This window comes from Hyphobacterium sp. (genome assembly GCF_965229905.1).
Lineage (GTDB): Bacteria > Pseudomonadota > Alphaproteobacteria > Caulobacterales > Maricaulaceae > Hyphobacterium.
On sequence record NZ_OZ245930.1, the window covers coordinates 2744228 to 2801692 of the forward strand.

The 57465-nt window shown below is 60.8% G+C and carries 50 protein-coding genes, 1 tRNA gene and 1 pseudogene (2 of these 52 only partly in view); 33 read left to right on the forward strand and 19 right to left on the reverse strand.

Annotation, left to right across the window (positions count from 1 at the left end; translation table 11 throughout):
- The 3 genes from gatB to ACO08C_RS13835 form a co-directional block, all read left to right on the forward strand.
- A protein-coding gene (gatB, locus tag ACO08C_RS13825; protein ID WP_421786380.1) for an Asp-tRNA(Asn)/Glu-tRNA(Gln) amidotransferase subunit GatB crosses the window boundary here: on the forward strand, positions 1-715 show its 3' end. It extends 782 nt beyond the left edge of the window; the window shows 715 of its 1497 coding nt (coding positions 783-1497); its start codon lies beyond the left edge, outside the window; the stop codon is at positions 713-715.
- A 105-nt stretch (positions 716-820) separates the two neighbouring features.
- Positions 821-1189, forward strand: a complete 369-nt coding sequence (locus tag ACO08C_RS13830) for a GFA family protein (protein ID WP_421786381.1) — start codon at positions 821-823, stop codon at positions 1187-1189.
- 65 nt (positions 1190-1254) lie between these two features.
- Positions 1255-1392 carry a hypothetical protein gene (locus tag ACO08C_RS13835; protein ID WP_421786382.1) on the forward strand — a complete coding sequence of 46 codons (138 nt, stop codon included), beginning with the start codon at positions 1255-1257 and terminating at the stop codon, positions 1390-1392.
- A 378-nt stretch (positions 1393-1770) separates the two neighbouring features.
- Here ACO08C_RS13835 and ACO08C_RS13840 read toward each other — a convergent pair whose 3' ends face one another.
- Positions 1771-2715, reverse strand: a complete 945-nt coding sequence (locus ACO08C_RS13840) for an isopenicillin N synthase family dioxygenase (protein WP_421786383.1) — start codon at positions 2713-2715, stop codon at positions 1771-1773.
- A gap of 360 nt (positions 2716-3075) precedes the next feature.
- On the opposite strand from ACO08C_RS13840, the gene ACO08C_RS13845 reads away from it, so the two are divergent.
- Positions 3076-3348 (forward strand): SEL1-like repeat protein, encoded by a 273-nt coding sequence (locus ACO08C_RS13845; protein ID WP_421786384.1) that lies wholly within the window; start codon positions 3076-3078, stop codon positions 3346-3348.
- A gap of 9 nt (positions 3349-3357) precedes the next feature.
- Here ACO08C_RS13845 and ACO08C_RS13850 read toward each other — a convergent pair whose 3' ends face one another.
- Positions 3358-4143 (reverse strand): polysaccharide biosynthesis/export family protein, encoded by a 786-nt coding sequence (locus ACO08C_RS13850; protein WP_421786385.1) that lies wholly within the window; start codon positions 4141-4143, stop codon positions 3358-3360.
- A gap of 163 nt (positions 4144-4306) precedes the next feature.
- Here ACO08C_RS13850 and ACO08C_RS13855 point away from each other — a divergent pair, with 163 nt between their 5' ends.
- From ACO08C_RS13855 to ACO08C_RS13865, 3 genes are read left to right on the forward strand one after another with little or no spacing between them, the layout of a single operon-like run.
- Positions 4307-5761, forward strand: coding sequence for a GumC family protein (locus ACO08C_RS13855; RefSeq protein ID WP_421786386.1), 1455 nt, complete (start codon positions 4307-4309; stop codon positions 5759-5761).
- Between the two features lie 47 nt (positions 5762-5808).
- Positions 5809-6441: a hypothetical protein gene (locus ACO08C_RS13860; RefSeq protein ID WP_421786387.1), complete on the forward strand. Its 633-nt coding sequence runs from the start codon at positions 5809-5811 to the stop codon at positions 6439-6441.
- On the forward strand, positions 6438-7706 hold the full coding sequence (locus ACO08C_RS13865; RefSeq protein WP_421786388.1) for an O-antigen ligase family protein: 1269 nt from the start codon (positions 6438-6440) through the stop codon (positions 7704-7706). The genes ACO08C_RS13860 and ACO08C_RS13865 overlap by 4 nt, the downstream gene beginning before the upstream one ends.
- Here ACO08C_RS13865 and ACO08C_RS13870 read toward each other — a convergent pair.
- From ACO08C_RS13870 to ACO08C_RS13880, 3 genes are read right to left on the reverse strand one after another with little or no spacing between them, the layout of a single operon-like run.
- A complete protein-coding gene (locus ACO08C_RS13870; protein ID WP_421786389.1) occupies positions 7682-8449 on the reverse strand; it encodes a polysaccharide deacetylase family protein in 768 nt (255 codons plus the stop codon). The genes ACO08C_RS13865 and ACO08C_RS13870 overlap by 25 nt on opposite strands.
- A complete protein-coding gene (locus ACO08C_RS13875; protein ID WP_421786390.1) occupies positions 8446-9381 on the reverse strand; it encodes a glycosyltransferase family 2 protein in 936 nt (311 codons plus the stop codon). The genes ACO08C_RS13870 and ACO08C_RS13875 overlap by 4 nt, the downstream gene beginning before the upstream one ends.
- Positions 9378-10835, reverse strand: coding sequence for a lipopolysaccharide biosynthesis protein (locus tag ACO08C_RS13880; RefSeq protein ID WP_421786391.1), 1458 nt, complete (start codon positions 10833-10835; stop codon positions 9378-9380). Before ACO08C_RS13880 ends, ACO08C_RS13875 begins: the two co-directional genes overlap by 4 nt.
- A 137-nt stretch (positions 10836-10972) precedes the next feature.
- Between ACO08C_RS13880 and ACO08C_RS13885 the strand changes: the two genes are divergently transcribed.
- The gene (locus ACO08C_RS13885) at positions 10973-12061 is read left to right on the forward strand and encodes a GNAT family N-acetyltransferase (protein WP_421786392.1); all 1089 of its coding nucleotides are present in this window, start codon (positions 10973-10975) and stop codon (positions 12059-12061) included.
- Positions 12055-13173: a glycoside hydrolase family 5 protein gene (locus ACO08C_RS13890; protein ID WP_421786393.1), complete on the forward strand. Its 1119-nt coding sequence runs from the start codon at positions 12055-12057 to the stop codon at positions 13171-13173. The genes ACO08C_RS13885 and ACO08C_RS13890 overlap by 7 nt, the downstream gene beginning before the upstream one ends.
- On the opposite strand, the gene ACO08C_RS13895 is transcribed toward ACO08C_RS13890, so the two are convergent.
- The gene (locus tag ACO08C_RS13895; RefSeq protein ID WP_421786394.1) at positions 13170-14675 is read right to left on the reverse strand and encodes an exopolysaccharide biosynthesis polyprenyl glycosylphosphotransferase; all 1506 of its coding nucleotides are present in this window, start codon (positions 14673-14675) and stop codon (positions 13170-13172) included. The two genes, ACO08C_RS13890 and ACO08C_RS13895, sit on opposite strands and share 4 nt — an antisense overlap.
- A gap of 157 nt (positions 14676-14832) precedes the next feature.
- On the opposite strand from ACO08C_RS13895, the gene ACO08C_RS13900 reads away from it, so the two are divergent.
- A complete protein-coding gene (locus ACO08C_RS13900) occupies positions 14833-15891 on the forward strand; it encodes a hypothetical protein (protein ID WP_421786395.1) in 1059 nt (352 codons plus the stop codon).
- Here ACO08C_RS13900 and ACO08C_RS13905 read toward each other — a convergent pair.
- From ACO08C_RS13905 to ACO08C_RS13920, 4 genes are all read right to left on the reverse strand, one after another.
- Entirely contained in the window at positions 15888-17360 is a 1473-nt protein-coding gene (locus tag ACO08C_RS13905) for a tetratricopeptide repeat-containing sulfotransferase family protein (protein WP_421786396.1), read from the reverse strand. The genes ACO08C_RS13900 and ACO08C_RS13905 overlap by 4 nt on opposite strands.
- A gap of 153 nt (positions 17361-17513) precedes the next feature.
- Entirely contained in the window at positions 17514-17969 is a 456-nt protein-coding gene (gene msrB, locus ACO08C_RS13910; RefSeq protein WP_421786397.1) for a peptide-methionine (R)-S-oxide reductase MsrB, read from the reverse strand.
- 34 nt (positions 17970-18003) lie between these two features.
- The gene (locus ACO08C_RS13915; protein ID WP_421786398.1) at positions 18004-21126 is read right to left on the reverse strand and encodes an efflux RND transporter permease subunit; all 3123 of its coding nucleotides are present in this window, start codon (positions 21124-21126) and stop codon (positions 18004-18006) included.
- Positions 21123-22253 carry an efflux RND transporter periplasmic adaptor subunit gene (locus tag ACO08C_RS13920; protein ID WP_421786399.1) on the reverse strand — a complete coding sequence of 377 codons (1131 nt, stop codon included), beginning with the start codon at positions 22251-22253 and terminating at the stop codon, positions 21123-21125. Before ACO08C_RS13920 ends, ACO08C_RS13915 begins: the two co-directional genes overlap by 4 nt.
- A 365-nt stretch (positions 22254-22618) precedes the next feature.
- Here ACO08C_RS13920 and ACO08C_RS13925 point away from each other — a divergent pair, with 365 nt between their 5' ends.
- Positions 22619-24643 (forward strand): M3 family metallopeptidase, encoded by a 2025-nt coding sequence (locus ACO08C_RS13925; protein ID WP_421786400.1) that lies wholly within the window; start codon positions 22619-22621, stop codon positions 24641-24643.
- 123 nt (positions 24644-24766) lie between these two features.
- Here the strand turns inward: ACO08C_RS13925 and ACO08C_RS13930 are convergent.
- Positions 24767-24856: transfer RNA gene (locus ACO08C_RS13930), tRNA-Ser, on the reverse strand.
- 130 nt (positions 24857-24986) lie between these two features.
- Here ACO08C_RS13930 and ACO08C_RS13935 point away from each other — a divergent pair.
- The 3 genes from ACO08C_RS13935 to ACO08C_RS13945 all read left to right on the forward strand — a co-directional run bounded on the left by ACO08C_RS13935 (position 24987) and on the right by ACO08C_RS13945 (position 29508).
- Positions 24987-26186, forward strand: coding sequence for a hypothetical protein (locus tag ACO08C_RS13935; RefSeq protein WP_421786401.1), 1200 nt, complete (start codon positions 24987-24989; stop codon positions 26184-26186).
- Between the two features lie 77 nt (positions 26187-26263).
- Positions 26264-28093: a translational GTPase TypA gene (gene typA, locus ACO08C_RS13940; RefSeq protein ID WP_421786402.1), complete on the forward strand. Its 1830-nt coding sequence runs from the start codon at positions 26264-26266 to the stop codon at positions 28091-28093.
- A 227-nt stretch (positions 28094-28320) separates the two neighbouring features.
- A complete protein-coding gene (locus ACO08C_RS13945) occupies positions 28321-29508 on the forward strand; it encodes a hypothetical protein (protein WP_421786403.1) in 1188 nt (395 codons plus the stop codon).
- On the opposite strand, the gene ACO08C_RS13950 is transcribed toward ACO08C_RS13945, so the two are convergent.
- From ACO08C_RS13950 to ACO08C_RS13960, 3 genes are all read right to left on the reverse strand, one after another.
- The gene (locus tag ACO08C_RS13950; protein ID WP_421786404.1) at positions 29509-31251 is read right to left on the reverse strand and encodes a M28 family metallopeptidase; all 1743 of its coding nucleotides are present in this window, start codon (positions 31249-31251) and stop codon (positions 29509-29511) included.
- 71 nt (positions 31252-31322) lie between these two features.
- Entirely contained in the window at positions 31323-31874 is a 552-nt protein-coding gene (locus ACO08C_RS13955; protein ID WP_421786405.1) for a hypothetical protein, read from the reverse strand.
- Positions 31875-31952: 78 nt separating this feature from the next.
- Positions 31953-32813: an MBL fold metallo-hydrolase gene (locus ACO08C_RS13960; RefSeq protein ID WP_421786406.1), complete on the reverse strand. Its 861-nt coding sequence runs from the start codon at positions 32811-32813 to the stop codon at positions 31953-31955.
- 84 nt (positions 32814-32897) lie between these two features.
- Here ACO08C_RS13960 and ACO08C_RS13965 point away from each other — a divergent pair, with 84 nt between their 5' ends.
- The 10 genes from ACO08C_RS13965 to hisIE all read left to right on the forward strand — a co-directional run bounded on the left by ACO08C_RS13965 (position 32898) and on the right by hisIE (position 39808).
- A complete protein-coding gene (locus ACO08C_RS13965; protein WP_421786407.1) occupies positions 32898-33248 on the forward strand; it encodes a rhodanese-like domain-containing protein in 351 nt (116 codons plus the stop codon).
- 257 nt (positions 33249-33505) lie between these two features.
- Positions 33506-33820, forward strand: a complete 315-nt coding sequence (locus ACO08C_RS13970) for a YerC/YecD family TrpR-related protein (protein WP_421786408.1) — start codon at positions 33506-33508, stop codon at positions 33818-33820.
- Positions 33813-34700: an ATP phosphoribosyltransferase gene (gene hisG, locus ACO08C_RS13975; RefSeq protein WP_421786409.1), complete on the forward strand. Its 888-nt coding sequence runs from the start codon at positions 33813-33815 to the stop codon at positions 34698-34700. Before ACO08C_RS13970 ends, hisG begins: the two co-directional genes overlap by 8 nt.
- The gene (hisD, locus tag ACO08C_RS13980; RefSeq protein ID WP_421786410.1) at positions 34700-35998 is read left to right on the forward strand and encodes a histidinol dehydrogenase; all 1299 of its coding nucleotides are present in this window, start codon (positions 34700-34702) and stop codon (positions 35996-35998) included. Before hisG ends, hisD begins: the two co-directional genes overlap by 1 nt.
- Positions 35988-36323 (forward strand): hypothetical protein, encoded by a 336-nt coding sequence (locus ACO08C_RS13985; protein ID WP_421786411.1) that lies wholly within the window; start codon positions 35988-35990, stop codon positions 36321-36323. Before hisD ends, ACO08C_RS13985 begins: the two co-directional genes overlap by 11 nt.
- Positions 36324-36386: 63 nt before the next feature.
- Positions 36387-37121, forward strand: a complete 735-nt coding sequence (hisB, locus tag ACO08C_RS13990) for an imidazoleglycerol-phosphate dehydratase HisB (protein ID WP_421786412.1) — start codon at positions 36387-36389, stop codon at positions 37119-37121.
- Complete coding sequence (gene hisH / locus ACO08C_RS13995; RefSeq protein WP_421786413.1) at positions 37118-37714, forward strand: imidazole glycerol phosphate synthase subunit HisH; 597 nt, start codon at positions 37118-37120, stop codon at positions 37712-37714. Before hisB ends, hisH begins: the two co-directional genes overlap by 4 nt.
- Positions 37711-38445 (forward strand): 1-(5-phosphoribosyl)-5-[(5-phosphoribosylamino)methylideneamino]imidazole-4-carboxamide isomerase, encoded by a 735-nt coding sequence (hisA, locus tag ACO08C_RS14000; protein ID WP_421786414.1) that lies wholly within the window; start codon positions 37711-37713, stop codon positions 38443-38445. The genes hisH and hisA overlap by 4 nt, the downstream gene beginning before the upstream one ends.
- Positions 38427-39194 carry an imidazole glycerol phosphate synthase subunit HisF gene (hisF, locus tag ACO08C_RS14005; RefSeq protein ID WP_421786415.1) on the forward strand — a complete coding sequence of 256 codons (768 nt, stop codon included), beginning with the start codon at positions 38427-38429 and terminating at the stop codon, positions 39192-39194. Before hisA ends, hisF begins: the two co-directional genes overlap by 19 nt.
- Positions 39191-39808 (forward strand): bifunctional phosphoribosyl-AMP cyclohydrolase/phosphoribosyl-ATP diphosphatase HisIE, encoded by a 618-nt coding sequence (gene hisIE / locus ACO08C_RS14010; RefSeq protein WP_421786416.1) that lies wholly within the window; start codon positions 39191-39193, stop codon positions 39806-39808. Before hisF ends, hisIE begins: the two co-directional genes overlap by 4 nt.
- On the opposite strand, the gene ACO08C_RS14015 is transcribed toward hisIE, so the two are convergent.
- Positions 39793-41148, reverse strand: a complete 1356-nt coding sequence (locus ACO08C_RS14015; RefSeq protein ID WP_421786417.1) for a formimidoylglutamate deiminase — start codon at positions 41146-41148, stop codon at positions 39793-39795. The two genes, hisIE and ACO08C_RS14015, sit on opposite strands and share 16 nt — an antisense overlap.
- A 66-nt stretch (positions 41149-41214) precedes the next feature.
- On the opposite strand from ACO08C_RS14015, the gene hutI reads away from it, so the two are divergent.
- From hutI to hutU (ACO08C_RS14055), 8 genes and pseudogenes are all read left to right on the forward strand, one after another.
- A complete protein-coding gene (hutI, locus tag ACO08C_RS14020; RefSeq protein WP_421786418.1) occupies positions 41215-42417 on the forward strand; it encodes an imidazolonepropionase in 1203 nt (400 codons plus the stop codon).
- Positions 42414-43934, forward strand: a complete 1521-nt coding sequence (hutH, locus tag ACO08C_RS14025) for a histidine ammonia-lyase (protein ID WP_421786419.1) — start codon at positions 42414-42416, stop codon at positions 43932-43934. Before hutI ends, hutH begins: the two co-directional genes overlap by 4 nt.
- Positions 43931-44737, forward strand: a complete 807-nt coding sequence (hutG, locus tag ACO08C_RS14030) for an N-formylglutamate deformylase (RefSeq protein WP_421786420.1) — start codon at positions 43931-43933, stop codon at positions 44735-44737. Before hutH ends, hutG begins: the two co-directional genes overlap by 4 nt.
- Positions 44737-46404, forward strand: coding sequence for a urocanate hydratase (hutU, locus tag ACO08C_RS14035; protein WP_421786421.1), 1668 nt, complete (start codon positions 44737-44739; stop codon positions 46402-46404). The genes hutG and hutU (ACO08C_RS14035) overlap by 1 nt, the downstream gene beginning before the upstream one ends.
- Before the next feature lie 524 nt (positions 46405-46928).
- Positions 46929-47342, forward strand: a complete 414-nt coding sequence (locus ACO08C_RS14040; protein ID WP_421786422.1) for a hypothetical protein — start codon at positions 46929-46931, stop codon at positions 47340-47342.
- Complete coding sequence (locus ACO08C_RS14045) at positions 47339-47902, forward strand: hypothetical protein (RefSeq protein ID WP_421786423.1); 564 nt, start codon at positions 47339-47341, stop codon at positions 47900-47902. The genes ACO08C_RS14040 and ACO08C_RS14045 overlap by 4 nt, the downstream gene beginning before the upstream one ends.
- Positions 47903-48044: 142 nt before the next feature.
- A complete protein-coding gene (locus ACO08C_RS14050) occupies positions 48045-48671 on the forward strand; it encodes a hypothetical protein (RefSeq protein ID WP_421786424.1) in 627 nt (208 codons plus the stop codon).
- Positions 48672-49808: 1137 nt separating this feature from the next.
- A pseudogene (hutU, locus tag ACO08C_RS14055) lies at positions 49809-50558 on the forward strand (urocanate hydratase); the annotation flags it as partial.
- A 746-nt stretch (positions 50559-51304) separates the two neighbouring features.
- Here hutU (ACO08C_RS14055) and ACO08C_RS14060 read toward each other — a convergent pair.
- Genes ACO08C_RS14060 through ACO08C_RS14075 form a run of 4 tightly spaced genes read right to left on the reverse strand, consistent with a single transcriptional unit; the run spans position 51305 to position 56272 of the window.
- On the reverse strand, positions 51305-51586 hold the full coding sequence (locus ACO08C_RS14060; RefSeq protein WP_421786425.1) for a hypothetical protein: 282 nt from the start codon (positions 51584-51586) through the stop codon (positions 51305-51307).
- Complete coding sequence (locus tag ACO08C_RS14065) at positions 51586-52635, reverse strand: 2-oxoacid:ferredoxin oxidoreductase subunit beta (RefSeq protein ID WP_421786426.1); 1050 nt, start codon at positions 52633-52635, stop codon at positions 51586-51588. Before ACO08C_RS14065 ends, ACO08C_RS14060 begins: the two co-directional genes overlap by 1 nt.
- Positions 52632-54470, reverse strand: coding sequence for a 2-oxoacid:acceptor oxidoreductase subunit alpha (locus tag ACO08C_RS14070; RefSeq protein WP_421786427.1), 1839 nt, complete (start codon positions 54468-54470; stop codon positions 52632-52634). Before ACO08C_RS14070 ends, ACO08C_RS14065 begins: the two co-directional genes overlap by 4 nt.
- Entirely contained in the window at positions 54467-56272 is a 1806-nt protein-coding gene (locus tag ACO08C_RS14075) for an FAD-dependent oxidoreductase (protein WP_421788733.1), read from the reverse strand. Before ACO08C_RS14075 ends, ACO08C_RS14070 begins: the two co-directional genes overlap by 4 nt.
- Before the next feature lie 198 nt (positions 56273-56470).
- On the opposite strand from ACO08C_RS14075, the gene ACO08C_RS14080 reads away from it, so the two are divergent.
- A protein-coding gene (locus ACO08C_RS14080) for a glycine C-acetyltransferase (protein WP_421786428.1) crosses the window boundary here: on the forward strand, positions 56471-57465 show its 5' portion. It continues 208 nt past the right edge of the window; only the first 995 of its 1203 coding nucleotides appear in the window; it begins with the start codon at positions 56471-56473; the stop codon falls past the right edge of the window.

Sequence of the window (57465 nt, forward strand, 5' to 3'; positions counted from 1 at the left end):
GGAGGGCGGCAAGGTCGACCAGGAAACCCGCCTGTTCGACGCGAACAAGGGCGTGACGCGGTCGATGCGCTCCAAGGAAGAAGCGCACGATTACCGCTATTTCCCGTGTCCCGATCTGTTGCCGCTGGAGATCCCGGCGACACGCATTGCCGAGATCAAGGCCGAGCTGCCGGAATTGCCGGCGGACAAGCGCAAGCGCTTCGTCGCTTCGCTGGGCTTGAACGAATACGACGCATCGGTGCTGGCCGCCGACAAGGACCGCGCCGATTATTTCGAGACCGTGGCCGAGGGACGTGATGCCAAGCTCGCCGCCAACTGGGTCAACAATGAGCTGTTCGGCCGCCTCAACAAGGAAGGGCTCGACATCACCGACAGCCCGGTCTCGGCGCAACAGCTGGGCGAACTGATCGATCTCATCTCCAGCGATGTGATCTCCGGCAAGATCGGCAAGGACGTGTTCGAAATTGTCTGGAGCGAGGGCGGCAGCCCGAAACAGATCGTCGAGGATCGCGGCCTGAAACAGGTCACCGATACCGGTGCGATCGAGACGGTGATCGACCAGCTGATCGCCGACAATCCCAACCAGGCCGCGCAGGTGAAGGACAAGCCGAAGGCAATGGGCTGGTTCGTCGGCCAGGTGATGAAGGCGATGCAGGGCAAGGCCAATCCGAAGGCGGTCAACGAGATCCTGCGCAAGAAGCTGGGGATCGGCTGATTGGATAAGCTTGATACGATTGCGCGGAGCGGCGGCTGCCAATGCGGCGCCATCCGCTTTCGTGCAAACGGGCTCCGCGACAACCCACATATTTGTCATTGCCGGATGTGCCAAAAAGCTTACGGCAATTTCTTCGCCCCGCTGGTCGGCGTCTACTGGGATGATTTCGAATGGACGCGCGGCGAGCCTGCGGTCTTCGTAAGTTCGCAAGGCATCAAGCGGGGCTTTTGCCGCGAATGCGGGACACCGCTTTTCTTCCTGCGCGAAGGTGGTGAGCACATTTCAATGTCGATCGGCGCCTTCGACGATCCGGCCGGTATTCCGCTGGCTTTCGAACTCAGCATGGAAAGCAAGCTGCCGCAGCTCGCGCAAATGGCGGACCTGCCGAATTTCGGAACCACCGAAGAAGACGATCCAGAAGGCGCGGCTCTCGCGAAGGCGACGAGCCAGCAACATCCAGATCACGACGCATGACGGCCGGCCGCCATTGAAACAAAAAAGGCCGGCGCTAGTTCTTCTTATCGAGAGGAGCTATAAGAATGACCGAAGATATCAAAAAAACCGAAGCCCGACAGGGTGTCCGCAAGCGCTGGCAGGAACACACGCTTTTCCTTTCGCTAATCGCGGCCATCGTTCTGGTCGGCGGCGGATATCTCATTTTCGCGGCGCTCACCTGATCCGGACGAGGCGCCGGCGGGGAGGGCGGGATTGCCGTCATGCCAATCCCCTGTCGGGAAAGTGCAAATACGGGCGTGAGGCCCTTGCAGACGGCGAGATTCTTCATATCTCCAGAGCTGAGCAAAGAGGAGCACTGACATGATCGGCAGCACCAAGTAATCCGTCCGCCGTCTGCGAAAAGGACAAAGCTGGAAAGATAACGGCTTCGCCCTGTCCCTGGTCGGTGCGGGCTCGGCCGCCGGACTCGGCTTCCTTGTCATCTCGGCGATCGTCTGATCCGTCGATCGGAACCAGAATTGCCAACGCCCGGCACGCATCGTGCCGGGCGTTTTTGATTGGAGTCGGCCACAACCAGCTGGCGGTGCCCGGCAGTATACCTACAAGAGGCGAATTTCGCGCAGGCGCTGAAGCAGGTAATCTTGCGCGCTGATCGGGTCCGGATACTGGTCCGGATTTTCCTCTGACACGCAATTTTCCAGCGTGCAGATCTCGTAATCGGGCCGGAAGTGCAAGAAGAAGGGCACGGAATAGCGTGCAAATTTCTGGCGTTCGGGCGCCGGATTGACGACGCGGTGCGTCGTTGACGGAAAAACATTATTGGTCAGCCGCTGCAGCATGTCGCCGACATTGATCACCAAGCATCCAGGCGGCGGATTGACATCAATCCAATCGCCGGTGCGGCGGTCGATGACCTGCAATCCGGCCTCTTCGGCGCCGAGCAGCAATGTAATCGTGTTGATATCCTCGTGGGCGGCAGCGCGGATCGAACCCTCCGGCACGGTGGCTTCCTGAGCGGGATAGTGCAGCAGGCGCAGGATCGAGTTGCCGTCCTTCACCGTGTCGTCGAAGAAATGCTGGTCAAGGCCGAGATCCCGGGCGACAGCGCGCAAGAGGCGAAGTCCAAGCTCGTCGAGCGCGTCAAATAGCCGGGTAACGGCCTGCCAATCCTCGATTTCCTCGGGTGTGAGGTTTTGCGGCATGACGGTGGCATTGGGGTGGCCGGCGGGCAGGTCCCGGCCGACATGCCAGAATTCCTTGAGGTCGATCTGTGCGGCATCCTTGGCAGCCTCGCGTCCGAACGGCGTATAGCCACGTTGCCCGGCGCCGCCTTCCACATGGTATTTCTGCTTTATTTCCACGGGGAGGGCGAAGAAAGCTTTCGCACGATCCAGGGCGTCGTCGATGATTTGCTGTTCGATCCCGTGATCGGAAATGACTGCGAAGCCAAAGCGGCGGAATTCCTCGCCGAGTTCGGCGGCGAAAACATCGGGGTTGGTGTCGTCCAGTGTCATCGACACCGGGGGGATAATCTGATCGGTCATCGGCCTGCCTGCTTATCTCCCCTGTCTTTATAAGCCCTGTGGCCCATCGCAAGCCCTCGCAAGCGGGCAAATGGTCGAAAATGTAAGATTTCGATGACCAATCCTAACGGCGAAGCCGGATTTCGTAACGACTGAAATCGCTTCTTCAGAGCTGATTCAGCTCGCTTAACCGATCTCAAGACTCCCTAACGAAAATAAACCAAAAAAAAAGATTAACCCTGAGTTTTCTTAACCTTATGGGAACTCACTGCGGCGAATCTCACATCTGTCCGAGGCCAAAAGGCCGGGGCATTGGGTGGAACGCTTTCTGACGCCACAACGGCAAAGCCGGGGCGCGAGGGCAAAAGGATGGGGGCCAAAATGGCTTTCACTGATGTAGAAACTGCGCAGGCGCACGATGCGGTCAATGCCGACCCAACGGGAGACGATCTCTGCAAGCTCGGCATTCTGTATTCGACTGGCCAAGGCGGTACGGTCGACTATGTCGAGGCGCACAAATGGTTCAACCTTGCGACTCTGATGGGTTGCGACGCTGCGAAATATTATCGTCAGGAGATTTCCGACGAGATGGATCGTTCGCAGATTGCCGCAGCACAACGCGCCGCCCGCGACTGGTTGGCTACGCGTCACTAACTATAACGGCTAGTCGTTGATCGCGTCCGCGATGGCGAATGAGAAGGCCTGGTCGAGCGGCAGGATGCCGTAGACATATTGTTCGATGAACAGGGTGATCTCCGCGATTGTCGAGCGCGGCACGAAGACGATGTCGTGCCGCTGGAGGACGAAAGCGTCGGCATTGCCATCGCCGCGCAGCGCGTCGTGAAGATCGACCGTGCGCATCATCAGGCCGTCGCCGCTGGGCGCCCGGCGCAGAACGACCACGTCTCCGCGGGCGGCAGTGTCGCGGAACCCGCCAGCCAGGATAACCGCTTCGAGCGCGCCGATGCGCGACGGCATGGCGTACATGCCCGGCGTATTGACCTGACCTCCTACGATAATGTTCTGCGGCCCGAAATCGGTAGCCGTCACTTCGACAATCGGGTCCCTCAACATTTGCGTATAGGCATCTGCGATCACGCTGGCCGCCTCTGCGTCGGTGCGGCCCGCCACCATGACGCGCCCGGCGAGCGGCAGGTTGACACGGCCGTCGGGGCCCACGGTCGCGGTCCGGTTCAGTTCCGAAGCGGTGTGAACCGTGACGTCGACGGTGTCGCCCGGAAACAGCCGGAAAGTGGGATCGGCGTTACGCCATTCCACGAAGGCGATATCCCCCCAGCCGGCGGGTGCGGTTGAACCTGATGCGCGGGTGGTTTCCCAAGCGTAATAATCGGGCTGATGCGGGCCGCGATCGAAGGGAGAACCCAGATTGCGAGCCGTGCCACATCCAGCGAGTGCGATGGCGGCAATGAGTAGCAAAATACGCGTCATGTGCGACTCGTCCGATAAAGCTTACCTGTTTCACAACCTTTCGCGGTTCGGATAATGAAAAATTAAACCGACCACCGCTTCTCTCCCTCACATGAGTCGTGCGTATTCCGGACCGGGCCAGTCGCCGCCTGTTCCGCCAGGTTCCGATGAACCACGGCGGTCATTGGACCTGTTCGACCTGATCGAAATGATCTGGTCCCAGCGCGTCATTATCGTGGTGGTTTTTCTTCTGCTCTTTGCTGCCGGCGCGGTCGCGTCGATTCTGATGCTCGACCGGTCGTATGAAGCCAAAGCACGGCTGCTGGTTCTGCTCGACGATGAGGATCTGACGCCGGGCGCAGCGGGATCGGGCGACGGATTTATCCTTGAGCAGGTGATGCAATCGGAAGCCGAAATTCTCAATTCGGAGGCGGTTCGCCGCCGTGCGCTGGAGACCATCGGTCCCGCCGCCATTCTTCCGGCTGGCGGAACCGAAGCGCGGGCGCTGCGGGCGCTGCGTCAGGGCTTCGCGGTTCAACGTGCGCCGAACGCATCGGTGCTGATTCCGGTTTTCGAAGGCGATGATCCCGGTCGATCGGAAATGATCCTTAATGCGATTGTCGATGCCTATATCGCCTATCGCCAGGTCGTCCTGACCGGCGACGGTGCTTCGGGAATTTCCGAACGGCGGATCCAGGCGGACACGGCGCATGCCATTGCTCTGGCGTCGCTCGACACCTTTCTGCAAGAGCACGACATCACGGACTATGAGGCGGATAGATCAGCAGCGATCACGCGTGTTTCGACGCTGCAAAACCAGCTGCTGACGGCCCAATCGGAGGCGCAGGCCGCATCGTCTGCGGCTTCGGCGATGGCTGCACGCGTCTCGGGTATGCCGGAAACCATCGAATTGTATGTTGAAAGCAGCGCCGAGAATCAGCTCGCCGAGTTGCGGCTGGAACGCGAGCGGTTGCTTGCGCGCTATCTCGAGACCGCCCCGGCTGTGATTGCCATTAATCGCGAGATTAGCGAGCTTGAGGAATTTATCGCGGGCGGCGGTGTCGCCGGCCTTGGCAATACGCGCACCGGCGTCAATGAAGTCCGCAGCGCGCTGGTCGAAGAACAGATGCGACAGGAGGTCCGCGCCAGCAGCCAGACGTCGCTGGCCGCCGCTCTTCGCCGTCAGTTGCGTGCCGCGCAGCAGGAGATTCAGCGATTGCGCGATCTTGCGCCGGAATTCCGGCGCCTGGCGCAGGATGTCGCCGCGACCGAGACGGCCGCGACGGGGCTCGCGACGCAGCAGGCCGAAGCGGAAGCCCGTCAGTCGCTGGTGCCGGGAAGCGCGGACGCTGTCCGGATCGTGGAGCGCGCTTATGCGCCACCGGAAGGGTCCTCACTCAAGAAGCTCGGCATCGCTGCGTCTTTTGTATTCGCCGCGGGGACAGCGATTCTGCTGGGATTGCTGCGAGGATACTGGATCAACCATGTCAGCCCGAACGCGCCGGCCCGGCCGCTGCCACGCGGTCAATCGGCCGGCCGTGCGGCCCATAACGGTCCGCAGCCGATGCCGTCTCATGTTGCCGGGGTTCCGGTACTGATCCGGACGCCGCAGCAACGGGAAGCGTTGGCGCGGCGTTAACCGGTCGCGGGGAATCCTGCCCATCAGTAACGATTCGCGGCGATTCGATGATTGATTTGTCCTTGGAAATGCGAGCGCTGGTCGACCAGCTCGAACCCATTGCCCGTCCCGGTGGCAAAGGGCGCGTCTTGATGTTTCTTGGTGCCAGCAAGGCTGCCGGCACGTCGACGATTGCGCGGGAATTTTCACGCGCCGCCGCAGCGCGTTCGCGGCGCGGTGTCTGGCTTTTCGACATGGATTTTGCCCGCAACGGTCAGTCGAAAGCCCTGTGCCCGGCCGGAGGCAGGGTCTTCGATGCCTCTTTCGGGCGGCCGCCCTTCTGGCGGGCGGCACCCGATGCGTCGCGTGCGCGCCTAGTTGCGCGGCCCGCCGGCCATCACCTCTATGTCACCGAGTTTCAACGGGCGCGCGGGGCGATCGAGCGTCTCGAGTTCGGCCGGTCGCCAGACTATTGGAAAGCCGTGCGGGGCGGTATCGATCTTGCCATCATAGATGCGCCTGGCGCCAGCCGGGCCATTCTGCCACTGGTCAGCGATACCGATGGCGTCATTCTTGTGGCGGACGATCAACAGTGGAGCGAACGTGCCATAGCTGCGCGTCGCGAAGCGATCGAACAGCGCGGCGGCGTGGTCGCGGGAATTGTCTGCAACCGGGCGCGGCCTGCGCGTCAGGCGGCTTGACCAGCCTCGCCAGCCATATTGCTGCGGTCCGTTCGGGGCCGGCGCTCAACCTTGCCCGGCCCCTGGAATGTCTGTTCGCGGGCGTGCTGCTTTTTCTGTTATCGCAAGGCTTGCTCGGTCCGCTCTTGGCGGCTGACGGAGATCCGGACAGTTCCGCGCTGTTGCGCGCCATGTGGTTGCCGATCTACGCGCTGACGCTGCTATGGCTGATCATCTCACCGGCGCGCACGCTGGATCTGATTTGGCGCGTGCCGGTGATCCTGGCGCTGTCGGTGCTGTGCCTGGCGTCCTTTTTATGGTCGGTCGACGCTGGACTGACGCAACGCCGCGGTTTTGCGCTGGTGATGACGACGTTGATCGGCATCGCATTGGCCGCGCGTTTCAATTGGGATGAGCTGATACCACTGTTCGCGGCCGTCTTCGCGGTTATTGGCGTTCTGAGCGCTGCGATCGCCATGGCCTATCCGGCCATGGGGGTGCACCATGATGTGCATGCCGGGGCATGGCGCGGCATTTTCTGGGAAAAGAACACGCTGGGCGCGATGATGGCGTTCGGCACGACCGCGGCGATCGCCGCATCGGTCTGTCAGCCCCGGCAGCGGTGGATCTGGTGGAGTCTTGCCGGCTTCATGGCTGCGATGGTCCTGATGTCGACGTCCAGAACGGCCTTGCTGGCCTTGCTCCTGGCGATGGCCGGATGCGGTGCCATACATCTCGTGCGGCGCGGCTTTGGATTTGCGGCGCTGATCCTGTGTGGCGGCGGCCTGGTCGTATTCGTCGGAGCGCTGATTTTGGCAGTCGCGCCCGTGACGGTCATCGAGGCGTTAGGGCGCGATGCGACGCTCACAGGCCGCACGGACATCTGGATCATTTTGGCCGAGCAGATCGAGGACCGGCCGTGGACAGGATTCGGCTATGGCGCGTTCTGGAGCGGTGACTATGGGCCGGCATTCTGGGTCCGGCAGCGGACGCAATGGGATGTACCGACCGCGCACAATGGCTGGCTGGAATTATTGCTGGGGGTCGGTGTTCCCGGTGTGGTGCTGATGGCGATTTCGCTCGGGGCGAGCCTTTTTCGCGCCTTCAGTCGCTTGTTTGGCGGACCAGAGGCCTACTGGGCGATCGTCTTCTTGGTGCTGACGGCTCTGATCAGTATTTCCGAAAGCAATCTGGTTCAGCGCAATGCAATCAGCTGGGTGCTCTTTGTTGCGACCGCGGCCCGGCTGGCGATGCCCCGGCGCTATTCGCGCACGAGCGAACGATAAGCCTCTGTCACCGGTATGACGTCGGCGCCACTATCGGCGACCGCGTCACAAATTTCGCGGAATTGCTCCGGTGTACAACCCCAGTCTGTCGGGTTTTCGCGAATATCGTGAGCATAGAATATCAGCCAGCCGGGCTTGCGCATGCCGTCGTCGATAAATGCGAGCGCGCGGTCGATGCCGGCGTCGCCGCCATCGATTCCGACCGCTTTCAGCAGGTGCCGGTCGTCGCCCGTCCGGTTGATGCCGGGTTGCACGCCGCGAAGCGTTTCATAGCGGGCCGAAAGGGCTCGCTTCATGCGCGGCGTCGATTCCCCGAATGGATAGGCAAAAGCCGGCAGGTTGTGGCGGTGACCCATGTCCGCGAGCGCGGCGTGATTGGCCTTGATATCGGCCATCACGGTGCCTGGTTCGGCGGCCGCCATGTCGATATGGCTATGCGTATGGCAAGCGATTTCATGCCCTGCTGCGGCAAGTCGCTGGATATCTGCGGCGTCAAACAGCCGGCCATGATGATTTTCGCTGCCGGCCATTCCGGTTGCGGCATACCATGTGCCGCGCCAATTCCGGCTTTCAAGCTCTGCGGCGCCGTGTTCCACCGCCGACTTCGGAAAGTCGTCGAACGTGAAGGAGACAGTGAGGCGGCTTGCATTAATCCGCAGTGGATCCCGCTCGAACAGCCGCGCCGACAGACGACGCCATTTTCCAGCTAGCCCGCTGGAGGGAATGTAGGCCGTGCCGTTCATCGGCGGATCGCTTCGGCGGCCCAGCTGGCGCGCCAGAGTTTGAGCGCGGTGGTCCGCGCTTTCATGGGGGCGACGGGCGTGCGCGCCATGGCCGCCCAGAGGCCGCGAAGCAGTGCCTGTCCGGGTATGGCGCGCAGGAACCGTGCCGCTTTGGCGCTGGGTAAGTGCATCAGCTCTGGATGCTTTTCCAGAAGTCGCGCGTAATTGCGGGCGGCGTCCTTGAATTTTCGCAGCAACACGTCCGCCGATTGCCAGCCTGAATGGCCGGCCGGGTGGTCGACATGGGCCAGCACGCCAATCCGATCGGCACGCACCGCCCAGTCGACATCCTCCCAGCCCCAACCGGAGAAATGCTCGTCAAACGGAACCCGGCGCATCACATCGGCAAGGACCAGGAGATTGCTGGTGCAGACTGCGGTGGCACCGATGGTTCGCCGAATGGCTGCGGAATTTTCGTCGCTCGACTGCGCCAGGGCCGCATGAAGCCGGTGCGCGCGGGAGGTGACAGGGTTGGCCAAATAACCGCCGAAGGCGGCGTCGAATTCCGCTGCATCAATGCGGTCGAGCCACCCGGCCAGAAACGCTGGCGGCACCGTCATGTCGGCATCCAGGAACAACAGCCATTCGCCAATTGCAGCGCCCGCCAAGCGGTTACGCCCGCCGGCCCGGCCAAGATTGCGGCGTGATGTGAGCAGCCGCACCGGCGGCGTCAGCTCGGTCATCATCTCAGTTACAGCAGTATTGAGTTCGGCATCCGGCTCGCCATCGTCAAACAGAAGGATCTCGACCGGCAGATCACCGGCAGATATCTCGTCGGACAAGGCTTGCAGGAGCGATCTCGGATCGTCCCTGAAGAACGGGATCAGCACCGATACGCGGCATGACGAGAGCGTGCAGGCGGCTTCGTTGGAAAACTCGGCATACTGGCTCATGTGGCGGCCTCCGGCGATCGCAGCCAGCCTTGCGCGATGCGGATCCAGCTCCGGCAATCGGCGATGTTCAGCGCCAGCGCCAAGCTGGCATAGGCGAGCGCTCCGGCGCCCGATTTCGCCACAAGCACGAGAAATGGCGGTCCGCTGACCGGCAGGGCGATCACAACCACGGCCATGCCGGCAGTAGCGGCGAGCGCCTTGCCCCAATCCAGCCAGGGCAGGGGAAGCGGAAAGAGCTGATGACCCACTAGCGCGCAGGCCAACAAACCGGCGGTGTAGGCGAACAAAGTCGCGGCCGCGGCACCGGCGATTCCGAATAGCGGGATCAGGACGATGTTGAGCGCCAGATTGAAGAGGGCGGCGGCCGCCATGATCCCCGCCATCCAGCGCGTCTTGCGGCGCAAAATAAAGGCTTCGTGGAAGTAATAGGTCATCAGCCCGTTCATCAGCGCGGCGATAGCGATCCATGGAAGGATTTGCGCGGCGCCTTCCCGGAAGTCGGCGCCGACCATCACGGTGGCCAGCGGCGTGGCGACCAGGGCGAGACCGGTGGCGGCCGGAAAGCCGAGCAATCCCATGATGCGGGCCGATTGACCCGCCACATCGCGTGCTGCGGCCTCGCCGTCGCGCTCCAGCGCCCGGATCATCAGCGGCGTCGCAGCGGCGCCGAGCCAGATAAACAGGATGTCGATGGTCCGGTCCGCCAGCCCGTAGCCGGCGGCGTAGAGCCCGACCGCAGCTTCATCGAGAAAGCCTGCGATCAGAAACCGGTCGCCGGCCGAGAGCAGGTGTTCGAACACCAGGGAAACCGAAACCGGCAATCCGTAAGCGAAATAGACCGACGCACGCCTTCTGTGCGGCCGTCCTCCAGCTGCTTTCCGGGCCTGTGCGGGGAATTCGAAGGCGAGCGTGATCAGGCTGGCGAGGGCCATACCGGCGATCGGACCGGCGGCGCCCAGCGGCGTCGTCATCAGAATGCCGATCCCGAGCGCGAAGCCGGTGAGCGTATTGAAGGTCTCAAAAACGGAATAGCTGGCGACCTGGCCTGCCGCCCGGCGCGTTTCGAGCCCGATCGCCAGGGCCGAGCGCAGCGTGAGGGCTGCGAGACCGAAGCCGAGTGCGGTTTTCATTTCGCCCGACAGTGGCGCCAGCAAGAGGGCGACCGTGCCGACGATAATGATGCCCACCGACACCAGGGCGTAGGTCGAATAGACGGTCGCCAGATGGGCGGCGAGGCTGCCGCGTTCGGCGGCCCGTGCATGAAAGCGCGCAACTGATGCATCCAGCCAGGTGTGAACCGCCATCGCTGTGATGTGCATGGCCGCGAGCGCTAGGGCGTATTGGCCATACATCTCGGTCGGCATCAGCCGTGTGAGAATGGCAACGCCGCCGAACCCCACGAGACCGCGCGCGATCTGAACAGGAAGGTATCCCAAGATGTGTTTGCCGAGCATGCGGGCGTTAACTCCGACCGATTGCGGACAATCTGCCGGAAAGCTTCTAAAATGGGGTGAACAGGCTGTGGCGGATCGAAACGAAAACTCAACCCTGTTCTGCTAGTCCAACGGGCAAGGTATTAGGGAATTCCGCCATGCACCGCCTGACCGCCGAACTGAAGCGGCCCAGCGAGCTGACGCCGGCCGAGCGTGAGGCTTGGATCGCGTTCACCGACGATAATGCTGCGCTGGCCAGTCCCTATTTCCGGATCGAGTTCGCGGAATGCTGTGAAGAGGTTCGCAGCGATACGCGCATTATCGTCGGGCGTGTTGGTGGACAAGTTCGCGGTTTTCTTCCCCTGCAGCTGGGGCGGATCGGCTATGCCAGGCCGATTGGCGGGCCGCTGGGCGATGTCCACGGACTGATCGTGCCGCCGGACGCTGAAAGCGACCCGCGTGATTTTCTAAGAGCGGCCGGGGTTCCGCTATTCGAGTTTCACAGCGCGATCGGCGTGACGCAGGGCTGGCGCGAATACGGACGCTGCCAGGACGGGGCGTGGATTTGCGATGTTTCGGATGGGTTTGACGCCTATCTGGAGACCCGCAAGATGTTCAGTCCGGGGGCCATGCGCAATTACCGGAAACGTCTGCGGCGCTTGGAGGCCGAGGAAGGCGGGTTCGCTTTCCAGTTGGACGATGCGTCGCCCAAAAATCTCGATTCGATGATCCGGATGAAGCGTTCGCAGTACAAGCAAACCGGCATTTTCGACGTGTTTTCTGTCGGGTGGACGCAGGCGCTTCTCGCGGCTTTGCTTCGCCGCCGGAGTGACCGTTTCCAGGGCCAATGCGCAACCTTGTCGATCAATAATGAGGTGGTGGCCATTCATGTCGGCATGGCGAGCGAGCGCCAACTGCATTACTGGTTCCCGGCCTACAATCCCGCGTTCAGCCATGTCAGCCCGGGCATCCTCTTGCTGATGGAACTGATCCGGTGGAGTGCGGCGGAAGGCTTGGCCGGCGTGGATCTCGGCCCGGGCGACTACCGCTACAAGGCGGAGCTGGGATGCTATCAAATGCCGCTTTGGTCCGGCTGCGTTATGACCCAGTCCGCACCGACCATGCTGCGCGGAGCGGCGCAGGCATTGGCGGGACGTGCGGAAAAGCTGCCGATCGGCCGCCTGGGCAGCCTGCCACGCAGGGCGCTGCGCAAGGCCGACAAGCTGGCATCGTTCTACGCATGGTGAAGGGACCGCATCGCCGGCAGGTGCTCGCCGGTGCGGCTTCGGCCTTCTTGCTCGGCAGCCAAAGCGCCGCGTTGCGACATCCGATCGACCTCTGGGACAACGCCACCGGGCCACATTTGCGTGGCGCCGTGATCCCGCAGCGCCGCGTCTATCCCGACATTGACGGCGAGAGCTTTCTGGGGCCGGGGCCCGTCGGCGCACCGATCAGCGATACATCGCTTCGCAACCTGGCCGCGGCGGGTGCCAATCTCGTGGTGTTGTCCTGCCCTGGCTTGTTTCGGGAGTCCGCGCCTTTCCGTTCAGACCCGGAGATTGTGGACTGGCTGGTTCGCCTCGTGGACCGGTGCACCGCTCACGGGCTCTACACCGTGATCGGTTTCCGGACCGGCCCCGGCCGATCGGAGTTCACATTTCACCGTGACAATCCTGGGGAGTGGTTTCCGGCGCGGATGATTGACGAGCGGGTGTGGACCTCGACGGAAATGCAGACTGCCTGGGCCGAGATGTGGCGGTATACGGCGCGCCTCTTTGCCAGGCATCGCGGTGTCGTCGGCTATGTGCCGATGGTCGAGCCAAATGTGAGCCATATCGTGCCGGAATTCGACTGGCCGCGCCTGGCCTTACAGCTGGCGCAGGCGATCCGCGATGTCGATGCGACGACACCTATTCTGATAAGTCCGAATGGATATGCCAACCGCTCGAACGCTGGCGAGTTGGACATGATGTCCGTTTCGAACGCCGTTCTGTTTTTGCACGATTACGCACCTTATGACTTCACCCATGCGGGACGCGGTCAGGCGGTCTCATTTGAACCGCATGAGGCGAGGATCACGCCGCCAGGCGCGGATCGCTGGGCAGTCGGCGAATTCGGCGTGCAACGCTGGGTGCCACATGCAGACCGCTTTCTCGATTTTCGGCTGCAATCGCTCGAGGTTGCGGGTGCGAACTCGGCCTTTTTTCACTGGCCGACCGGATGGCGCGAATATGAGCGGTCGGAGAATGCGTGGAATCCGTTGCTCGGCGTCAATCCCCGAAATTCGCGGCGGGTGGCCGACGCGCCGATGCTCAATGTGTTGCGGTCATACTGGTCGCGCAATGTTGTCCGGCCCTAGCGGATATTGATTTTGTCACCCAAGAGGGCCGGGCCCGTCCGCAACATGATCCAGACATCGAACAGCAGGCTGGCACGGGCGATATATTCCACATCATAGCGAATCCGCTCGCGGGCGGCTTCCGGCGTATGAAGCGGTCCGCGCGATCTATTGACCTGCGCCCAGCCGGTCAGGCCGGGCTTGACGCGGTGACGATGCGCGTACTCGGCGACGAGGCTGGAGGTGAGCGCGCCGCCTGTGCGCATACCGGGCGCGTGCGGCCGCGGGCCGACCAGCGACATTTCGCCTTTCAGCACATTCCAGAGCTGCGGCAGTTCGTCGAGTGATGTGCGGCGGATGAAGCGGCCGATGCGCGTGACGCGCGGATCGTCGCGCTCCACTTGCCGGACCGCCCCGTTGCCCGGGGCCGGATCGTTGCGCATCGAACGGAATTTATAGACCTCGATCGGTTTGCCATTGAAGCCTTCGCGGGCCTGGCGGAACAGGACCGGCCCGGGTGAATCGAGTTTGATGAGCAGCGCCAAAACCGCCATCACCGGCAAAGCCGCGACGAACATGACACTCCCGATCAGGAGATCCTGCAGGCGCTTTGTGATGATCCATCCTGGCGAGGCCGACGTGCCGGACAGCCGCGCCGCCGGCGAATTCGCGATCTCTTCCAGCGTTTCGTTCTTGGCGTTGAAATGCTCGAAGTCGAGCAAGAGGCAGACCGGCTGCGGCAGCGCTGACAGACGCGACAGCAAGGATTGCACCCGCTGCACGGCATGGGGTGTCACGGTGATGATGATGCGGTCGACCTCGTGCAGGTATGGCCAGCCGACGAGCTCGTCGACCGAACCGAGATAAGGCGTGCCGGCCAGAGCCGACGGGCTGCGGGAGCGACGGTCGTCAAAGACACCCAGAATGTTAAGCGTCCGGCTGCGGCCATTGGCTTCGATCAGGCGGCGCGCATTGGCCGTGGCACCGACCACGACCGCATTGGCCGCCAATCGGCCCTGGCTGGCCCAAAACTCGATAAAGAAGGCATAGACGGCATGGATTACAAACAGGCCGGCCGCGCCGACACCGGCCTGCAAGGCCGCGTCGCGCGATAGCTGCGTGTCGGAAACCTGAACCAGGAGAATGGAGATCATGCCCGCAATGCCGAGCGATATCACGCTGATCGCCAGATGGCGCCAAGCCGGCCGCCGAGCGCGGACGCGATAGACGCCGGTGATCTGGAACATGGCGAATGTGCTCGCCAGGAATACCAGGAAGGGCCAGAAATGCGCGCCAAAATTCACGAATGCTGGCACGGCGAGCGCTGTCATGACGGCCAGATCGACCAGTTGCAGCGCGCGGCTGAGCGTCGCCCGATCAATCCGGTTGGCGGGCGGATTCAGCTGACGAAAATCATCGGCGTCGAGCGGGCGCTGGCCGCGTCCGGTTTCCAACCCGGCAAAGCCCGGTGAAACGTCATTGGCAGGAGAGAATGACGGATTGAGATGCGGCCGCTCTGACATGGTGAATGCCCCGAACAAATTCGAATGACACCGATCATGCCGCAATAAGGAAAAGATTCGGTTGTCAGGCGTGGTTAGCGAAGATTAAACGCGCCTGCTTCGCGCGACACCAAAAACCCTGTATATTCCGAAACAAGCAGGTTTGAGGGGGTGGAGTATGCTGCGTTATCTGGCGATGCTTTCGATTGGTTGCTTTGTGCTCGCAGGCTGCGCATCGACACCATCGAGCCTGTCCAGCGATGACATGGTTTCGACCATGGCACCGGCCAGTCCGCCACCTCCAGAATCGACAGAAGGCGGCGAAACCTATGTCGGCGGCGGCACCGGACGTGGCAGTGTTCAGCCTGAAACGCGACAGATCACGATCGAGCTTGAAGATCCGGCGGGTGCTCCGATGCCAAGCGATGGGGCTACGGGAAGTGCTGCAGGCGGCGGAGCGGCGGTGGGGTTTGTATATCCCGCGATCGGTTCGGCCTTTGCCGGAACCCGTCCGGAAGTGCCATATCAGATGCAGGCTGCTGGCGAACAGCCCTACTGGCGCTCGAACGCGGAATTTTATGAAATCGAGGGCACGGTTTTTGCGCAATTCTCGATCATCGCGGTGGATGAGACGCCGTTGCAGGCCACGTTGCGCGAAGCACCCGATCATCTCGCCAACGGATTCCGGCGCTATGTCTCTCGCGACCCCGATGGTCCACGCATATCGGCCGCTTACCAGGCGGGTCCGTGTCTGGACGGTATGGGTGTTGAACGCGGGTTCTTCACGTCCATCCGAGTTGACGACACGACGTATGAAGGCTGTGCGCGGGAAACCGGCGGGCAATGGGATTGGAGCCGGGATTTGCTAACACGCTATGACGCCATTCTCATCTGTCTGGATGAGGTGCCTGCGGCGGTCGCCGCCGTTGATGCCTATTCGCCCACGCCTGAAAATACCGCGGTGCGCGTGATGTCCGCCGATCAACAGCGTCATGAATGCGTCATCGTCAACGAAGATCAGAGGCTTGCATCGGTTCGGGCGCTGGACATCACCGAAGTTCACCTCAATGAGGGCCGGACCGTGTTTTCCAGAGCGCCGCTTGTGGACGCCGATGGCTGCCTGAGCCAGGAAGTCATCCTTAATACCGAGGGCGAAACGCTCGGATATCTGGCACACGATCTGTGTCAGAATCCAAGACGGCATGTCGAGGGCCCGCTGGATCCCGGCGAGAGCTAGAGCAAGCCTTCCGCTGCCAGCCGGTTTGCGACCTGCGCAAGCTCGTCTTCGAAATGGCGCCAATGGCCAATGGACCGGTCGTGGATGGGTTGACGCACCTGGTCGGCGCTGGCGGTTGAAACCGGGGCGGTGTTGTCGGAAAAATCAAGACAGGCGGAGTCCCAATCGAGATCCAGAAATTCTACAATATTTCGAGCATTTGCTTCGGTTTCCTGAATTAATTTTTCATAAGAGGTCCGGAAGATGTGTGCGGGCCAGCCGACTTCCCAGTGATCCATCAAGTGACGTTTCGCGGTCAGATAGGCGGCGATATCGTCCAGATCGTAGGACCAGAGATATCGGTCGCGGAACAGCGTCTTGAAGGTGGCGAGCGCGGCGTCCATCGGGGCGCGGTCGAGATGAATGATCCGTGCTTCCGGCAGCGCTTCGGCGATGAGGCCCGCATAGAGAAAATTCGTCGGTGTCTTGTCGATCACATGGCCGGACTTGTAACCGCGCATTGCCAGCGCCTCGCGATATCTTTGCCCGACAACCGCGAGGTCGGCGCCCGAGGATCGCCGGGCGAGTTCGACAGGGTCCGCGGTTCCGGCCAGGGCGGTGTCTTCGAGCAGGCTGACGATAAAGTCTTCTGTTTCACCCGCAGACACGATCGCCGGATGGGATGACAGGATGCGGTCCAGCAATGTCGAGCCGGCGCGCGGAAGACTGACGATGAAGACCGGTGTAAGGTCGGCCTTTCGTGGTTTGTGCCGGGCCCGCGGCCAAGAGGTTACGGTTTCAGTGATCGCGTCGAGTGCCGGTTGCAGCCGATAGGGGCGGGATTGTCTCATGACGGCCGCCCCGCGGGACCAAGCGTTGAAGGCCTGCGGCCATTGACCGAGATCCTCCAGCTCCTTGCCGAGCGCGTAACACACGGCAGCGGCGTTATCCGGTGACAGGCGCGGATCTTCGAGGATGTACTGCAATTGGCTGATACGATTATCGTCCGGCGTCGCCCTCTGGACGAGCGCTCTGGCATACCAGGCCTCCCCGTTGAGTGGCATCTGCTTCAGAACGTGATCGAAATTCCCAGCCGCGGCGTGTCGCTCACCATTGAATCGTTGAGCGGCGGCCAGGTTGAAGCGGCAGCGCGGGTCTTGGGGAACCAGCTGCGTCAATCGCGCATAGGCGCGCTCGGCCTTTTCATGAGAACCGCAAGCCGTAAACGCACTACCGAGCTGGTCGGCGACGACCGGGTCGCGAACATCGTCGAGCGAAATCCGGTTTGCGGCGCTAAGCGCCTCGTCGAACAGCCGGAACCGGGCCAGCAGATTGGCCGCCTGGGCAACGGGGCGCGGTGCATCAATGGCGGCCGTGGCGGCGGTCCGGGCGTGATGTATGGCGGCGATCCGTTCGCCAAGCCGGTCGAGTATGAAAGCCGCGAAGGCGTTGAGGGCCGGATGTTCCGGCGCCGATTCCAGTGCAGACATCGCTTGCATGCGCGCAGATTGGAAATCGCCGGCTGCCAAAAGGCGCGGCAGCGCGTTTAGAACGCTTTGAATGTCAGGCGTATCCGCTTGCATTGGCGGCATAAAGCCGCGCGACTGGCAGACTGGCAAGTTCAGATTGGCAGACGGACAAGACTATCCTGCCGGCTTGTCGAAAAGCTCGAGGTATTCGCCATAGCCCTCGGATTCGAGTTCCGCGACAGGAATGAAGCGGAGCGAGGCGGAATTGATGCAATAGCGCAATCCGCCCTTATCGGCGGGCCCGTCCGGAAAGACATGACCGAGGTGGCTGTCACCGTGCGAGGAGCGGACTTCGGTGCGGATCATTCCATGCGAGGTGTCGTGCAATTCGCGCACATGTTCGCCGTCCACCGGCTTGGTGAAGCTCGGCCAGCCGCACCCGGAATCAAATTTGTCAAACGAGGTGAAAAGCGGTTCGCCGGAGACGATATCGACATACAGCCCGACCTCCTTGTGATCATTGAATGCTCCGGTGAAGGGGCGTTCGGTGCCGTTCTCCTGGGTCACCCGGTATTGCTCCGGTGTCAGCTTCGCGATTGCGTCGGCATCTTTTTTGTAGCGCTTTGTCATGGATCACCCGTCTTCGTGGTGTATTTTTGCTAATCTAGTTTTGGGCACCGGTAACCGGCTCGCTGCCAGCGCTCTTGGCTTGTTTCTCAAGCAGGCGCGACATCCAATTCGGCGTTTTCGTGTAACGCCCCAGCACGCTGTAAGCGACCGGGATGACGAACAAGGTGAACAATGTCGCGACGGTCACGCCGGTCAGAATGACGACGCCAATCGTAATGCGGCTTTCCGCGCCCGGGCCGTCTGCGAGCACCAGCGGTGCGGAGCCGATCGCTGTCGAAAGGCCGGTCATCAGGATCGGCCGGAAACGGATTTCCGAGGCATCGAGAGTTGCCGTGAGCAGGTCATTTCCCTCTTCGCGGAGCTGGTTTGCGAATTCCACAATCAGGATGCCGTTCTTGGCTGCGAGGCCGATCAGGATAACCAGACCGATCTGCGAATAGATGTTGAGGCTGGAGCCGATCATTTCGAGACCGAACAGGCCACCCGTCACCGCCAGCGGCACGGTCAGCATAATGACAAGCGGCTGGATAAAACTTTCGAACTGGGCCGCGAGCACCAGGAATACGATCAGCAGCGCCATGCCGAACGCAAACAAAAGAGCGGAGTTGGCTTCCAGATACTCTTTCGCGCCGCCCAGATAAGTGGTCGAGAAATCAGGCGGCAATTCGCGCATCGCCCAGCTGTCGAGCCACGTCACCGCTTCGCCCAGCGTATATCCGTCCGCCAAGGTGGCCGAAACCGTGATCGCGCGCTGCCGGTCGACCCGTTCTCGCGAGGCGGCCTCTCCGACCTGGCTCACCGTCACGAGGTTCGAAAGGGGTATCAGCTGGCCGGATCGGCCTTCGACATACAAGGTTTCGAGATCCTGAGCGCTCGATCGCTCATCGCGGCGGTTCTCGAGGATGACGTTATAGGCCTCGCCTTGGTCGATAAACTGACCGACGCGGCGCGAGCCGAGATGGGTTTGAAGCGTTTGGCCAATATCCGCGACCGTCACGCCGAGTGCGGCCGCGCGTTCACGGTCGATATCCACAACAAAGCGCGGGCTGTTCGGTTCATAGTCTTTGCGGGCGCGTATGAGGTTCGTATTTTCGGCCCGGATGGCGGCCAACAGGCGCTCGGCTTCAGCGTCGAGCGCTTCATATTCCGGGCCCTGCAGCACGAACTGGATGTCGTCGCCGCCGCCTCCGCCGCCAATGGCCGAACGCATGGATGCGAACGCCCGCACTCCGGTGAGCTGGCCAAACCGGCCATTGATCTCGTTGACGATCGCGCTGCCGTCGCGGCGATCGTCCCAATGCACCATGGTGCCGATGACGATGCCCGAATTGTAGCCTGCGCCGCCCCATCCCGGCGATACGACCAGGACCCGCCGCAGCTCGCCGGATTCCACATATTCAAGGAGGATATCTTCGATCTCGTTCGCTTCTTCCGCCATGTAGTCGAAACTGGCGCCCTCCGGGCCGGAGAAGAAGCCGAAGAAGCCACCCCTGTCTTCCGGAGGCGTGAGTTCGCCGGGCAATCGGTCGAGGAGATAAGCCGATCCGCCGAAGGCGACCAGGATGACCGGAATGATCAGCCAGGGCGCCCTCAGGGCAATCGCAAGGCTTGAGCGGTAGTTCGCCCGTAGGCGCTTGATCAGGCTGTTGACCCAGCGGGCGGGTCCGCGCGCCTCACTCGATGGCTTGATCAGTTTTGACGCCATCATAGGCGACAGCGTGAGCGCGACGAAACTCGACAGGATCACGGCGACCGCAATCGTGAGAGCCAGCTCGTTGAAAATACGCCCGATAAAGCCGGGCAGGAAAACGAGTGGCACAAAGACGGATACCAGCACGGTTGTGGTGGCAATGACGGCAAAAAAGACCTGACGTCCGCCGCGCAGCGATGCCAATGCCGCGCCTTCGCCCATGTCGACGCGCCGCTGGATGTTTTCCAGCACAACGATTGCATCGTCGACCACAAGACCGATAACGAGCACCAGCGCCAACAGGGTGAGGATGTTGATCGAGAATCCCGCTGCAGCGAGCCCGGCGAAAACCCCGATCAGGCAAACCGGCACGACCGCGGCGGGAATGATGGCCGCCCGGAAACTTCCGAGGAAGAGATAGATGACGAGAACGACGAGAGTCGCAGCCACGAAGAGCGTCCGCCAGACTTCGCGGATCGATTCCTCAATGAACACGGTATCGTCGGATGCCACCAACAGTGTCATGCCTTCCGGCAGGCTCGGGCGGATGCGGCCGGCCAAGTCCGCAACATCGCTGGCGACCTGAACCGAGTTGGCCTGGCTCTGCCGCACGAAGCCCAAGCCGATCATGTTGTTGCCATTGCCACGAAATAGCGTGCGCGGATTTTCCGCTTCCAGCGAAACATCGGCGATCTCGCCGAGGCGAATAATGTGGCCGCCTTCGCCCTGCGCGATCGGCAACCTCTCAAAACTGTCGGGCTCGGCGAACAGGCGCTCGACACGCACGACAATCTGGGTGTCGGGCGTTTCGATGGAGCCGCCCGGAACCTCGATATTTTGCGTACGCAGGGCCGTTTCGATGTCGGCGACTGTGATTGATCGCGCGGCCATGGCTCGCGGATCCAGCCAGATGCGGATCGCGTATCGCCGCTCGCCGCCAATGCGGATGCTGGCGACGCCGTCGATGATGCTGAACCGATCGACAAGTGCGCGCGCCGCGTAGTCCGACAATTCCTCGGACGTCATGCGGTCCGACATTAGCGAATACCACATGAACGGGCGGGCATCGGAATCCTGCTTGCGGACTTCGATTTCATCCACTTCGGGCGGCAGGCGGTCGGTGATCCGTGATACGGCGTCGCGGACATCGTTCGCGGCCGCCTCGATATCGCGGCTTAGATCGAAGGTCACGGAGATACGGGAATTGCCGTCGCGAGATGACGAGGAGATGAGATCAATGCCGTCGATCCCGGACAGCTGGTCCTCGATAACTTGCGTCACGCGGTTCTCGACCACTTCCGCGTTAGCGCCGGGATATTCGACCGACACCGAGACGACCGGCTGATCGACGTCCGGCAGCTCGCGCAATGGCAATTGCTGCAGGCCGAGAATACCAAAAACGATGATCAGCGCACTGATCACGAAGGCAAGAACGGGACGGCGGACCGCGATATCCGAGAGTGTCATGGATTGCTCGTTGCGGCAGCTAGGGGCTGAGCGCGGCTGCTGCCACCACTGGAAATGGCGCCCCGGGTTTCCGCGATCCGCACAGGCATGCCGCTGCGAACCCGATGGACACCTTCGCCGACAATACGGTCGCCAGCCATTAGTCCGTCCGTCACTTCGATCAAATCGCCATTCTGGCGTCCAAGTTGTACCGGCTGCTGGCGTACTCTGGCGCTGCCCTCTTCGCCTTCGATGACGAAGACGAAGCTGTCATCGAGATAGCGGGTGATTGCGGCGCCAGGGATGGCCGGGCTGGCGCGCTCATCCCGCCGGACTTCAACCGTCATCAGCTGGCCCGGCCGCAAGCGGCGATCAGTATTGTCGATTTCCGCGCGCACCGTCACGGTGCGGGTGACAGGGTCGATCCTGCTGCTGATCTGGGCGATTTCGCCTGAAAACACCGCATCGGGATAAGCAGATGTTGCTGCCGCAATAGACATGCCAGGGTCGAGCGTCGACAGAAAGCGTTCGGGCACCGAAAAATCCAGCTTGATAATACTGGTATCGTCCAGCGTGACGATCGGATCGCCCGGCCGGACCAGACTTCCGACACTGACTTCACGCAAACCGACCACGCCGGAGAAGGGTGCACGGATTATCCGGTCCGCCAGTTGGGCCTCGATGGAGCTTACGCGAGCCGAGGCACGCTCCACGGCGGCGCTGGCTTCGTCGAGACGCTGGCGCGGCGCGATTCCGCGTTCGATGAGATCCTCTACACGATCGAGTTCGCGGCGTGCTTCGCGCAGCGTTGCCCGTGCTTCATTCAGATCTGCGGCCTCTTCGGTATCGGTTAGCTCGACCAGGATATCGCCAGCTTCGACACTCTGACCGGAATCAAAAGCCACCCGGGAGAGCGTGTCCGAGACTCTTGCGGTCACCGTCACCGTTTCGTTGGCGCGGGCCGTTCCGAGCGCCTCGACGATATCAGCGAATGTATGTTCGCCAACGACATAGGCCGAAACGGGCAGGGCTTGTTCGCCAGGGCCTCGTTGGGCCGGTGATGCATCCCCCAAAGACCTGACGGCGACGATCACCGTCATGGCGATGAAAACGCCAAGCACGGCGATGAGCATTGCGGCACGGGTCATTCAATTCCTCCAGACCGCGAAGATGCTCCAATGGCATGCGAATTCAAGTCACCAGTTGGCGCATGCGGAACAACCCCACTTTTATTGGTGTTGAGCGGCTCCATGGGCCCTGCTAAATGAGGCGTTATATTATAACATCACCGTCAAATGAATGAGGATTCGTCGTGAAGTCTGCTTATCTTCTTAGCGTAGCTGCATCGGTTTTCCTGCTGGCTGGATGCTCACCCGCGGATTCGTCCGCTAGCGATGCGCCGGTCACCCGAGCCGGAGCGGACAATGCCACTGACGTTGTGTCGAACAGCCCGCAACCATCGGAAAATGATAGGGGAGCGACCGCCGATAATGCGCCTGAGCACAATCCGCTATTGGCCGAATGGACAACACCGTTCAACGCGCCACCGTTCGACCGGATCGATGAGGAAGACTTCCTGCCGGCGTTTGACACAGCTATCGCCCGCCACACGGCCGAAGTTGATGCGATCGCCACAAATCCAGCAGATCCGACATTTGAAAACACTTTGCTGGCTCTGGAAACATCCGGAGCCGAACTTGGCCGGATCAGCCGCGTGTTTTTCAATCTCGCAAGCTCCGCCTCCAACGACGAAATTCGCGCCATACAGCGCGAGATGAGCCCGCGACTGGCGGCACATTCTGCGTCAATCACGCTGAATGCCGAATTGTTCTTGCGAATCGACAGCCTCTATCAGGCACGCGGCACATTGGGGCTGAACCCGCAGCAGCTTCGTCTCCTGGAAACCACGCATCATGATTTCGTCCGCGCCGGCGCACAGCTTCAGGGTGATGATCGTGAGCGCTTTGCAGAAGTCCGCGCCGGATTGGCGGGCCTCTACACTCAGTTCGCGCAAAATGAGCAGGCTGACCGGGAGGGCTGGACCCTGGCGCTGGAGGCCGAAGATCTGGAAGGCCTGCCGGATTACATCGTTTCGGCGGCTGCGGGCGCAGCCGCGGACAGAGGTCTTGACGGGCATGTCATCACACTTGCCCGGTCCAGCGTTGAACCCTTTCTGCAGACATCGCCCGATCGCGAACTGCGCGAGGCGGCGTGGACGGCGTGGATGACGCGCGGCGACAATGACAACGCCAATAACAATCACCAGACCATCCGCGAAATCCTGCAATTGCGTCAGGAAATGGCAAACCTCCTCGGGTATGCGAGCTTTGCCGATTACCGGACGGGCGGCACGATGGCCGGCACGCCGAACGCCGCGCTGGAATTGATGGAGCAGGTCTGGTGGCCGGCCCGCAACCGCGCCCTTGAAGAGCAAGCCGATATCGAGACCCGGATTACCGATGCAGGTCTCGATCATGACGTGGCGCCATGGGATTGGCGCTATTACACCGAGCAGGTGCGCGCAGAGCGCTATGATCTCGATCAGAGCGAAGTGAAAGCCTATCTGCAACTCGACAACATGATCGAGGCGCAATTCTATGTCGCAGAGCGCCTCTTCGGTGTGAGCTTTACCGAACGGTTCGATCTGCCGGTCTATCATCCCGATGTCCGCGTCTGGGAAATGACCAATACGGACGGCGGCGTCATCGGCCTCTTCTATGGCGATTATTTTGTCCGCCCGGGCAAGCGCGGTGGCGCGTGGATGTCCAGCTTCCGTCCGCAGAACGGCGTGAACGGCGACATCCCGATCATCGTCAATAACTGCAATTATAACCGCCCTGCGGAAGGCGAACCGGCCTTGCTGTCGTTTACCGACGCCAGCACGCTGTTCCATGAGTTCGGCCACGCGCTTCACGGATTGTTGTCGGACACCGATTATCCGAGCCTGGCAGGAACGTCGGTTGATCGCGACTTCGTGGAGTTTCCGGCACAGATCTACGAACACTGGCTGGAGCAGCCGGAAGTGCTGGAGCGCTTTGCAATACACCATGAAACGGGCGAGCCAATGCCGGCCGAGCTGCTCGAACGCGTTCTGCAAGCGCAGATGTTCAATCAAGGATTCGCGACAGTTGAGTTCTTGAATTCGGGCTTTGTTGACATGGCCTATCACCTGCACCCGGCACCAGCCGAGATCGACATTCACGAGTTCGAACAGACGGTGTTGGCCAGCCGGGACAATCTCGAGGCGATCCCGATGCGGCACCGCTCGACCCACTTCCTGCATACATTTGCGGGCGAGGGATATTCGGCTGGCTATTACAGCTATCTTTGGGCTGGCGTGCTCGACAATGACGGCTTTGCCGCCTTTGAAGAAGCGGGCGATATTTTCGATCCGGAACTCGCCCAACGATTGCTGGACAGCGTCTATTCGGCTGGTGACAGCGAGCCTGCCATGGACGCCTATATTGGTTTCCGTGGCCGCGAACCCCGTGTCGAACCGCTGTTGAGGAATCGTGGCTTCGTGGAAGCTGGCGGCTGATCACACCAGTATGCGCTCCAAACAAAGCCCGGACGGCGTCGCCGACCGGGCTTTTTCTTTGGCCGGAAGCAGTTCTGTGGCGGCGGGCTGTTCGCAAACGCGCATCAATCGATTCTGGGGTGGTGGCGGAGACGAAGGGATTCGAACCCTCGATACCGGTTAGGGTATACTCCCTTAGCAGGGGAGCGCCTTCGACCACTCGGCCACGTCTCCGTCGCCGGGTTTAGCCGCATGCACCAGTCAGGATCAAGCGCCGAACGCCGTCGGGGTGATTCGCGAGAAATTAACCATGGTCAGCTATCGATACAGGCTGGGGAAGAACGATAAAAAATCGGGAAGTCAGATGTCGAAACTGAACTGGAAGTCTGCAGGACTCACATTCCTGGTGGCGGTCGGAATTGCGTCGAGCGCGGCGATCGTCGGCTATTTCACCGCAAAGCATCACTATGGCGAACATATTCGCACCGACAGTGCTGTCCTGATCGAGGAGCGCGTCGCCCGCCAGAATGTGTTGTTCGACGATGTCCGTGCGATCGCTTACGCAGCGGAGCGGAGCTTTCTGCGCCGCTACGATGCAACGGCGGATCTGGATGTGAGCGCCGAGTTCGAGCGCCTTTTTCCGGCGTTCGGCGACGGTACGCGGCGTTCGCATCCGTCGCTCTTCGACGGGTTTACGCTTGAGAACGGTGATTACGTTTATGGCATGGGCGTGTTTATCTCGGGCGTCGACATTCCAATCGAACGGCAACGCCGCCTCCTGGCAGCTTTCCATACGGTGCGCCAGCACGGCGAGGCGATCAATCCGCGTTTCGATAATCTGAACTTTGTCACCCGCGACAATGACCTGATCATCTTTGCGCCGCAGCGCGATGACCGGCTGGAATTCTATCGGATGCAAGCGCCGGCGGATTTCAGTTTCCAATCCGAACAACTGGCCCAGATTGTCGAGCCCCGCAACAATCCGACGGGTATTACGGCCTGCACCTCGCTGTCGCGGCTGATGTATGTGACCGACGGGTCCGCGCTGACGACGGGCTGTCACACCCCGGTGCGCAGCGGCGGCCGCCATTTCGGCTCCTTCGGGATCACGATTTCGATGCAGAATTATCTGGCGAATGCGATCGTGGATGCCGAAGAGAATGTCGACAACATGATCATCACTCGCGAAGGGCAGCTTATCGCGCATCAGGAATTGCTGTTTGAGGATGTTCTGACACCGGAAGCGGTTGGACGCGCCGAAGCCAATGCGAAAACAGCGCCGATCGCGCATGGCATTCTATCGCAAGGCCGCATGACCGGTGTGTTCGAGACTGCCGATGGCCGCATTGTTTCTTATGGCCGCATTTCGACACCCGGATGGTATTTCATTGCGACACAACCGACCTGGGTTGTGCATCTCAAAGCTTCGCAGGTCGCCGGTCTAATATTTTTGTTCTCTTTCTTCGGCGTTTTCCTTCAATCCTTGGTCATTGCACTGGTGCGAATGCAAAAGCGCTGGCGGAAGGAAAATGAGGGCAAGACAGGCACGCTCGTAAGCGCTTGAGGCGGTGGGGACTAGCCTGACGGCCGCGACAAGGTTATGAGGCGCGCGCATTTCCGCTAGCCGCCGAGTCCCGCCCCATGTCCGTCTCCCCGGAAAAACTTCGCAATATCGCCATCGTCGCGCACGTCGACCACGGCAAGACCACGCTGGTCGACCAGCTTCTCAAGCAATCCGGGACGCTCGGCGACCGGGCCGAGACCGCGGAACGGATGATGGACTCCAATGAATTGGAGAAAGAGCGCGGTATCACCATTCTCGCGAAGAACACTGCCGTGAACTGGCGCGAATGGCGGATCAATATCATCGACACGCCTGGGCACGCCGACTTCGGCGGCGAAGTCGAACGTGTCTTGTCGATGGCCGATTCCGTTCTGTTGCTGGTCGATGCGGTCGACGGTCCCATGCCGCAGACCGCCTTCGTGACGCGCAAGGCGCTCGAACGCGGGCTGCGGCCGATTGTCGTCGTCAACAAGATCGATCGCCCGGGGGCGCGTCCTGACTGGGTCGTCGACCAAACATTCGATCTTTTCGATCGCCTGGGCGCCAATGACGAGCAACTCGATTTTCCGGTGGTCTATGCTTCGGCGCTGAACGGGTTTGCCGGTCTCGATGCTGCGGCGCCGGGCACCGACATGACGGACCTGTTCCAGATGATCGTGGACCACACGCCGCCACCGCCGGTCGATCTCGACGGACCGTTGCAGTTGCAGGTCAGTGCGCTGGATTATTCCAGCTATACCGGTGTCATTGGCATCGGCCGTATCCGGCGTGGCCGGCTGGCCCGTAACCAGCAGGTCACGGTGGTCGATCCCGACGGGCGGACGCGGCGCGGGAAGATCCAGCAGGTGTTCGGGTTCCACGGGCTTGAGCGCGTGGAAATGGAGCGCGCTGCTGCTGGTGACATCATCACGTTTACGGGGCTCGATCCGCTCAACATTTCCGACACGGTGTGCGCACCGGACGCCGTCGAAGCGCTGCCGCCGCTGACGGTCGACGAACCGACAATCGCCATGACCTTCCAGGTCAATGACAGCCCGTTTGCCGGCCGCGAAGGCAAGTATGTGACCAGCCGGAATATCGGGGAACGTCTTGAGCGTGAGCTGATCCACAATGTCGCGCTACGCGTCGAGCAAACAGACGATGCCGACAAGTTCAAAGTGTCAGGACGTGGCGAGCTGCACCTGTCCGTGCTGATCGAGAATATGCGCCGCGAGGGCTACGAACTCGCAATTTCCCGGCCGCAAGTGTTGACCAAGGAGATCGACGGCGAAGTCTGCGAGCCTTGGGAGACGCTGGTCGTCGATCTGCCGGAAGATAGCCAGGGCGCGGTCATGGAAAAGCTCGGCGAACGCAAGGGCCAGCTCACCAACATGACACCGGACGGGCAGGGGCGTGTTCGGCTGGACTACGATATTCCAACCCGCGGGCTGATCGGTTTCCGCTCGGAATTCATGACCGCGACGTCCGGTGCCGGCCTGATGTTCCATACCTTCGATCATTATGCGCCGCGCGCGGCGGGCGAAATCGGGCAGCGTCATAACGGCTCGCTGGTCTCGATGGTGGATGGCAAGGCGCTGGCTTTCGCGCTGTGGAATTTGCAGGAGCGCGGCCGGCTGTTCATTGGCCATGGCACGGATGTTTATGAGGGCATGATCATCGGCATTCACAGCCGGGACAATGATCTCGCCGTTAATCCGACCAAGGGCAAGCAGCTCACCAATATCCGCGCTGCAGGGGCCGATGAAGCGATTGTGCTGACGCCGCCGATCCGGACGACGCTCGAATTTGCGCTCGAATTCATCAATGATGACGAGTTAGTGGAAGTGACACCGGCTTCGGTCCGGATCCGGAAACGCTGGCTTAAAGAGCATGAGCGCAAAAAGGCTAGCCGCGCATCGGCCGCATAAAGTAAATAAAGGGTTTACGCCCAGTTGCGAATCACCTCAAGCACCAGTTGTGGCGACGATTCCCGTCGCCTTAGCTTACTGGGAGGAATATAGCTATGCTCAAGCTCAAAACTCTTCGCAAATCCGCACCGAAAGCCAAGCGGGTCCTCTACTGGGATTAAGGTTTTCGACGTAAAGCGCCCCGCAGCCGTCATCCGGCTGCGGGGCGTTTCCTTTTGGGCATCGGCATGTTGACACGTATTCAGGAATGCGGCCTGGAGGCCGACGCGGCGTATCTCGAAAACGCGTCGCGCGGGTCCGACTTCACGTCCATTGCACAGGGTTTGCTGGAAGCCTGGAATCTGCCCGGTGAGGTGTCGCTCGATGCCGTATGGCAGGCGTCCGCGAACGGCGGCCTGGCAGGTATCGGCGATCAATCCAAACCCGGACTTGTTCCGCTGTACTCTGGCGAAGCCGTCCGTATCGTGGCGCATCTGTGGTCGGACGCCGCCGACCGATTGCATCAACATGACTGGACCGGCGCTTTCCAGGTGATCGAGGGCCGCTCCTTTAATGCTGTCTTCGATTTCGAAGCGCGCGGAAAGCTTGCGGAATACTCTTATGGGCCGATCACGCGGCGCGGCTTTGACGTCTTTGAACCCGGCCGAATTCAGCCGGTGACGGAAGGCGAAACGCTCATTCACAGCGTGGTCTATGCCAATAAGCCCGGTCTCGCGATCAGCCTGCGGGTGAAGGGAGATGGCATCAAGGGGGCGGTAGAGTATCTGCGCCCGGGGTTGCGATGCCCGTCACATCGCCGACGCTCGGCCGATGCGGCTCAGATCGACCTATTGTCGCAAGCACTGCAACTTGGCGAGGCGGTCTATGATGCGCGTTTCGCAGCACTTGCCGGTGCGCTAAGCGATGATGCGCTGCTGAGGCTGCTCGACACGGCCTGCTTCGACGGGCTTCCGATACCGGAAGGCGTTGCCGATCAGGCAGCTGAGCGCTTGCCGGTGGGCGGCATTATTCTGACTTCGCTGGATGATATCGAGCGGAGCGACAAAACCCGGGAGCTTCTGGGCGAACATGGTGATCCGGCGGTACGAGATTTCGTCTGCGCGCTGTTTCATAGCGACAGCCGGGCCGAGCTAGCCGAGACGCTTCGGATATCCGGGCATGGCGCACCGGTCCAGATGGCCGGACATTGTTTGGCGGCGCTTTTAATCGATGTCGAGGACGGCGCGCCGCCGTCATCCGCTGTGATGACGGCAATGGGTGAGATCGCGCTCACCGGAGATATTGAGACCGCGGTCATGAAAATGCGAGCCAATTCGCAAGATGATCCACACCTCGACGATCACGCCGAATTTCTTGCCGAAGCTTTTGCGGCCATGGAAGAGACTCCGGTTTTCCGAAGCCTCTTCCGTGCCTGATTATTCGGCAGGACGCTGTGCGTCGCGCAGCGCCCGGAATTCATTGCCTTCATACCAATTCGGCCAGTCCTCGGAATTCGCCAGCCGCTCACCCAGGCGGAAGAGAAGGGTGGCGTCGCGGGCGAGGCCGGCGAAATCCCAGTCATAGCTGAATTCGTCCTCGGGCCCGTGATAGGCTTGGGCGCGATACGCCGCGTTGAGCTCCTCGACATGACCGGCGCCGAGTTCAATGCTCACCGATCCGGTGTCGGCATAGATCATCGGTACGCCGCGCTTGGCGAGTGAGATGTGATCCGAACGGTAGAAATAGCCAGCTTCCGGATTGGGATCCGGCGACAGGGTCCGGTCCTGCGTCTGGGCAACGATTGCGAGATGATCCTCGAGCTCGGACGCGCCGTAACCGATCACGACGATGTCGCTGGTCGGTCCCGTTGGCAGCATTCCATCCATGTTGAGGCCGCCGACCGTCTGGTCAAACGGCACAAGCGGATCGGTTGCATAGTATTCGGAACCCAACAGCCCGGACTCTTCCGCCGTCACCGCCACGATAATCACCGAGCGTTCCGGCGGATTGGCCGCGAATGCTTCGCCGATCTCAATGATCGAGCTGGTGCCGGTCGCGTTATCGACAGCACCATTGTAGATCACGTCAGCGTCCGGATTGTCGCTTTCGCGCACGCCAATATGATCCCAATGCGCCATGTAGAGCACGTATTCGTCGGGGCGCTCGGTGCCGCGGACGATGCCTGCGACATTGCGCGAGTCGAGGAATTCATGCTCGGTAACCAGCGTCGCATTGACCTCAGCGCCGGGCATTTCGACGGGCTCGAAGCCGGGCTGGTGTGCGGCTTCAACCAGCGCATCGAAGTCCAGTCCGGTCGCTTCGAATAATTCGCGGGCGCGGTCATTCGTGATCCAGGTTTCAGCCCCCACAAATGGCGCCGAGCCTTCCGGCCGCTGCAGATCGAATTGCGGACCGGACCAAGAACCGGACACCACGTTCCAGCCATAGCTGGCCGCCTCTGTTTCGTGGATGATGATGACGGCCGCAGCACCCTGACGCGCCGCTTCCTCGTATTTATAGGTCCAGCGGCCGTAATAGGTCATGGCATTGCCATTAAAGAGGTCGGGATCGCCCGAGGCGAAACCCGGATCGTTGATCAGCATGACGACCGTGCGCCCCTCGGCATCGATGCCGGCATAATCATTCCAGCCGTATTCGGGCGCCACCACACCGTAACCCACGAAAACCATGTCAGAGTTTTCGATCTCGACCGTTTCGTCGAGGCGCCGCGTGCCGTAGACGACATCGGTCAGGTATTCGAGCCCCATCGGTTCGCCGTTGATCGTGATATCGAAGCTGGAGGCGGCGATATCCATCGTCGCCTCGACGAGCGGAACGCGCTGGAAATAGGTACCGTCTTCACCGCCAGGTTCGAGGCCGGCATCGGCCATCTCATCCGCGATCCACTGGCTGGCGGCGATGCCGCCGGGTGTCGATGGTGCCCGCCCTTCGAATTCGTCCGAGGCGAGCGTCTGGATCCGCCAGGCGAGATCCTCGCCCGTTATCGCTGCCGACGTTTCCCGATCAGCCGGGCGGTCGTTTGGGTCCAAGTGTTCCGCGTTTTCCGCCGAGGCCGGCGCGGCCTCAATTGCGGCCGCGTCGGTGTTCGCTTCATCGGCCGGTCCGGAACACGCCGCCAGCGCGATCGCCGAGGTCAACAGAATGGATGTCAGCCGCATTTTCTTCCCCTTGATTGGTTGGCGGGGATAGTGGCGACTTGCTCGCAGAAATCAAATCGATAGCGCTTTCGCTAGCCGCCGACGGCACCGCGGACTGTGGGCAGACCGCAAAGATCGATCATTCGCCAGCCCTGCGCCGTTTGAACAAACTCGCAGCGGAAATAATCGAATCCGCCATTGCCTGGCAACCGAAGTCCCTGATCGGCGGCCAACGTCGTACTGGTGCCGCCGACAAGAGACTGAAATCGGTTCTCCTGATAAACCGCGATCGAGCGCCGGCCAGCAATGGCGTTGCCATTGGCGTCTATCGGGGCCGGAAGGTCGACCACGCAGGGCGGCGGCTGTGTCAGAACGCCGACGATCGTGCCGCCGGTATAACCCTGATTGCCCCAGAGATGGTTGTTTACGTAGGGATCACGCCGCTCGAGCGCGGCGCGCGCGGGACCGGTGGCGGAATAGCGCACCAGCGTGTGCTGATCGCGCGATACGACAGCGCGGAAGATGTCGAATTCCTCGCTGGTCGGCGCCCGGCAGGCGAGCGTTACCGGTCCTCCGGTTGTCTGGCACGCGCTCAAACCAATCGTCAGCACAAAGCCGGAAGCGGCCAACCATTTCTTCAACATGCTACTCCCCCACAAAACGGCTCACATCATGCGACGGTTTGGACCGCAAGGTAAACCTGAAACGCGTAGGCGCAGGTGCTAAACCGCGTTCAGCGGGACCTTGATGTACCGCACGCCGTTGTCTTCCGGCTCGGGAAGGTGACCGGCGCGCATATTGACCTGGACAGACGGCAGGATCAGCTTGGGCATGGCGAGGCCAGCATCGCGTTCGGTCCGCATCTTGACGAAGGCTTCCTCGCTCGCGCCGTGGCCGACATGGATGTTTTTCGACTTTTCCTCACCGATCGTCGTTTGAAAAACATAATCAGAGCGATCTTCCGGCAGATAGTCGTGGCAAAGGAAGACGCGGGTATCGTCCGGCAAGGCAAACAGTTTTTGGATCGATTGAAAAAGCGCGCGCGCATCCCCGCCCGGGAAATCGCACCGGGCTGTACCGTAATCGGCCGCGAACAGCGTGTCGCCGACAAACAGTGCACCGCCGATCAGATAGGACATGCAGGCTGGCGTATGACCGGGTGTGTGGATCGCTGTCGCTTCCAACTGGCCGATCTTGAACGTGTCGCCATCCGCGAACAATCGGCTGAATTGCGAACCGTCAATGGCGACGCCGTTCACGTTGAACAGTTTCGTGAAGATCTTCTGAACGTCCCGGACGTGGGCGCCGATCGCGATCTGCCCGCCCAGTTTTTCCTGCAAATACGGGGCTGCGGACAGATGATCGGCGTGAACATGGGTTTCGAGGATCCAGTCGATGGTTAGACCGCGGTCCTTCACCGTTTTGATGAGCTTGTCGGCGGCCGTCGTGGCCGTACGTCCGGAGGCCGCGCAATAATCCAGAACCGAATCGACGATCGCTGCGTGCTGCGTCGCCGGGTCGATCACGATGTGTGTGATCGTATTGGTATCGTCATGAAAGAAGCTGAGAACTTCCGGATTCATGCGGCAATCTCCTTGGTTGCCAGACGATATGGGGACGGATTACATGCTGCGAAAGTGGACATAACAGCACAGAGGGCAAGGTAAATGGGCCAACTTGAAGATCTGTCACCGCAGGCCGTCGCCGATGGGGTCAAGGCGGGAGACATCCTTTTGATCGACGTCCGGGAAGCCAACGAGTACGGGCTGGAACGCATTCCGGGCGCCTTGCTCTATCCTTTGTCCACATTGGATCCGAAAGCTGTTCCTGTCGGCGGGCCCAAGCGCGTGGTGTTTCATTGTGCGGCGGGACGCCGATCGGCCGTGGCGGCGCTACGCTGTCAAGACGAGGGCGTGAATGTCGACGCCCATCTGGCTGGCGGCCTCGGCGCTTGGAAAGAGGCCGAATTACCGCTGATAGAGACCGATCCGCTGACCGGGCAGGTCAAGGGCGCCTAAAGCAGCCCAACTTACGATTCCGCTATTCGTTTTGGAGGCCGGCGGGTCGCTGGCGCGTTGTTCGCGAGACGCCGACCGCCGCTCGTCACCCGTAATCTCCGCTGCGGTATGCGGCGATCAGAGGGACGAGCGAGTCCGTGACGTCGCGCCAGATATCGGGATTCCGATCGCTACAAGCCCATCTCAACGCCGGCTGCGATTGTGTACTTGTTTTAGCATGCTAAAACGTTATATCGACGCTCACGGAGGCGATAGCTATGCGGAAACTGGCACAGACAAACGGTGTGGAGGATCGCGGCTCGCTGATCGCAGCCTTGCTGGCGGTCGAAACAGCCGACGAAATGGACCGGTTCCTGACCGATCTGTGTACGCCGGGAGAAATCCAGGCGTTGGCCGAACGATGGCGCGTGGCGAGGCTGCTGAACGCCGGCAAGTACACCTATCGCGAAATCTCTGAGAAGACGGGCGCTTCGACCGCGACGGTAACGCGGGTTGCGCGTTTTCTCTCCCAGGAATCCGCACAAGGCTATCGCCTGGTGCTCGACAGGATGAAGAAAGCAGCGAATGTCTGAACCGAGGCTCAAACTCGCCGTGCAATCGAAGGGGCGGCTTTCCGATGGCGGGATGGAACTCCTGTCCAAGGCCGGCGTCCGGTTTGCCTATGGTCGTGACCAGTTACACCGGCGCGCGGACAACATGCCGCTGGACCTGATGCTGGTACGCGACGATGACATTCCGAGCTTCGTTGTGGGCGGGGCCTGCGATTACGGGATTGTGGGCGAGAATGTGCTCTACGAAATGCAAGCGCGGTCCAGGCGATATGCCGATCTTGAGGTGGCGTTACCGCTGGGCTTCGCGAAATGCACGCTGAAGCTGGCGGCACCGAAAGCCGGATCAATCCGCTCGATCGCGGATCTGGCCGGGAGAAGCGTGGCGACATCCTATCCCGGTTTGACGCGGCGGTATCTCGATGACCGCGGCATCAGCGCAGAAATCGTCGAGATGCGCGGATCGGTTGAGGTCGCGCCGCGAATGGGAATCGCCGATGCGATCTGCGACCTCGTCTCGTCCGGCGCCACGCTGGAAGCCAATGGTCTGGCGGCGTTCGAAACCGTGCTCGAGAGCGAGGCCGTGCTGGTGCGGCGATCATCATCGCGCATACCGGAGATCGAAGCGGTCGCGGGAACGCTGATCGAAAGGATGGAAGGCGTCATCGCGTCGGCGCAGACAAAATACATTCTTCTCAATGCACCGAAGGACCGGCTGAAAGAGATCAAGGATCTGATCCCGGGATCCGACGCCCCTACCATAGCGCAGATTGCCGATCGCGACGATGTCGTCGCCGTGCATGCGGTCTGCCGTGAGCGCGTGTTCTGGGAGACGCTGGAGAAGCTGCGCGCTGCCGGCGCGCGCGCCATCCTGGTTTTGCCAATCGAAAAGATGATGGCGTGATGAGACGCTCTACTTGGTCCGAGCTCGATGAGCGGGAGCGCGACGCCGTGTTTGCGCCGCCGCCAGCAAGCGAAACGATCCGCGCCGCCGCGGTCGAGATCGTCGAGACCATCCGCCGCGAGGGCAGCAAGGCCGTCTTTGAATATGCCCGTCGCTTTGACGGATATGACGGGAATGACTTCCGGGTTCCGGCTGCGGAAATTGAAGCCGCCGTCCTCAAAACCGCGCGCGAAGACATTGCCGCGATGCAAATGGCGATTGGCGCGGTTCGTAAGTTCCACGCCGGGCAAGGCTTGCCGGACTGCGACGTGGAGACCTGGCCCGGCGTGAAATGCCGCCGGCGCGTCGATCCACTTTCTTCGGCAGGGCTTTACGTTCCGGCCGGTTCGGCTCCGCTAGCCTCAACCCTGATCATGTTGGCTGTGCCGGCCCAGATCGCCGGTGTGCGCGATATCGCGGTGGTCGTGCCGCCGCAGCCCGACGGCCGTGTGAACGCGGCGGTGCTGGCAGCAGCCAGCTTGCTCGGTATCGAGAACGTGTTTGCGATCGGTGGCGCCCAGGCGATCGGCGCGCTGGCATTCGGTGCGGCCGGATTGCCGAAGGTCGCCAAGATATTCGGGCCCGGAAATGCGTGGGTCGCGGCGGCGAAATCGCATGTCTCCACATTGGCGGGCGGGCCGGCAATCGATCTACCGGCAGGACCAAGCGAAGTCATGGTCATCGCCGATGCGGATGCCCGCGCAGACTTTGTCGCCGCTGACCTTCTGGCGCAGGCCGAACATGATCCCCTGGCGCAAGTCGTCCTGGTTTCGCTGGGAGCGGATATGACTGCTATCGAGACGCAACTCGACCGCCAGCTTGCCGGTTTGCCGCGGCGCGAAATCGCCAGCGCGGCGCTGGATAACGGGCTGATCATCGCGGCGGCAGATCGCGATGCGGCTGTCGAGATCGCCAATCGCGGCTGTCCGGAGCATCTGATCCTCCAGACCGCCGAACCGGGCGGAATCGCGTCAAAGGTTCTGACAGCGGGGTCGATCTTTCTCGGGCCGTGGACGCCGGAATCCATGGGCGATTATGCCGCCGGGCCAAACCACACCCTGCCGACCGGTGGAGCCGGTCGTGCCTGGTCGGGCGTAACGGTCGAAGCCTTTCAACGCACGACGACACTCATTGAAGCCAGTGAGGCCGGGGCCAAAGCAATATCGCCAACCGTCGAACGGCTGGCGCAGCTAGAAGGTCTGGAAGCCCACCGGAACGCCATGGCTTTGCGGACAAATGGGGGCCGTGATGAAGGCTGACCTTCTGGATCTGGCGCGCGTGGGTTCGGTCAAGCGCGCCCCGCTCGAAGAACTGCGCGCGCGCCTCGCAGCTCACAGCCGGTGTCCTGCGGAGCGCATCGTGATCCTGCCAACGCCGGAGGCCGTGGAATTGCTGGATCTTCCAGCTGGTCACTACGAAGTTCTGGGGCCAGATGCTGCGCCGGTGACCGCATATTACACTGAAAAACGTGTCGATTCACGGCGGTTTGAGGTCCTGTTGAGCGATCAGATCGTCCAGGCCGGGTTGTCGGCGTTGACGCCGGTTGCGCGCGCTGAAATTGATTCCGGTAAGAATGAAAAATAACAATTATTCAACAAAGTAGCAAATATAATTCAAGCATGGAAAGAAGTTGATTCGGTCGCGCTATTGGCCGGAGGGCTAGACATCATAGCGGCCGACGCCCCTGCGTTCACCAACCGGTTTCGCGTGCTCGGCACCTCTGTCGATTGTGCGGGCAATCGCTGTTCGTTGACGCGGCTTTCGATTTCGGATGTTCGCGAACTTGCAGAGCGTCTGGATACCGCGAATGACCGGCGCGCTCAGGTTCGCCGGACAACCAAAGAAACCGATATCCATGTCGCAATCGCCTTGGAGGAGACCGGCCCGGTCAGTATTGCTACGGGGGTCGAGTATTTTGATCACATGCTCGAACAGATCGCGCGCCATGGCGGTCTCTCGCTGGAGATTGTTTGCGAAGGCGATACCGGTGTCGACGCACACCACACGATCGAGGACGTGTGCCTTGCATTCGGCGATGCGCTGGGGCGGGCACTTGGGGATCGCCGGGGAATTGGCCGGTTCGGTTTCGAATTGCCGATGGACGAGACGCGGGCCGGGGTCTGGATCGATTTGTCGGGGCGGCCGTTCTGCCGCTTCGAAGGCGATATCCCCGGCGACCGCGTCGGTGAATTTCCGGTCGAGATGGCTCCGCATGCTTTCCGGTCCATCGCAGATTCCCTGAGAGCGGCGATCCATGTCGAGGTGTCGGGCGAGAACGCTCACCACATGATCGAAGCCTGTTTCAAAGCCTTCGGGCGGGCGCTGCGCCAGGCGGTGCGAATAGAGGGTGATGCCATTCCGTCCACAAAGGGCGTGCTGTGACGGTCGCTCTTATCGATACAGGGTGCGCCAATATCTTTTCCGTCGAAGCCGCCTTGAACCGGATCGGTGCGGATTTCGACCTGGTTGAGTCACCGGAGGACGCGGAGAACGCCGAACGGCTGATCCTTCCCGGCGTTGGCGCTGCGGGGCCGGCCATGGTTCGCCTGACTGCCGCAGGCTGGACGATGGCGCTGCGTGATGAAAAACGGCCCGTACTCGGCATCTGCCTGGGCATGCAATTGCTGTTCGGGCGTTCGGCTGAAGGTGGCGTCGAAACCGTAGGGGTTATCGAAGGCGAGATCGCTGCCATGATGCCGCCCCGGTTGGGCGTTCTGCCGCACATGGGATGGAATACGCTGCAGCTTCAAGCCGAGGATCCCTTGATCTCCGGGATCGCCGACAACAGCCATGTGTATTTCGTGCACGGATATGCTGCTCCCGTTGGAACAGTAACGCTCGCGACGACTGATTATGGCGCGCCATTCAGCGCCATCGTGCGCCAGGGCAATTTCATGGGTTGTCAGTTCCATCCTGAACGTTCAGGCGCTGTCGGCCGCCGCATCCTTCAGAACTTTGTGGAGCTGCCGGCATGATTCTCTATCCGGCCATTGATCTGTTGGACGGACGGGTCGTGCGTCTGGCGCGCGGCGATTTTGATGCCGTCACGGATTATGAGTCCGATCCGGCCGATATTGCGGCGCGCTATGCCGATGCGGGCGCCGACTGGTTGCATGTCGTCGATCTGTCCGGGGCGCGAGACGGGACACGCCGCCAAACAGGCGTATTGCGCAAACTCGCGGCCGCTGGATTGAAACTGCAGACGGGCGGCGGCGTCCGGACTCACGAGGATGTTGCGGCCCTGTTGGATGCGGGTGCCGAGCGCGTCATCGTCGGCAGCCTCGCCGTGACGTCGCCGGAACTGGTGCTGGGCTGGATCGAGCATTTCGGTGCCGAGCGGATCGCTGCAGCCTTCGATGTCCAGGTTGAAGCGGGCGTGGCCTGGCCGACCGTTTCGGGTTGGACAAAGCGGGCGAGCGAAAACCTTCCAGCTCTTCTCAAGCGTTATCGGCACAGCGGACTGTCGCATGCGCTGGTAACCGATATTTCGCGCGACGGTATGCTGTCGGGTCCGAACACCGACCTCTATGCCGAACTCGTAGCGGCGATCCCGGCCATTGCCTGGCAAGCCTCCGGCGGCGTGTCTTCGCTGAATGACCTGACGGCGCTTGCGGCCGTCGGGGTGGATGGCGCGATCATCGGCAAGGCACTTTATGAGCGCCGTTTCACGCTGGAAGAGGCATTCGCATGCTTGCAAAGCGCATAATTCCCTGTCTCGACGTGAAGGACGGCCAAGTCGTCAAAGGCGTCCGGTTCCGCAATCATGAGGTGGTCGGCGATATCGTCGGTCTCGCCGCACGGTACGCTGCGGAAGGCGCGGACGAGCTGGTCTTCTATGACATATCCGCCAGTCCGGACGGACGTTCGGTGGAGCCGGAATGGGTCCAACGGGTTGCCGAAGTGATCGATATCCCATTTTGCGTCGCCGGGGGTATCCGCAGCGTCGAGGACGCCCGCGCGCGCCTGTTTGCTGGCGCCGACAAGGTGTCGGTAAATTCCCCGGCGCTTGCCGCCCCCTCACTCGTCAACCGGCTGGCCGCGGAATTCGGCCGGCAATGCATTGTCGTCGGGATTGATAGCCGAATGGCCGGGAATGCCTGGCGCGTGCATTCGAACACGGGCGACCCGGACAAAACGCGGACGGAAGCCCGTTTGACGATGGACTGCATCGCCGAGGTGACGGATCGCGGGGCCGGGGAGATCGTCCTTAACTGCATGGACGAGGATGGCGTCCGTCAGGGTTATGACACCACCCAGCTGGCCGCGGCGCGCGAAGTTTGCGCGGTGCCACTGATTGCGTCGGGAGGGGCCGGTGCCATGGAGCATTTCCGCGATGTGTTTGATGAGGCGCGGGTTGACGGTGCGCTGGCCGCCAGCGTCTTCCACAAGCAGGTGATCGGGATCGGCGAACTGAAGGCCTATCTCGCGGGCGAGGGGATCGAGGTGCGGCCATGATCGATATTGCGGACATCGATTTCGAAAAGGGCGGAGGTCTGGTTCCGGCGATCGTTCAGCACGCGCTAACCGGGCGGGTTCTCATGCTCGGTTACATGAATGCCGAAGCCGTTGAGAAAACGAGTCGCGAAGGTCTCGTAACCTTTTACAGCCGTTCGAAAAAACGGCTCTGGACGAAGGGTGAAACCAGCGGTCATACCTTAGCGCTTGCGGGCATGGACATCGATTGCGACCGCGATACGCTTCTTGTCAGAGCGATCCCGGCCGGACCGGTTTGCCACACGGGCACTGCGACTTGTTTTGGTGACGATGTGCCGGACGGTGTCGCCATGCTGGCTGAGCTGGAGCGGATTATCGACTCCCGCCGCCAGTCCGATCGGTCGGAAAGCTATGTTGCGAAACTGAATGCGTCAGGCGTCCGTAAGATTGCCCAGAAAGTCGGTGAGGAGGGCGTGGAGACCGCCCTGGCGATTGTCGACGAGGACGATGATGCGCTGAAGGGCGAGGCGGCTGACCTCGTTTTCCACCTGTTGGTGGCGTTGCGGGCCCGTGGATTATCCATCTTTGACGTTGCTGACGTTCTGCGGGCCCGGCACGTTCAGGCAAGTAGCTGACCCATCGTCGCTGCGAATTCGGTGCGGATTTTTTCTGAATTCACGTGATGACCATCGCGCACGATCAGCCGGCCGGCTGACCAGACATTTTCGATGCAGCTGCGGTCTCCGGCGAATATCCAGCTATCGAGCCATGTGTCCGGCGGCCGCCCAGCGAAACAGGCGTGTGAAAGGTCGAACGACAGGAGGTCGGCGAAAATGCCGCTTTGGATAGCGCCGCTATCGCGATCGAGTGCCTGAGCTCCGCCATAGGCGGCGTTCTCAAAGAGATTACGGCCGTTCGAGGTACGCGGCGCCGTCAGAAGCGTGCGCTTGCGGTGTTGCAATCGCTGTCCCCATTCATAGAGCCTCAGCTCTTCGGCTGCATCCGTTCGGACATGCGAATCCGTGCCGATGCCGAAGCGGCCCCCGAGGGATTGCCATTGAACGCCGTTGAACAAGCCGTCACCAAGGTCGGCTTCGGTTGTCGGGCAAAGGCCGGCGACAGCATTGGTCTCGGCCAACGCCCTGGTTTCATCTGCCGACATGTGGGTGGCATGAACGAGGCACCATCGTTCATTCACGCGGGCGTTTTCGAGCAGCCATTCAACAGGCCGCTTTCCGGACCAAGCCAGGCAGTCTTCTACTTCGCGCGTTTGTTCGGCGATATGAATATGCCGCGGCCCATCGGGTGCACCTTGCAAAAGCTCCCTGAGATCGTCGGGAGACACAGCGCGCAGGGAGTGCGGGGCCAAGCCAAGCACGTCGTCAGGGCGGTTCAGGTGTTTCCGGCAAGCCTCCCGCAGTTTCAGTAATCGCTCCGGCGTGTTGGCAAACCTTTTTTGCGCGTCAGACGTGGGGGCACCGCCAAATCCGTTTCGCGCATAGGCCACAGGCAAGAGTGTCAGGCCGATCCCCGAAAGCGCCGCGGCCGCTGTGATCTGGCCAGCCATTTCCGCCAAGTCTTCGTAGGGCTGGCCGTCGGGCTGATGATGGAGGTAGTGGAACTCAGCGACCGATGCGAACCCGCTTTCGGCCAGCTCTGCATAAACCATGGCCGCGATGGATCTGACCGCCTCCGGGCCGAGTTTCGGCAAGAAGGCATACATTGTTTGCCGCCAGCTCCAGAAATCATCGTCTTGTGAGGCGCGTGTTTCGGTCAGACCGGCCAGGGCTCGTTGAAAGGCGTGGCTATGCAGATTTGCAAGCGCCGGAAGCAAAGCGTTCACCGTCTGCGCGGCCGGATCGACTGGCGCGTTTCGACAAACGGATTTGATACGTCCGTCGGCGTCGATGGTGATGGCAACATCGCGTGCCCAGCCGTCAGGCAGCAGGGCGGACTTCGCGTGAAGCTTGCGCATGCGGGGCATCCTCTGACATGACAGTACCCGTCTTAGGGATTCTGCCGGCCTTTGGGGAGAGACCAGTTGCGCCTTGACCGCATCTTCACCGATGCCCGCCTTGCCACCATGGCCGGCGATGATCCCTACGGCGCGATGGACGACGCGGCGGTCGGCGTGCGCGACGGGCGCATTGCGTGGCTTGGACCATCCGACGAAGCGCCTGCTGCTGACGATGAAATCGATCTGGAAGGCCGGTGGGTGACGCCGGCGCTCACCGATTGCCACACCCATATCGTGTTCGCCGGTGACCGGTCGCGCGAATTCGAGCGGCGCCTGGCGGGCGACAGTTATGAAGCCATTGCCAAGGCAGGCGGCGGCATCGTCTCGACCGTCCGGGCCGTGCGCAAGTCCACGGCTGCAGACCTCGCGGCAAGCGCCCTGCCACGGCTTGACCCTCTGATTCAGGAAGGGCTCGGAACGATTGAAATAAAAACAGGTTACGGGCTGAACTTTGAGTCAGAACTGAACATGTTGAAGGCCATTCGCAGCCTTGGTCTGGTGACCGGGTTGCGGGTGCAATCGACGCTGCTTGCCGCCCATGCCATCCCGCCGGAATATGAAGGCCGGGCGGATGCCTATATCGCCGAGATCTGTCTGCCACTCATCAAGGAAGCGGCGCGCGAAGGGCTGGCCGATGCGGTGGATGCCTATTGCGAAAAGATTGCCTTCTCGCCGGAACAGGTGCGGCGCGTTTTTGATGCGGCCAGGGCTGCGGGCCTGGCGGTGAAACTGCATGCCGACCAGTTCAGCGATCTGGGCGGGGCGGCGTTAGCGGCCGAATATGGCGCATTGAGCGCCGATCATCTTGAATACACTGATGATGCGGGGGTGGCCGCGATGGCCAAAGCCGGCACGGTCGCGGTGATCTTGCCGGGTGCCTATTACATGCTCAATGAGACGCAGAAGCCGCCGATCGCGAAACTGCGGGCGGCGGGTGTACCAATGGCATTGGCCACCGATGCCAATCCGGGTTCCTCGCCCATCCTGTCCCTCCTGACCACAGCCAATCTCGCCTGCACGCTGTTTGGTTTTACGGTGGAGGAGGCGCTCGCCGGAATCACACGCGAAGGCGCGCGGGCGCTCGGCCTCGAGAAGGACATCGGTACGATCGAGATTGGCAAGCGCTGCGACCTCGCGGTCTGGGATGTCGACAATCTCGCCGAGCTGGTCCAATGGGTCGGGGCGCGGCCCCTGCATGGCCGTATCCTCTTCGGAGAATGGGCATGAGCGTGAATTTGCGTCCGGGTGCCATGCCGCTGGCCGATTGGCGGGCGATTTATCGCGGCGCGGATCTCAGCGTCGACCGCAGCTGCCAGGGCCAGGTCGAGCGCGGCGCCGAGGCCGTGCAGGAGCTCCTGAATTCGGGGCGCGCGGTCTATGGCGTGAATACCGGGTTCGGCAAGCTGGCGCAGAGCCGAATCGCCGAGGCTGAGCTCGCAGAGCTGCAGAAACGCCTCGTCCTGTCCCATGCTGCTGGTGTCGGTTCGGCCATGCCGGATGCCATTGTGCGGTTGATGATGGCGCTGAAATTGGCCTCGCTCGGACGCGGTGTCTCCGGCGTGCGCTGGCAAGTCATCGAGACGCTGGAAGCCATGCTGAAGGGCGGGCTGATCCCGCAAATTCCGGCGCAGGGCTCGGTCGGAGCCTCCGGCGATCTCGCCCCGCTGTCGCAGCTGGCGGCGGCGCTGATCGGTGTCGGCACCGTCAAGTTTGGCGATAAGCTGCTGGACGCAGCGGAAGGCCTGTCGCGGCTGGGGCTCGACCCGCTGAAGCTCGGCCCCAAGGAAGGCCTGGCGCTGCTCAACGGGACGCAGTTCTCGACAGCCTATGCGCTGGCGGGCCTGTTGGAGGCCGAGCGCGCTTTCAAATCGGCGCTGGTGACGGGCGCCATGAGTGTCGACGCCGCCATGGGCTCTTATGCGCCCTTCGATGCCCGCATTCATGACTGCCGGGGCCATCAGGGGCAGATCGACGCGGCCGCGGCCTACCGCACCCTGCTGGAGGGCAGCGAGGTCAATGCCTCGCACCATGATTGCGCAAAAGTGCAGGATCCGTACTGCCTGCGCTGCCAGCCGCAAGTTATGGGGGCGGTGCTCGGCGTCTTGCGGCAGTCGGCGGCGACACTCGCGACCGAAGCCAATGCGGTGACCGACAATCCGCTGATCTTTCCCGACGGGCCGGACGCCATCTCCGGCGGCAATTTCCACGCTGAGCCGGTGGCGTTTGCGGCCGACATGATCGCATTGGCGATCGCCGAGATCGGCTCCATGTCGGAACGCCGCCAGGCCATGCTGGTCGATCCGAACCTGTCGGGCCTGCCGGCCTTTTTGTCGCCGGCGCCGGGGCTCAATTCCGGTTTCATGATCCCGCAAGTAACGGCGGCGGCTTTGGTCAGCGAAAACAAGCAGCGCGCCGCGCCCGCGAGCACGGATTCAATCCCGACCTCGGCGAACCAGGAAGATCATGTCTCTATGGCGGCCCATGGCGCGCGGCGGCTGATGGAGATGGGCGAAAACCTTTACGCGATCATTGCCCTGGAGTGGCTGACGGCGGGGCAGGGGCTGGATTTTCACGCGCCGCTAACCTCATCGAGCCCGGTCGAGGCGGCCAAGGCGGTTTTGCGTGCCGAGATTGCGCGGTTGGAGGATGATCGCTTCTTTGCGCCGGACATTGAGCGGGCAACCGCGATGATCGCCGACGGGGCTATTGAAAACGTGGCGGAATTGCCGGGAGTGTCGGCATGAGCGAGGTGTTCGCGCTGCATCAGGGCGAGAGCCCGCTGGTGATCAATATCCCGCATGCCGGGACGGATGTTCCGGAGGATATCCTCGCCCGGATGACACCGGCCGCGCGCCGGCTCCCGGATACGGACTGGTTCGTGGATCGGCTCTATGCTTTCGCCGAAGAGATGGATGCGACCATTCTGAAGGCGAATTACTCTCGCTTTGTGATCGATCTTAATCGCGATCCGGGCGGGCAATCGCTGTATCCCGGGCAGGCGACCACCGGTCTGGTGCCGACGGAATTGTTTGACGGATCTCCGGTCTATGACGGCGACGCGCCGGACGCGGCCGAGATCGAAACCCGGCGCGCCACCTATTTCGATCCTTATCACCAGGCCTTGAGCGAACAGATATCCCGGGTGCGCGCGCTGCACGGCTATTGCGTGCTTTACGATGCGCACTCGATCAGTTCACGGGTTCCACGCCTGTTCGAGGGCGAATTGCCGGTGCTCAATTTTGGCACCAATGAGGGCCAATCCTGCGCGCGGGAAATCGAGCGCGCGGTAACCGGGCAAATGCTGGACCAGGACGATTACGAGACCGTGGCGAACGGCCGCTTCAAGGGCGGGTGGATCACCCGCACTTATGGTGCGCCGCGCCACAATATCCACGCATTGCAAATGGAATTGGCGCAGCGCGCCTATATGGACGAGGCGAAGGTCGAATATGACGAGGCTGCTGCCAACCGCCTGATCCCCTTGTTGAAAGACATTCTCCAGGCCGCGCTCGATGCGGCCGAGCATCTGCACTGGGAGCCCGCCTGATGGCCTCGACCCGTCTCGACAATGCCCGCACCATCCGCGCCAAGACCGGATCCGAGCTGGACGCCAAATCCTGGCTCACCGAAGCGCCTTTGCGCATGCTGATGAACAATCTCGATCCGGACGTGGCGGAAAAGCCGGAAGAGCTGGTCGTCTATGGCGGGATCGGCCGGGCGGCGCGCGACTGGGAGGCGTTCGACCGGATTGTCTCCACGCTGAAGCGCATGGAAGCCAACGAGACGCTGCTGGTGCAGTCCGGGAAGCCTGTAGGTGTCTTCAAGACCCATGTTGATGCCCCACGCGTGCTGATTGCCAATTCCAATCTCGTGCCGGCCTGGGCGAACTGGGAACATTTCCGCGAACTCGATAAGAAGGGGCTGATGATGTACGGCCAGATGACGGCCGGGTCGTGGATCTATATCGGCAGCCAGGGCATCGTTCAGGGCACGTATGAAACGTTTGCCGAAGTCGGGCGCCAGCATTATGGCGGCGACCTCACCGGCAAGTGGATCCTGACCGGCGGGCTTGGCGGGATGGGCGGGGCCCAGCCATTGGCGGCGACGATGGCCGGTGCCTCCATGCTAGCGGTGGAATGCCAACCCTCGCGCATCGAGATGCGCCTGCGCACGCGATACCTGGACGAGCAGGCCGAAACGCTGGACGAGGCGCTGGCGATCATCGAGCGGGCGCATGACGAGGGCCGGGCGGTGTCGGTCGGCCTATTGGGCAATGCGGCGGACGTGTTCCCGGAGATCCTGAAGCGTGGGATCAAGCCGGACGCGGTCACCGACCAGACTTCGGCGCACGATCCGGTGAATGGCTATCTTCCCGCCGGCTTGTCGCTGGAAGAGTGGTTTGCCAAGCGGGAAAGCGATCCGGAGGCGGTAGCCAAGGCGGCGAAGCAGTCGATAGCCGACCAGGTGCGGGCGATGCTCGGCTTTTGGGAGCAAGGCATTCCGGTTCTCGATTACGGCAATAATATCCGCCAGATGGCCAAGGATGTGGGCGTGGAGAACGCGTTCGACTTCCCGGGCTTCGTGCCGACCTATATCCGGCCCTTGTTCTGCCGCGGTGTCGGTCCTTTCCGCTGGGCGGCGCTGTCGGGCGATCCGGAGGACATCTACAAGACGGACGCCAAGGTGAAGGAACTGATCCCCGACGATCCGCATCTCCACAACTGGCTCGACATGGCGAAGGAGCGGATCGCCTTCCAGGGCCTGCCGGCGCGGATCTGCTGGGTCGGGCTGGGCCAGCGCCACCGGCTGGGCCTCGCCTTCAACGAGATGGTCGCCTCGGGCGAACTCTCGGCGCCGGTGGTGATCGGCCGGGATCATCTCGATTCCGGGTCCGTGGCCTCGCCCAATCGCGAGACCGAAGCGATGATGGACGGGTCCGACGCGGTGGCCGACTGGCCGCTGCTCAACGCGCTGTTGAACACGGCTTCAGGCGCCACCTGGGTGTCGCTGCACCATGGCGGCGGCGTCGGCATGGGCTATTCGATCCATTCCGGCCAGGTGATCTGCTGTGACGGGACGCCGGAAGCGGCGAAACGGATTGAGCGCGTCCTGTGGAATGATCCCGGCACCGGCGTCATGCGCCATGCCGATGCGGGTTATGACATCGCGAAGGATTGCGCCCGCGAGCAAGGGCTGGATTTGCCGAGTGTCTAGCCTCACGCTAATGCGCATTGTACGCTGCAGCGCCTATCCGAGATGATAAAACAGTATTTATAAATATACCTACGACAAGATCCGCCCTATCTACACAGCCGCACTTACCACATTTCGTGTATCCAAGTCTCTATTATAGGTTTTTTTAACCTTGGCCTCGAGGGAAAGGATTAGCGAAAAGCCCGATGCGCGATGGTGAAGCAGTCTTATTTCCAAGCTTGCCGCAATTGAATATTTGCCTGCTGAACGGGTATTGGAAAACTGAGATTGGATAGCCTAGTGGGAAAACTGCGAAGATGCCTCCAATTGATTAGAAGCATGCGGCTGCGAATGATGAAGCTTTTCGATGCCTATTCAACGACAAGTCGCGCACCATCGCGAATGGTGCTATGCTGTGGCTGCAAAGGCAATAAGGGAATTGTTTCACAGTGAGCAAGTTTCGGCTCTACCTGATTTCGTTGTCGATATTGCTAGGCGGTTGTAGTTCTTGGGAGCCGACAACGGTGGCCGAGGGGGCGCCAATATTGAGCTCACTGGACGAGCGGCGTAGTGCAGCGGAGCGACTCGATAGAAGGCTATTAGAGTATGATACTAATATCCGACCCGTAATTGGCATAGATGCGGCGCTGACGGTTCAAGAAAGGATGGTTGTGTCAGAATTCGTTGAAATGATGCCAAACAGCAGCCTCATTATGGGTGGCGAGCCATCCTATTTACTCGAAATCGAAAGATTTCCGCCGCGAACTTCTCTACGACATCGGGACGATTATCCTGACGTTATTTATCAGGTCACGCTTCGTAATCGACAAAATGGAAAGGTGATCGGCATTAATAGACAGATCGGCAGGTGTGTTCATAGTGAGGCAATGATCACATTTCCAATTCGCTGCTCACTTCTTGAGCCGTTTATTTTGTGGCGCGCATTGGAAATGCTGTGAAAATTGGATTTATTTTATTTTTTTGTCTGTTATTTGGCGGTTGCGTCAACGTAAATACGCTACAACGATCTTTTACCTATGGTAATTCTTTACCAAATATTGGGCTTCGCTACTGGAGCGAAGAGCAAAAGAACCTTGCGTCCAGGAATTTTTTTAGAGCCCTTGGCAACAATACTAATCCGTCAATAGCGACGGCGGTGACTTCTGCATCCCCGCGGCGATGGAGGTTCGCCCAAATCGTTGCAGACTTTGCAAATCGTGCGGCGGTTCCTTACCGCCGTCGCAACGCTAACTTGCTTGTAGGTTTTGATGTGCTTCGTGTTGAAGGTTCAGTTAGTGGTCCCCAAATCAGAAACTACGAAGTTATTTTGAGCGTGATGCGGCCTAATTCCTTGTTTGAGGGAGATCAGATAGTCGGGATGCGAAGCGTACGCATAGTCTGCACGACAGGGGCTGGAAGTCGCAGGATACCAAATTGCGATCGTTTTATTCCTGACGTCGGCGAAGCTTTGTTGTACCATTTCGCTGCAACTTATGGGGATGGCCATGAACCGTCGTAGGCTAATGGCGATGGCCTTTGGTCTTAGCTTAGCGACCGCATCTGGGTGCATACCGGCCCTGGGAATTTTCCGGTTCGCTCTCCGCGGCGGCGTCATTAGACGCGGCGCGCGAACGGCGAGGCACTCTCAGCTTGGATCCGTATTGACCGTCGGCCGCATTGCATCCGCTACAATGCAGCTGGTCCGCTTGTCGAATGCTGTCCAGCAGCTTCAAAATATCCAGTCGATTGGCGAAGTCGTCAGTTCAGAAACCGGCAATGTTGCAGTCGATGTAAGGGCAGGCGCTGCGTATTGCGAAACTCATGTATTGGGAGCGGCGATCTCATCGTCAGAGCGGCGCGGTATTTATACGACCCATTATGTAAATATATTTGGGCGTCAAATCGAAGCGGGTTACTCCACCTCACTAAACGACACAGAGATTGAGCACCGCGACGCTAGCAACCAATTCATCGGTGCAGACAGGTTGGAACAAAATGTTGTTAGGCATTATGGCGCTGATCGAAGACTGAGGGGTTCGACACCGCTGCGCATCAACGACCGCACTGCCCCTCCTTCTGCCGAAATTGCGGATGATAGTTACATAATGTCTGAATTGCAGTCTGTTCTTGAATCTCGCAGCGATCGATTCGAACAAGAGACGCGAGCGATGACGGAACTTTCACAGGTGCATCTCGATTGCCTTGATCGCGCGCCTAGTAAGCCCTGTGACGATCTTACGGCGCGTGCAAATGCAGCCCTTTTGGAGCTGGAACGTTCATTTCGGTAATAAAGACTTACGGTGGTTGATTCGAGTGACGTACCAAAATACAGCTCTAAGACTGAATTATTATGCTTTTCGATTTCGGCGCTTTTTATACAATTAGCTTAGACTATAAAGAGCGCAGAAGCGAATTCTGGGCTTGGTAATATAAGTATTTCAGATTGAAAAAGGAGTGTTTTGGGTGTTATAAAAAACTCATTGCATCCGTGAATTAATGGTCTTGTTAGTTTCCTGATTCGAAGTTGTATTATTATTTTTTATATTGAATATTTTTTTCTCTCTGGTTCATAATGCGTTCCTCGAAATTCACCTTCGTGGACACATGAAGCCGGAACACAAAACAGCAGTGACGCAGCGAAGACAGTAATGAAGTGCCCGCGACGACGACACTGGCGGCTGACTGGTCCAGCGTGGGCCAGTAGAAGTGGCGAAACTGGGTCCCGGCTTTGCCTACATACGGGGAAAAGAAGCGGGGATTACGGATGTTATCGGTTATTACCCACCTGGTGGTGATATGCAGGATGCGCAGCCTCCCAGTCGATGATGGGACCTTTTTCTTCGCCAAGGAGACAGCCCATTCGCTGCTGACCATTTAGAGTAGCATCGCGCTATCAAACCCTGCCGCCTCATGAGGGAGAGATGAGCTTGTCTGCAATCGTCGCCACAATTCTCGCCGGTCTGGCGCTCCAGTCTGCCACCGTTCCCGGGCAATATGTCGGCACGTGGCCGCAAGGTGCGGAAAACCGCCAGCTCTGGGAACGCTATCGAATGGCGCTTCTGACGGCGATGTTCGTGGATCGACCTGACGACGCGCCCACCCCCCACGTATTTGTGGATCCACTGTTCGTGGACAACCGGCATATTTGCGGCGTGTACATGTCAGTCCGGGACGCTGACACGCAACCCCGCGCGTACCCAATCTTCATCACCCGCCTTACCAGCCTGGACTTCGGCGATGAGACCGGGGAGCGCGCGCTAGCGGTTGAGGTTGTGAGCCGCGACGCATCAGACGCCGAGCTGGGTGCTTACTGCCCCAATATTCCTGCAGACATGCGGGCTGAATTTTTCCATGCGGCAGAGCGCTATCAAGCACCACCTGTTGTCTTCGAATTCGACGGCGCGGGCCTCCTGTCCGGCGCTCAGGTGCGGGCGATGCTCGGCTTTTGGGAGCAAGGCATTCCGGTTCTCGATTACGGCAATAATATCCGCCAGATGGCCAAGGATGTGGGCGTGGAGAACGCGTTCGACTTCCCGGGCTTCGTGCCCGCTTACATTCGGCCGCTGTTCTGCCGCGGCATCGGGCCCTTCCGCTGGGCGGCGCTGTCGGGCGATCCGGCGGACATCTACAAGACGGACGCCAAGGTGAAGGAACTGATCCCGGACGACAAGCATCTCCACAACTGGCTCGACATGGCGAAGGAACGCATTGCCTTTCAGGGCCTGCCGGCGCGGATTTGTTGGGTCGGGCTGGGCCAGCGTCATCGTCTGGGCCTCGCCTTCAACGAGATGGTCGCCTCGGGCGAATTGTCGGCGCCGGTGGTGATCGGGCGGGATCATCTCGATTCCGGCTCGGTCGCATCGCCCAATCGCGAGACCGAGGCGATGATGGACGGGTCCGACGCGGTGGCCGACTGGCCGCTGCTCAACGCGCTGTTGAACACGGCTTCAGGCGCCACCTGGGTGTCGCTGCACCATGGCGGCGGCGTCGGCATGGGCTATTCCATTCACTCCGGCCAGGTGATCTGCTGTGACGGCACGCCGGAAGCCGCCAAGCGTATCGAGCGCGTGTTGTGGAACGATCCCGGCACGGGCGTGATGCGCCATGCCGACGCGGGCTATGACATCGCCAAGGACTGCGCCCGCGAGCAGGGGCTGGATCTGCCGAGCATTTGATGCTCGCGCTTTTCATCTTTCCCCTTGACGGTGAGGGTGGGGGCGCTTGGCATTGAGGCCCTCCGGTCAAGCCGGAGGGAGGCGGATAAATAGTGTAAAACTCAGAAATATCGTCCTGCTCCGGTTTAACCGGAGCATCTCGATCATCAATCTTGTCTTCTGCAAGATGCGCCTGGCGGCTGGTTGAAGCAGAGCGTGCCGGTAGCGATGGCGCAACTGGGTCCCTGCTTTATCCGCTTTCGCGGGCAAGAGCCGCAGGGATGACGAGCGCTTGTTGACTGTCTTGTTGTTCACTTCCGAGGAGAGCGGAGTGCCAGCCCCGCCTTACAGTCCATGCCGGCCAGTGTTTCGCGCCGGGTTTTCAGCTCAAGGGTGAAACCGCGAAGCGGCGCTTACGCGCCCTTGACCTGAAAACCGCGGCGCCGAAAAAATCCCGGCAAGGCATGAAAGGCCAATTGTGGTCGCCGATGCCTGTCGCCTATCTCCCACTCGTCATTCCGGGGCCGGCATGGGTCCCGGATTGCGCGCTGCCGCGCCCGTCCGGGATGATGATGAATGAATGTAATTCCGATTGTTTTGCCTCCCATCCCTCCCCTTGACGGGGAGGGTGGCCCGAAGGGCCGGGAGGGGTGGGAGGCATCGCCACCCCCTCCGTCTCTCGCTGCGCTCGAGACACCTCCCCCGTCAAGGGGGAGGATCGGCGGTTCGATGAAGAAAAGAAGGAATGATTAGGTCGTCCAACAAAATCAGTTTGTGAACTGGCGGTCGTCGAATTTAGCGATGCCAGAGAACAGGTATCCAATCATCGCACCGATAAGTGCAGATGTAGTCGCAGCATCAATCAAATTATTGATTGCGAGCAAAATTATAGCGGGAACGAAAGAAATGGCTGCCGCGAACTGGATCGACCTAACGCCGATGCCTTTTTTGGAAATACAGCGTTCCAGAAGTATTCCAATTATTCCTAGAGGAATCGTGGCTGCACAAATGATCGACACCCAGAAAGTGTAATTATCGGGCGTATTCATTAGCTATACCCGTCCATCAGCGCCTTGAGCTTGCCGGAGCCCGGGCAGAGCTTCGAATAGCCGATCGCGTTGAGCGGCGTGTCGGGCAATTGGTTCATATCGGCCATGTCGGCGTGGGTTTCGTCGATATAGATGAGGCCGGTCGGGATTTCGGAGCCTTCGAGATTCTTCAACAGATCGAAGGCGGCGTCGCGGTCGCGCGGATCGTGTTCGCGGCCGGCCTTGCGCAGGACGACATTGCCGCCTTCATGCATCGGGATGGTGATCGCTTCGCCTTCGGCATAGCTGGCCGTGATCTCGGCCTGTTCGGGCACGAAATCGGCATGGATGACCGGGTGATAGTATTTGTAGGTATGGGCGTAGGACTTGGTCGAGCCGGCATGGTCGTTGAAGGTGACGCAGGGCGAGACGACGTCGATCAGCGCAAAGCCCTTGTGCATCAACCCGGCCTTGATCAGCGGCACGAGTTGTTCCTTGTCGCCGGAGAAGCTGCGCGCCACGAAGGTGGCGCCCAGGGTAAGGGCAACGCGCACCGGATCGATCGGGGTCTGTTCGTTGACCTCGCCGTACTTGGCTTTCGAGCCGACATCGGCGGAAGCCGAGAACTGGCCCTTGGTGAGGCCGTAAACGCCATTATTCTCGATGACATAGAGCATGTTGAGATTGCGGCGGATGGCGTGCGCAAACTGGCCCATGCCGATGGAGAGCGAATCGCCGTCACCCGAGACGCCGATATAGTGGAGCTCCGGATTGACCGCCGCGGCACCGGTGGCGACCGACGGCATGCGGCCATGCACGGTGTTGATGCCGCTCGACTGGCCGAGGAAATAGGCGGTCGTTTTGGACGAACAGCCAATGCCGGAGACCTTGGCGGCGCGATGCGGTTCGAGATCGAGCTCGTGGAAGGCACGTACGAAGGCCGCGGTGATGGAATCATGGCCGCAGCCGGCACACAGGGTGGAGGCTACGCCCTCATAGTCGCGCTGCGTCAGCCCGTGCTTGTTCTTGCGCAGATGTTTGTCGACGAGCGGTTTCTTGATCGAGGTCATTTGGCCTCTCCGGCGCAGTGTTCGGCGATCATGCGGGCGATGAGGCCGGTATCGGCCGGCATGCCGGAATAATCGAGGATCGGAATGAGCGTCTTCTTCTCGACATCGGTCTCGTTGATGAGGAGCTGGCGCAGCTGGGCATCGCGGTTCTGCTCGACGACGAAGACCGTGTCGTGGGCGGCGAGGAATTGCTTCACCTCGGTGTGGAAGGGAAAGGCCTTGACGCGCAGATAGTCGAAATGCAGCCCGTCCTCGGCCAGCGCGGCGATAGCTTCGCGCACCGCGGCATCGCAGCCGCCGACGGTGAGGATGGCGCGTCGTGTCTTTTCCTTTGCCGGCTGTACAACCGGGCGCGGCAATTGGTCGGCAGAATTCTTCCACTTCTGGAGAATCCGGTCGAGGACTTCCTGGTAAGCTGCTGAATCCTCGGTGTATCCGCCAAACTTGTTATGGCCCGATCCACGCGTGAAATAGGCACCCTTCGGGTGTTCGCCGGGAATGGTGCGATAGGGAATGCCGTCGCCATCGACATCGAGATAGCGGTGGAATTTCCCGATGGTTTCGAGCTCGTCCGCGTGCAGCACCTTGCCGCGATCCGGCCGGCGGCCGTCATCCCAGTCGAAGCGCGGCACCATCCATTCATTCATGCCGATGTCGAGATCGGACAGGACGAAGACCGGGGTCTGGAAGCGCTCGGCAATGTCGAACGCGTCGACGGACAGCTCGAAGCATTCCTTGGGGTCAGCCGGGAAAAGGACAATGTGCTTGGTGTCGCCATGGCTGGCATAGGCGGCGAGCAGAATGTCGCCCTGCTGGGTGCGGGTCGGCATGCCGGTCGACGGGCCGACGCGCTGGATGTCGAAGAAGACGGACGGCACTTCGGCATAATAGGCAAAGCCGATGAATTCGCTCATCAGCGAGATGCCGGGCCCGGAAGTCGGGGTGAAGGCGCGCGCACCGTTCCAGCCGGCGCCGATCACCATGCCGGCGGCGGACAATTCGTCCTCGGCCTGGATGACGCAGTAATTATTCTTGCCGGTCTCGGCATCGACGCGCAGCGCCTGGCAGTGCTTCTTGAAGCCGTCCATCAGCGAGGTGGAGGGCGTGATCGGATACCAGGCCCCGAACGTTGCTCCGGCATAGACACAGCCGAGCGCGGCGGCGTCATTGCCTTCGATCAGGATGCAGTCCTTGGTCGCATCCATGGGTTCGAAGCGCAGCGGCAGCGGTTCGTAATGCTCGCGGATATAGTCGAAGCCGAGCATGAGCGCCTTCATGTTGGGCTCGATCAGCTTGGGCTTGGCCTTGAAGGTATCCTCGACGAGGCCGCGAATGATCTCCATATCAAGACCGGTCAGGGCCGCGATAGCCCCGACATAGGCCATGTTCTTCATCAGGACGCGGGTGCGGGCGTTGGAAAATTCCTCATTGGTCATGCGCGCCAACGGCACGCCGATGACATTGATGTCTTCGCGTCCGTGGAGTTTGGGGCGCGGCCAGGTTGCGTCGTAGAGCAGGGTACCGCCCGGCGAGACGGACTTCAGATCCTGCTCATAGCTTTCCAGATTCATCGCGACCATCAGGTCGACATCGCTACGCCGTGCGGTCCAGCCGTCTTTCGAGACGCGGATCTCGTACCAGGTTGGCAAGCCCTGAATGTTGGACGGGAACAGGTTCTTGCCGGTCACGGGAATGCCCATGCGGAAGATGGACTTCATCAAAAGCCCGTTGGCCGAAGCCGAGCCGGTGCCGTTCACATTGCCGATCTTGATGACGAAGTCGTTGACCTTCACGGCCTGCGAGCCTGCCGCTTGCGGACTGGTTTGCACGTTCATTCAGCGGCTCTCCGGCTGGCGGCCGCCGCAAGCTCGTCATCGGCATGCGGCAGGAAAATGGTCGATTTCTGCATATCCCAGGCGCCGGTCGGGCAACGCTCCGCGCACAGGCCGCAATGCAGGCAGAGATCCTCGTCCTTGATCATGATCCGGTCGGTCAAAGGGAGATCTTCAGAGACATAAAGCGCCTGGTCGGTGTTGAGGGCGGGCGCTGCGAGGCGGGTGCGCAAATCGGCTTCCTCGCCGTTTGGCGCGATCGTGAGGCAGTTCACCGGGCAGATGTCGATGCAGGCATCGCATTCGGTGCAGGCGGGGGCCGAGAAGACGGTCTGGATGTCGCAATTGAGACAGCGCTCGACCTCGGTCTTGATCTGCTCCGGCGTAAAGCCGAGCTCGACCTCGATATCGAGGGTCTTGAAACGCTCGGCGAGATCGACCTCCGGCATTTCGCGGCGATGCTCGGGGTCGTAATCATTGGAATAGGACCATTCATTGGGTCCCATCTTGACGGTTTCGAGATTGAGCCCGCGCGGCAAGCGATCGGTGATGTCCTCGCCCTGGCAGTGCTTGTGGATGGAGATGGCGGCCTGGTGGCCGTGCTCGACCGCCCAGATGATGTTAAGCGGGCCGAAGGCGGCATCACCGCCGAAGAACACGCCCTTGCGTGTGGATTCGAACGTTGTCTTGTCGACGATAGGCGCTTCCCACTTGTCGAATTCAAGTCCGATATCACGCTCGATCCAAGGGAAGGCATTGTCCTGACCGATGGCGAGGATGACGTCATCGCAGGGAATCGTGGTCTCGCCGGTGACGCGGGTGCCGGTGATGCGTCCCGTCTCGTCAATGTCATATTCCATCAGCTCGAATGTCATGCCGACGAGCTTGCCGTTTTCGGTCACGAAAGCCTTGGGCGAATGGTTGACGACGATTTCGACATTCTCGTGCTCGGCGTCCTTCAGCTCCCAGGGCGAAGCCTTGAAGAAATCGCGCGGTTTGCGCGCCATCACCTTCACATCGTCAGCGCCGAGGCGCAGCGAGGTACGGCAGCAATCCATGGCGGTATTACCGACGCCGATGATGAGGACGCGCTTGCCGATTGTCTCGATATGGTCGAAGGCGACCGATTCCAGCCATTCGATGCCGATATGGATGTTGTCGGCGGCTTCTTCGCGGCCGTCGATATTGAGGTCCTTGCCTTTGGGCGCACCGGAGCCGACGAAGACGGCATCATACCCTTCGTCGAGAAGGTCTTTCATCGAATTGATCCGGTGACCGGTCTTGAGCGTCACCCCCATGTCGAGGATGTAGCCGATCTCGTCGTCCAGCACCTTTTCCGGCAAACGGAATGAGGGGATATTGGAGATCATCAGGCCGCCGGGCTTCTCCAATGCCTCAAAAACCGTGCAGTCATAGCCGAGCGGGGCGAGATCATTGGCCACCGTGAGCGAGGCGGGGCCGGCGCCGATGAGGGCGATCTTCTTGCCGTTCGGCGTGCCGCCCTCGGGGATGAGATGTTTGACCTCGTCGCGGTGATCGGCGGCAACGCGCTTTAAGCGGCAGATCGCCACCGGCTCGTCTTCCACTCGTGTACGACGGCAAGCGGGTTCGCAGGGGCGGTCGCAGACGCGTCCGAGAATGCCCGGGAACACGTTGGAGCGCCGGTTCATCATGTAGGCGTCGGTGTAACGCCCCTGGGCGATCAGCCGGATGTAGTCGGGCACCGGCGTGTGCGCCGGGCAGGCATACTGGCAATCGACAACTTTGTGGAAATATTCCGGATCGCTGGTATCCGTCGGCTTCATGGCCATTGACACTTTCAGGAACGGGTGTCCGCCCCTGATCCCTCCCGGCAAATCACTGCCTGTCAGCTAAACCCGGAATAGGGGGCAATGCCAAGAAAAACCGGCAGATTCCCGCAGTATCCGTGCGGTCATTGCTGCCCGATTGAACCGGCGATGCGCAGCGGCTATGTCTCGCCTCTCATTCACGGGAGCCCAGCCATGTCCGACGCCTTTTATGCGCATCTTTCAAACACGCTGAAGGAAATCGAAGCCGACGGGCTCTACAAGCGCGAGCGCGTGATCGCCTCGCAGCAATATTCCGAGATCGATGTGAACCGGAATGGCGAGACCGATCACGTCATCAATTTCTGCGCCAATAATTATCTCGGGCTCGCCAACCGGCGGGAGTTGATCGACGCGGCGAAGTCGGCGCTTGATGACTACGGCTTCGGCGTCGCGTCGGTGCGCTTCATCTGCGGGACCCAGACCGTGCACCGCGAGCTGGAAAAAGCGATCGCGGCCTTCACCGGGCAAGAGGATGCGATCCTTTATGCCGCGGCGTTCGACGCCAATGGCGGCCTGTTCGAGCCTTTGCTGGATGAGAATGACGCGATCATTTCTGATGCGCTGAACCATGCCTCGATCATTGACGGGGTGCGGCTCTGCAAGGCCAAGCGCTTCCGCTACGCCAATTCCGACATGGACGATCTTGAGGCGCAGCTGAAGGCCGCCAACGCAGCCGGCGCGCGCCACAAGCTGATCGTCACCGACGGTGTGTTCTCGATGGACGGCTATATCGCCGATCTCAAATCGATTTGCGATCTGGCCGACAAATATGGCGCGCTGGTCATGGTCGATGATTGCCATGCGCACGGTTTCATGGGCGCGAAAGGGCGCGGCACGCCCGAGCATTGCGGCGTGATGGGCCGGGTCGACATCATCACCGGCACGCTCGGCAAGGCGCTGGGCGGCGCGATGGGCGGGTTTACCGCGGCCAAGCAGGAAGTGGTCGACATTCTCCGTCAGCGCTCGCGGCCTTATCTGTTTTCGAACTCGCTGGCTCCGGCGATTGCCGGGGCGTCGCTGAAAGCGCTCGACATGGTCGAAAAGGGCGATGATCTGCGTGCCCGCCTGTTCGACAATGCCAAGCGCTTCCGCACGGGCATGAGCGAAGCCGGCTTCGATCTGTTGCCGGGCGAGCACCCGATCATTCC

What these genes read in the sequence shown, in the direction of transcription:
- ACO08C_RS13955 (WP_421786405.1), bottom strand. Translation starts at nt 31,874, where the DNA reads ATGTTGAAGAAATGGTTGGCCGCTTCCGGCTTTGTGCTGACGATTGGT.
- ACO08C_RS14065 (WP_421786426.1), bottom strand. Translation starts at nt 52,635, where the DNA reads ATGACCTCGATCAAGAAACCGCTCGTCGACAAACATCTGCGCAAGAAC.
- ACO08C_RS13965 (WP_421786407.1), top strand. Translation starts at nt 32,898, where the DNA reads ATGGGCCAACTTGAAGATCTGTCACCGCAGGCCGTCGCCGATGGGGTC.
- ACO08C_RS13985 (WP_421786411.1), top strand. Translation starts at nt 35,988, where the DNA reads ATGAAGGCTGACCTTCTGGATCTGGCGCGCGTGGGTTCGGTCAAGCGC.
- msrB (WP_421786397.1), bottom strand. Translation starts at nt 17,969, where the DNA reads ATGACAAAGCGCTACAAAAAAGATGCCGACGCAATCGCGAAGCTGACA.
- ACO08C_RS13860 (WP_421786387.1), top strand. Translation starts at nt 5,809, where the DNA reads ATGATTGATTTGTCCTTGGAAATGCGAGCGCTGGTCGACCAGCTCGAA.
- ACO08C_RS13885 (WP_421786392.1), top strand. Translation starts at nt 10,973, where the DNA reads ATGCACCGCCTGACCGCCGAACTGAAGCGGCCCAGCGAGCTGACGCCG.
- ACO08C_RS13950 (WP_421786404.1), bottom strand. Translation starts at nt 31,251, where the DNA reads ATGCGGCTGACATCCATTCTGTTGACCTCGGCGATCGCGCTGGCGGCG.
- hisIE (WP_421786416.1), top strand. Translation starts at nt 39,191, where the DNA reads ATGATCGATATTGCGGACATCGATTTCGAAAAGGGCGGAGGTCTGGTT.
- hisG (WP_421786409.1), top strand. Translation starts at nt 33,813, where the DNA reads ATGTCTGAACCGAGGCTCAAACTCGCCGTGCAATCGAAGGGGCGGCTT.
- ACO08C_RS13920 (WP_421786399.1), bottom strand. Translation starts at nt 22,253, where the DNA reads ATGACCCGTGCCGCAATGCTCATCGCCGTGCTTGGCGTTTTCATCGCC.
- ACO08C_RS13830 (WP_421786381.1), top strand. Translation starts at nt 821, where the DNA reads ATGTGCCAAAAAGCTTACGGCAATTTCTTCGCCCCGCTGGTCGGCGTC.
- typA (WP_421786402.1), top strand. Translation starts at nt 26,264, where the DNA reads ATGTCCGTCTCCCCGGAAAAACTTCGCAATATCGCCATCGTCGCGCAC.
- ACO08C_RS13875 (WP_421786390.1), bottom strand. Translation starts at nt 9,381, where the DNA reads ATGAGCCAGTATGCCGAGTTTTCCAACGAAGCCGCCTGCACGCTCTCG.
- ACO08C_RS13845 (WP_421786384.1), top strand. Translation starts at nt 3,076, where the DNA reads ATGGCTTTCACTGATGTAGAAACTGCGCAGGCGCACGATGCGGTCAAT.
- hutH (WP_421786419.1), top strand. Translation starts at nt 42,414, where the DNA reads ATGAGCGTGAATTTGCGTCCGGGTGCCATGCCGCTGGCCGATTGGCGG.
- ACO08C_RS14015 (WP_421786417.1), bottom strand. Translation starts at nt 41,148, where the DNA reads ATGCGCAAGCTTCACGCGAAGTCCGCCCTGCTGCCTGACGGCTGGGCA.
- ACO08C_RS13935 (WP_421786401.1), top strand. Translation starts at nt 24,987, where the DNA reads ATGTCGAAACTGAACTGGAAGTCTGCAGGACTCACATTCCTGGTGGCG.
- hisA (WP_421786414.1), top strand. Translation starts at nt 37,711, where the DNA reads ATGATTCTCTATCCGGCCATTGATCTGTTGGACGGACGGGTCGTGCGT.
- ACO08C_RS13960 (WP_421786406.1), bottom strand. Translation starts at nt 32,813, where the DNA reads ATGAATCCGGAAGTTCTCAGCTTCTTTCATGACGATACCAATACGATC.
- ACO08C_RS13890 (WP_421786393.1), top strand. Translation starts at nt 12,055, where the DNA reads ATGGTGAAGGGACCGCATCGCCGGCAGGTGCTCGCCGGTGCGGCTTCG.
- ACO08C_RS13945 (WP_421786403.1), top strand. Translation starts at nt 28,321, where the DNA reads ATGTTGACACGTATTCAGGAATGCGGCCTGGAGGCCGACGCGGCGTAT.
- ACO08C_RS14070 (WP_421786427.1), bottom strand. Translation starts at nt 54,470, where the DNA reads ATGAACGTGCAAACCAGTCCGCAAGCGGCAGGCTCGCAGGCCGTGAAG.
- ACO08C_RS13835 (WP_421786382.1), top strand. Translation starts at nt 1,255, where the DNA reads ATGACCGAAGATATCAAAAAAACCGAAGCCCGACAGGGTGTCCGCAAG.
- ACO08C_RS13850 (WP_421786385.1), bottom strand. Translation starts at nt 4,143, where the DNA reads ATGACGCGTATTTTGCTACTCATTGCCGCCATCGCACTCGCTGGATGT.
- hisF (WP_421786415.1), top strand. Translation starts at nt 38,427, where the DNA reads ATGCTTGCAAAGCGCATAATTCCCTGTCTCGACGTGAAGGACGGCCAA.
- ACO08C_RS13915 (WP_421786398.1), bottom strand. Translation starts at nt 21,126, where the DNA reads ATGACACTCTCGGATATCGCGGTCCGCCGTCCCGTTCTTGCCTTCGTG.
- ACO08C_RS13880 (WP_421786391.1), bottom strand. Translation starts at nt 10,835, where the DNA reads ATGCTCGGCAAACACATCTTGGGATACCTTCCTGTTCAGATCGCGCGC.
- ACO08C_RS13905 (WP_421786396.1), bottom strand. Translation starts at nt 17,360, where the DNA reads ATGTCTGCACTGGAATCGGCGCCGGAACATCCGGCCCTCAACGCCTTC.
- hisD (WP_421786410.1), top strand. Translation starts at nt 34,700, where the DNA reads ATGAGACGCTCTACTTGGTCCGAGCTCGATGAGCGGGAGCGCGACGCC.
- ACO08C_RS14075 (WP_421788733.1), bottom strand. Translation starts at nt 56,272, where the DNA reads ATGAAGCCGACGGATACCAGCGATCCGGAATATTTCCACAAAGTTGTC.
- ACO08C_RS13900 (WP_421786395.1), top strand. Translation starts at nt 14,833, where the DNA reads ATGCTGCGTTATCTGGCGATGCTTTCGATTGGTTGCTTTGTGCTCGCA.
- hutU (WP_421786421.1), top strand. Translation starts at nt 44,737, where the DNA reads ATGGCCTCGACCCGTCTCGACAATGCCCGCACCATCCGCGCCAAGACC.
- hutG (WP_421786420.1), top strand. Translation starts at nt 43,931, where the DNA reads ATGAGCGAGGTGTTCGCGCTGCATCAGGGCGAGAGCCCGCTGGTGATC.
- ACO08C_RS13970 (WP_421786408.1), top strand. Translation starts at nt 33,506, where the DNA reads ATGCGGAAACTGGCACAGACAAACGGTGTGGAGGATCGCGGCTCGCTG.
- ACO08C_RS13870 (WP_421786389.1), bottom strand. Translation starts at nt 8,449, where the DNA reads ATGAACGGCACGGCCTACATTCCCTCCAGCGGGCTAGCTGGAAAATGG.
- ACO08C_RS13895 (WP_421786394.1), bottom strand. Translation starts at nt 14,675, where the DNA reads ATGTCAGAGCGGCCGCATCTCAATCCGTCATTCTCTCCTGCCAATGAC.
- ACO08C_RS13840 (WP_421786383.1), bottom strand. Translation starts at nt 2,715, where the DNA reads ATGACCGATCAGATTATCCCCCCGGTGTCGATGACACTGGACGACACC.
- ACO08C_RS14060 (WP_421786425.1), bottom strand. Translation starts at nt 51,586, where the DNA reads ATGAATACGCCCGATAATTACACTTTCTGGGTGTCGATCATTTGTGCA.